General features: G+C 42.9%; 52 protein-coding genes and 1 pseudogene (2 of these 53 cut by a window edge). 31 read left to right on the forward strand and 22 right to left on the reverse strand.

The features are described from left to right. The 3 genes from OQ289_RS00515 to OQ289_RS00525 form a co-directional block, all read left to right on the forward strand. Positions 1-2,384, forward strand: the 3' portion of a protein-coding gene (locus tag OQ289_RS00515) for a SusC/RagA family TonB-linked outer membrane protein (protein ID WP_270088932.1). It extends 631 nt beyond the left edge of the window; 2,384 of the gene's 3,015 nt are visible here — the last part of the coding sequence; its start codon lies off the left edge, out of view; the stop codon is at positions 2,382-2,384. 10 nt (positions 2,385-2,394) lie between these two features. Then, positions 2,395-3,903, forward strand: coding sequence for a SusD/RagB family nutrient-binding outer membrane lipoprotein (locus tag OQ289_RS00520; RefSeq protein ID WP_270088933.1), 1,509 nt, complete (start codon positions 2,395-2,397; stop codon positions 3,901-3,903). A 110-nt stretch (positions 3,904-4,013) separates the two neighbouring features. Beyond that, positions 4,014-5,396 (forward strand): PepSY-associated TM helix domain-containing protein, encoded by a 1,383-nt coding sequence (locus OQ289_RS00525; RefSeq protein WP_270088934.1) that lies wholly within the window; start codon positions 4,014-4,016, stop codon positions 5,394-5,396. Between the two features lie 99 nt (positions 5,397-5,495). Here OQ289_RS00525 and OQ289_RS00530 read toward each other — a convergent pair whose 3' ends face one another. Further along, positions 5,496-5,846: a phage holin family protein gene (locus tag OQ289_RS00530; RefSeq protein WP_033563749.1), complete on the reverse strand. Its 351-nt coding sequence runs from the start codon at positions 5,844-5,846 to the stop codon at positions 5,496-5,498. A 210-nt stretch (positions 5,847-6,056) separates the two neighbouring features. Here OQ289_RS00530 and OQ289_RS00535 point away from each other — a divergent pair, with 210 nt between their 5' ends. The 4 genes from OQ289_RS00535 to typA all read left to right on the forward strand — a co-directional run bounded on the left by OQ289_RS00535 (position 6,057) and on the right by typA (position 11,152). Next, positions 6,057-6,485 (forward strand): DUF2147 domain-containing protein, encoded by a 429-nt coding sequence (locus tag OQ289_RS00535; protein WP_270088935.1) that lies wholly within the window; start codon positions 6,057-6,059, stop codon positions 6,483-6,485. Positions 6,486-6,701: 216 nt separating this feature from the next. Beyond that, a complete protein-coding gene (locus OQ289_RS00540; protein WP_033563747.1) occupies positions 6,702-7,949 on the forward strand; it encodes an ABC transporter permease in 1,248 nt (415 codons plus the stop codon). 128 nt (positions 7,950-8,077) lie between these two features. Continuing rightward, positions 8,078-9,268, forward strand: coding sequence for a glycine C-acetyltransferase (gene kbl, locus OQ289_RS00545; RefSeq protein ID WP_270088936.1), 1,191 nt, complete (start codon positions 8,078-8,080; stop codon positions 9,266-9,268). Between the two features lie 78 nt (positions 9,269-9,346). Then, complete coding sequence (gene typA / locus OQ289_RS00550; RefSeq protein WP_033563745.1) at positions 9,347-11,152, forward strand: translational GTPase TypA; 1,806 nt, start codon at positions 9,347-9,349, stop codon at positions 11,150-11,152. 88 nt (positions 11,153-11,240) lie between these two features. On the opposite strand, the gene OQ289_RS00555 is transcribed toward typA, so the two are convergent. The 4 genes from OQ289_RS00555 to OQ289_RS00570 form a co-directional block, all read right to left on the reverse strand. Further along, positions 11,241-11,954, reverse strand: a complete 714-nt coding sequence (locus tag OQ289_RS00555; protein WP_270088937.1) for a pirin family protein — start codon at positions 11,952-11,954, stop codon at positions 11,241-11,243. 155 nt (positions 11,955-12,109) lie between these two features. Continuing rightward, on the reverse strand, positions 12,110-12,445 hold the full coding sequence (locus tag OQ289_RS00560; RefSeq protein WP_033563743.1) for a TM2 domain-containing protein: 336 nt from the start codon (positions 12,443-12,445) through the stop codon (positions 12,110-12,112). A 109-nt stretch (positions 12,446-12,554) separates the two neighbouring features. Continuing rightward, on the reverse strand, positions 12,555-13,298 hold the full coding sequence (locus OQ289_RS00565) for an aspartate/glutamate racemase family protein (RefSeq protein ID WP_270088938.1): 744 nt from the start codon (positions 13,296-13,298) through the stop codon (positions 12,555-12,557). Positions 13,299-13,453: 155 nt separating this feature from the next. Further along, positions 13,454-14,560, reverse strand: a complete 1,107-nt coding sequence (locus OQ289_RS00570) for a DUF4407 domain-containing protein (RefSeq protein ID WP_270088939.1) — start codon at positions 14,558-14,560, stop codon at positions 13,454-13,456. A gap of 190 nt (positions 14,561-14,750) precedes the next feature. On the opposite strand from OQ289_RS00570, the gene OQ289_RS00575 reads away from it, so the two are divergent. Continuing rightward, positions 14,751-16,865, forward strand: coding sequence for a M3 family metallopeptidase (locus tag OQ289_RS00575; protein WP_270088940.1), 2,115 nt, complete (start codon positions 14,751-14,753; stop codon positions 16,863-16,865). A 182-nt stretch (positions 16,866-17,047) separates the two neighbouring features. Here the strand turns inward: OQ289_RS00575 and OQ289_RS00580 are convergent, their stop codons facing one another. Then, positions 17,048-18,811, reverse strand: coding sequence for an ABC transporter ATP-binding protein (locus tag OQ289_RS00580; protein WP_270088941.1), 1,764 nt, complete (start codon positions 18,809-18,811; stop codon positions 17,048-17,050). Between the two features lie 5 nt (positions 18,812-18,816). Further along, positions 18,817-19,566 carry a tRNA pseudouridine(38-40) synthase TruA gene (gene truA, locus OQ289_RS00585; protein WP_270088942.1) on the reverse strand — a complete coding sequence of 250 codons (750 nt, stop codon included), beginning with the start codon at positions 19,564-19,566 and terminating at the stop codon, positions 18,817-18,819. A gap of 191 nt (positions 19,567-19,757) precedes the next feature. Between truA and OQ289_RS00590 the strand changes: the two genes are divergently transcribed. The 4 genes from OQ289_RS00590 (at position 19,758) to ligD (ending at position 23,907) form a co-directional block, all read left to right on the forward strand. Further along, positions 19,758-20,231 (forward strand): DUF4293 domain-containing protein, encoded by a 474-nt coding sequence (locus OQ289_RS00590; RefSeq protein ID WP_033563738.1) that lies wholly within the window; start codon positions 19,758-19,760, stop codon positions 20,229-20,231. Between the two features lie 2 nt (positions 20,232-20,233). Beyond that, positions 20,234-20,617, forward strand: coding sequence for a nuclear transport factor 2 family protein (locus tag OQ289_RS00595; protein ID WP_270088943.1), 384 nt, complete (start codon positions 20,234-20,236; stop codon positions 20,615-20,617). Positions 20,618-20,744: 127 nt separating this feature from the next. Next, positions 20,745-21,320, forward strand: a complete 576-nt coding sequence (locus OQ289_RS00600) for a DUF4142 domain-containing protein (protein WP_270088944.1) — start codon at positions 20,745-20,747, stop codon at positions 21,318-21,320. Between the two features lie 130 nt (positions 21,321-21,450). Further along, entirely contained in the window at positions 21,451-23,907 is a 2,457-nt protein-coding gene (gene ligD / locus OQ289_RS00605; RefSeq protein ID WP_270088945.1) for a DNA ligase D, read from the forward strand. Here the strand turns inward: ligD and ku are convergent. Next, entirely contained in the window at positions 23,904-24,659 is a 756-nt protein-coding gene (ku, locus tag OQ289_RS00610; protein ID WP_033563734.1) for a non-homologous end joining protein Ku, read from the reverse strand. The genes ligD and ku overlap by 4 nt on opposite strands. A gap of 463 nt (positions 24,660-25,122) precedes the next feature. Here ku and OQ289_RS00615 point away from each other — a divergent pair, with 463 nt between their 5' ends. Continuing rightward, a complete protein-coding gene (locus OQ289_RS00615; RefSeq protein WP_270088946.1) occupies positions 25,123-25,629 on the forward strand; it encodes an RNA polymerase sigma factor in 507 nt (168 codons plus the stop codon). A gap of 85 nt (positions 25,630-25,714) precedes the next feature. Here the strand turns inward: OQ289_RS00615 and OQ289_RS00620 are convergent, their stop codons facing one another. Beyond that, positions 25,715-26,761 carry a DNA topoisomerase IB gene (locus OQ289_RS00620; RefSeq protein ID WP_270088947.1) on the reverse strand — a complete coding sequence of 349 codons (1,047 nt, stop codon included), beginning with the start codon at positions 26,759-26,761 and terminating at the stop codon, positions 25,715-25,717. A gap of 203 nt (positions 26,762-26,964) precedes the next feature. Beyond that, positions 26,965-27,516 carry a lipocalin family protein gene (locus tag OQ289_RS00625; protein ID WP_270088948.1) on the reverse strand — a complete coding sequence of 184 codons (552 nt, stop codon included), beginning with the start codon at positions 27,514-27,516 and terminating at the stop codon, positions 26,965-26,967. 130 nt (positions 27,517-27,646) lie between these two features. On the opposite strand from OQ289_RS00625, the gene OQ289_RS00630 reads away from it, so the two are divergent. Then, a complete protein-coding gene (locus OQ289_RS00630; protein WP_270088949.1) occupies positions 27,647-28,636 on the forward strand; it encodes an aldo/keto reductase in 990 nt (329 codons plus the stop codon). On the opposite strand, the gene OQ289_RS00635 is transcribed toward OQ289_RS00630, so the two are convergent. Continuing rightward, complete coding sequence (locus tag OQ289_RS00635; protein WP_270088950.1) at positions 28,633-29,775, reverse strand: baeRF3 domain-containing protein; 1,143 nt, start codon at positions 29,773-29,775, stop codon at positions 28,633-28,635. The genes OQ289_RS00630 and OQ289_RS00635 overlap by 4 nt on opposite strands. Positions 29,776-29,961: 186 nt before the next feature. On the opposite strand from OQ289_RS00635, the gene OQ289_RS00640 reads away from it, so the two are divergent. The 5 genes from OQ289_RS00640 (at position 29,962) to OQ289_RS00660 (ending at position 35,246) form a co-directional block, all read left to right on the forward strand. Next, on the forward strand, positions 29,962-31,494 hold the full coding sequence (locus OQ289_RS00640) for a SulP family inorganic anion transporter (protein WP_270088951.1): 1,533 nt from the start codon (positions 29,962-29,964) through the stop codon (positions 31,492-31,494). Positions 31,495-31,565: 71 nt separating this feature from the next. Beyond that, on the forward strand, positions 31,566-32,075 hold the full coding sequence (locus OQ289_RS00645; RefSeq protein ID WP_270088952.1) for a YdeI/OmpD-associated family protein: 510 nt from the start codon (positions 31,566-31,568) through the stop codon (positions 32,073-32,075). Positions 32,076-32,302: 227 nt separating this feature from the next. Next, complete coding sequence (locus OQ289_RS00650; RefSeq protein WP_033563726.1) at positions 32,303-32,488, forward strand: CsbD family protein; 186 nt, start codon at positions 32,303-32,305, stop codon at positions 32,486-32,488. Positions 32,489-32,657: 169 nt separating this feature from the next. Continuing rightward, a complete protein-coding gene (locus tag OQ289_RS00655) occupies positions 32,658-33,617 on the forward strand; it encodes a YihY/virulence factor BrkB family protein (protein WP_270088953.1) in 960 nt (319 codons plus the stop codon). A gap of 168 nt (positions 33,618-33,785) precedes the next feature. After that, positions 33,786-35,246 (forward strand): glycoside hydrolase family 130 protein, encoded by a 1,461-nt coding sequence (locus tag OQ289_RS00660; protein WP_270088954.1) that lies wholly within the window; start codon positions 33,786-33,788, stop codon positions 35,244-35,246. Positions 35,247-35,251: 5 nt separating this feature from the next. Here the strand turns inward: OQ289_RS00660 and OQ289_RS00665 are convergent, their stop codons facing one another. The 3 genes from OQ289_RS00665 to OQ289_RS00675 form a co-directional block, all read right to left on the reverse strand. Continuing rightward, positions 35,252-36,370 carry a hypothetical protein gene (locus OQ289_RS00665; RefSeq protein ID WP_270088955.1) on the reverse strand — a complete coding sequence of 373 codons (1,119 nt, stop codon included), beginning with the start codon at positions 36,368-36,370 and terminating at the stop codon, positions 35,252-35,254. 14 nt (positions 36,371-36,384) lie between these two features. Beyond that, the gene (locus OQ289_RS00670) at positions 36,385-37,593 is read right to left on the reverse strand and encodes a glycosyltransferase family 4 protein (RefSeq protein WP_270088956.1); all 1,209 of its coding nucleotides are present in this window, start codon (positions 37,591-37,593) and stop codon (positions 36,385-36,387) included. A 229-nt stretch (positions 37,594-37,822) separates the two neighbouring features. Continuing rightward, a complete protein-coding gene (locus OQ289_RS00675; protein ID WP_270088957.1) occupies positions 37,823-38,884 on the reverse strand; it encodes a PAS domain-containing sensor histidine kinase in 1,062 nt (353 codons plus the stop codon). Between the two features lie 215 nt (positions 38,885-39,099). Between OQ289_RS00675 and OQ289_RS00680 the strand changes: the two genes are divergently transcribed. From OQ289_RS00680 to OQ289_RS00705, 6 genes are all read left to right on the forward strand, one after another. Then, on the forward strand, positions 39,100-40,569 hold the full coding sequence (locus tag OQ289_RS00680; RefSeq protein ID WP_270088958.1) for an ATP-binding response regulator: 1,470 nt from the start codon (positions 39,100-39,102) through the stop codon (positions 40,567-40,569). A gap of 5 nt (positions 40,570-40,574) precedes the next feature. Then, positions 40,575-44,171 (forward strand): response regulator, encoded by a 3,597-nt coding sequence (locus OQ289_RS00685; protein ID WP_270088959.1) that lies wholly within the window; start codon positions 40,575-40,577, stop codon positions 44,169-44,171. A gap of 18 nt (positions 44,172-44,189) precedes the next feature. Continuing rightward, positions 44,190-44,561 carry a response regulator gene (locus OQ289_RS00690; protein ID WP_270088960.1) on the forward strand — a complete coding sequence of 124 codons (372 nt, stop codon included), beginning with the start codon at positions 44,190-44,192 and terminating at the stop codon, positions 44,559-44,561. Then, entirely contained in the window at positions 44,562-45,386 is an 825-nt protein-coding gene (locus OQ289_RS00695) for a CheR family methyltransferase (RefSeq protein WP_270088961.1), read from the forward strand. 238 nt (positions 45,387-45,624) lie between these two features. Then, the gene (locus OQ289_RS00700; RefSeq protein WP_270088962.1) at positions 45,625-46,005 is read left to right on the forward strand and encodes a response regulator; all 381 of its coding nucleotides are present in this window, start codon (positions 45,625-45,627) and stop codon (positions 46,003-46,005) included. A 402-nt stretch (positions 46,006-46,407) separates the two neighbouring features. After that, positions 46,408-46,929 (forward strand): YciE/YciF ferroxidase family protein, encoded by a 522-nt coding sequence (locus OQ289_RS00705; RefSeq protein WP_270088963.1) that lies wholly within the window; start codon positions 46,408-46,410, stop codon positions 46,927-46,929. Positions 46,930-46,999: 70 nt separating this feature from the next. On the opposite strand, the gene OQ289_RS00710 is transcribed toward OQ289_RS00705, so the two are convergent. Then, positions 47,000-47,911 (reverse strand): diacylglycerol/lipid kinase family protein, encoded by a 912-nt coding sequence (locus OQ289_RS00710; protein WP_270088964.1) that lies wholly within the window; start codon positions 47,909-47,911, stop codon positions 47,000-47,002. 76 nt (positions 47,912-47,987) lie between these two features. Here OQ289_RS00710 and surE point away from each other — a divergent pair, with 76 nt between their 5' ends. Genes surE through OQ289_RS00725 form a run of 3 tightly spaced genes read left to right on the forward strand, consistent with a single transcriptional unit; the run spans position 47,988 to position 49,186 of the window. Further along, positions 47,988-48,725, forward strand: coding sequence for a 5'/3'-nucleotidase SurE (gene surE, locus OQ289_RS00715; protein WP_270088965.1), 738 nt, complete (start codon positions 47,988-47,990; stop codon positions 48,723-48,725). 26 nt (positions 48,726-48,751) lie between these two features. Beyond that, positions 48,752-49,033: a hypothetical protein gene (locus tag OQ289_RS00720; protein ID WP_270088966.1), complete on the forward strand. Its 282-nt coding sequence runs from the start codon at positions 48,752-48,754 to the stop codon at positions 49,031-49,033. A 15-nt stretch (positions 49,034-49,048) separates the two neighbouring features. Further along, positions 49,049-49,186, forward strand: a complete 138-nt coding sequence (locus OQ289_RS00725; protein ID WP_270090889.1) for a hypothetical protein — start codon at positions 49,049-49,051, stop codon at positions 49,184-49,186. Between the two features lie 7 nt (positions 49,187-49,193). Here the strand turns inward: OQ289_RS00725 and OQ289_RS22090 are convergent. From OQ289_RS22090 to OQ289_RS00750, 6 genes and pseudogenes are all read right to left on the reverse strand, one after another. After that, positions 49,194-49,337: pseudogene (locus OQ289_RS22090) on the reverse strand (Ada metal-binding domain-containing protein); the annotation flags it as partial. Between the two features lie 3 nt (positions 49,338-49,340). Next, positions 49,341-50,054, reverse strand: coding sequence for a 2OG-Fe(II) oxygenase (locus OQ289_RS00730; protein WP_270088967.1), 714 nt, complete (start codon positions 50,052-50,054; stop codon positions 49,341-49,343). Between the two features lie 167 nt (positions 50,055-50,221). Beyond that, positions 50,222-50,842, reverse strand: coding sequence for a hypothetical protein (locus OQ289_RS00735; protein WP_270088968.1), 621 nt, complete (start codon positions 50,840-50,842; stop codon positions 50,222-50,224). A gap of 894 nt (positions 50,843-51,736) precedes the next feature. Beyond that, on the reverse strand, positions 51,737-52,252 hold the full coding sequence (locus OQ289_RS00740) for a hypothetical protein (protein ID WP_270088969.1): 516 nt from the start codon (positions 52,250-52,252) through the stop codon (positions 51,737-51,739). A 91-nt stretch (positions 52,253-52,343) separates the two neighbouring features. After that, positions 52,344-52,943 (reverse strand): DUF4142 domain-containing protein, encoded by a 600-nt coding sequence (locus tag OQ289_RS00745; RefSeq protein ID WP_270088970.1) that lies wholly within the window; start codon positions 52,941-52,943, stop codon positions 52,344-52,346. 896 nt (positions 52,944-53,839) lie between these two features. After that, positions 53,840-54,301 carry a ferritin-like domain-containing protein gene (locus OQ289_RS00750; RefSeq protein ID WP_270088971.1) on the reverse strand — a complete coding sequence of 154 codons (462 nt, stop codon included), beginning with the start codon at positions 54,299-54,301 and terminating at the stop codon, positions 53,840-53,842. Between the two features lie 273 nt (positions 54,302-54,574). Here OQ289_RS00750 and OQ289_RS00755 point away from each other — a divergent pair, with 273 nt between their 5' ends. From OQ289_RS00755 to OQ289_RS00765, 3 genes are all read left to right on the forward strand, one after another. Next, on the forward strand, positions 54,575-54,787 hold the full coding sequence (locus tag OQ289_RS00755) for a hypothetical protein (protein WP_270088972.1): 213 nt from the start codon (positions 54,575-54,577) through the stop codon (positions 54,785-54,787). 2 nt (positions 54,788-54,789) lie between these two features. Next, on the forward strand, positions 54,790-55,467 hold the full coding sequence (locus OQ289_RS00760) for a DUF421 domain-containing protein (protein ID WP_270088973.1): 678 nt from the start codon (positions 54,790-54,792) through the stop codon (positions 55,465-55,467). 441 nt (positions 55,468-55,908) lie between these two features. Next, on the forward strand, positions 55,909-57,009 hold the full coding sequence (locus OQ289_RS00765; RefSeq protein WP_270088974.1) for a sensor histidine kinase: 1,101 nt from the start codon (positions 55,909-55,911) through the stop codon (positions 57,007-57,009). Between the two features lie 49 nt (positions 57,010-57,058). Here OQ289_RS00765 and OQ289_RS00770 read toward each other — a convergent pair whose 3' ends face one another. Next, positions 57,059-57,671: the 3' portion of a hypothetical protein gene (locus OQ289_RS00770; protein WP_270088975.1), read on the reverse strand. It continues 20 nt past the right edge of the window; only the last 613 of its 633 coding nucleotides appear in the window; the start codon falls outside the window, past its right edge; it ends in the stop codon at positions 57,059-57,061.

Raw genomic sequence — 57,671 nt, forward strand, 5'->3', positions numbered from 1 at the left:
TATATGGGTCAGAAGGCGTCAACGGGGCCATAATGATTACCACCAAGTCTGGGAAATCTCAAAGAGGACAAATTAATTTCAGCAACAGTACCACGTTTTCAAATGTATTTCTACTACCTCCGGCCCAAACTACTTTTGGTCAGGGACAAAATGGAGTGTATAGCCCAGTGACGAGTGAATCCTGGGGAGATCGGTTTAATGGCGAGGTAAGAGACTTTGGATTACCTATCAATGGTGTCCAGCCCACTAAAGTATACGCTGCTCCAAGCAAGGACAATCGCTTAGCCTTTTTTGATACCGGTATTACCACGCAGAATGACTTATCTTTTTCGGGAGGTGACGAGAAAGGAACCTATTTTGTCTCGCTACAAGATGTACGGCTAAAAGGAGTGATTCCTGGCGACAAATCCAGTCGTACTGGAGCTAGATTCAACGGTTCTAGACGTTTTAACAAGCTGAATACATCTTTCAATCTAAACTATGTATTCTTTAAAAACAATACGACCAGTGATGGCCCGTGGCTGTCTGTCTATACACAGCCAGCAAATATAGATTATAAAGAAGCTCGTAGCTGGGAAGATCCAAGCTCGCCTAATCACCCATTGAATTGGTATAATCCGACCTCAGGCACGCGCAATCCCATCTTTATGGCAGATAATAATCGGAACACTTCCGATCAGCACACTCTCAATTCAAAGCTCGAATTTAACTACGAGTTTGCAGATTGGTTTGACGCGACCTACCGTACAGGGTTATATTTCCAATCAGAGCCCGGTCGTGTGACCAATCGTAAATTGGTATCCAATGTGGCGTCGAGGAATATCAATGGTTCTGTTAACGATACCCACCGCGGATTCACACGATTCAATAATGATTTGATTTTGAACTTTCATAAAGATTTTGGCGACTTTTCTACCAAATTGTTGTTGGGACAAAATGTTCGTATGGACGATACCAAGCAAATCAATGTTAGTGCAGCGAATCTATTATTTGAAGATATCTTCAATCAAGGCTCTAGAACAGGAGAACTTACTGGTGGATCTACCCTTACAAAATACCGATCGCTTGCGACCTACGGAGAGTTTACAGCTGGTTACCGAAACTACCTGTTCTTAACATTAACGGGGAGAAACGATCAAGTATCCGTGCTTGATCCCAACAACAACAGTTACTTCTCTCCGGGTATTAGCTCTTCATTCGTATTTACGGACGCTATCGAAGCTCTACGAGGCAATCGTATCTTGAATTACGGTCGAATCTACAGTTCTTACAATAAGACCGGAAATGTGACCTTAGATCCATACCGCTTGAACTTGGCCTACAGCCAGACTGCAGGTTTCCCATTTGGAAGTCTAGTAGGGTTTACCCCATCCTTGTCGGAGCCAAATCTATTGATCAAACCCGAATTCGTGAAATCCTTTGAAGTGGGTACACAGTTGGGTTTCTTCGACAACAGACTGCGTACGGATATCGCTTATGCCTATTCAGACTCGGATGGACAGATCTTCAATGCGGGGATTTCAAGTGCTACGGGATTTAACTCCACTATTGTAAACGCCGGTCAGGTTATCAACAAGACTATCGAGGTGATGATTGGTGGTACCGCTATTCGCAAAAACGATGTCACGTTGGAATTTGGTGTTAATTTCAGTTATACCGATACCAAAGCCAAAAACTTATATGCCGGAGATGAGTTTAACATCTTTAGACAAGCTTATGCAATTAAAGGCTTGCAATATCCGACACTTCGGATGACAGATTTCAAAAGAGAGGGTGGCAAGATTGTCCTGGACAAAGACGGTAATGTAATCCCTTCTGAGGACGAAGAAGTATTAGGTACCATGGTGCCTCCTTATCTTTTAGGTTTTAATACGAGATTCAGTTACAAATCTTTCACCCTAGGATTCCAGATAGACTCTAGATTGGGAAGTTGGATGTATTCTGAGGTGATTCCAAGGATGTACACGGCTGGGACACACCCTGAAACAGTAAAATATGATAGACAACCGTTTATCATGCCCAATTCGATGGTCCGTCTAGCAGATGGTTCTATTGTCGAAAATACAGACGTATATTCTAAAGGAGATAGAGCGTGGTGGGATGCTTATGGAAAGATTCAAACCACGACAGCAGCAAAAGGAGATTATCTCAAATTGAGAGAACTTTATATTGGCTATGATTTGCCAGAAAAATGGCTTTCAGGACAAAAGATGATTAAAAAGGCCAGTTTAGGATTTGTTGGAAACAACTTGTTTATCATTAGACATTCTTCCAATAAAATCGGTGATCCTGAAGCCTTATACAATCAGACAGATGGGTATAACAGTTTTAGACAGATTCCATCCTCGCGATCAATGGGTTTTAATGTGAATTTGACTTTTTAAGCATACAACGATGAGATATAATATGATAAGAATAGGGATTATTGCTTTTGCTTCCATGACACTCACGGCATGTAGTGATTTTTTGGATGTCAACGATAACCCGAATTCTCCGATTAAAGAGAATTTAAGTTTAAGTGCAAAGTTGCCTGCTGCATTGGTGACATCCGCAGCATACGAATCTACGCAGTTAAATCAAGTAGGAGGTTTTTGGGGTGGCTATTGGGGTACATCTAATGAAGGAGTGAGTTCATTCACATCTTTAAAGAACTACAATGGTCCGGCCATAAGAGATACCCGTGACGGGATAGCCGTTTGGGAATCCAGCTACAACAATCTCTTGTATTACAAAGAAGTATTGGACCAGGCCAATGACGAACAGGCTTTGTTCTATTCAGGCATTGCTAAAATTATGATGGCCCATCATTTCTTTACACTGGTTGATTTTTACAACAATGTGCCCTATGAAGAAGCATTGAAGGGTTCGGCTCTCTTGCACCCTGCCTACGAGTCTGGTAAAGAAGTATACCGAAAGTCCATGGACCTCATTACCGAAGGAATTGCAGAAGTGAAGATTGCCTCTTTGAAGCCGTCGAATGATGACGTGATGTTCAAGGGGAGCGAAGTTAAGTGGGCCAAGTTTGGAAATACGCTCAAGCTACGCGCATTGTTAAGACAGTCGGAAGTTACCGATCAGGCGGCCTACATTAAGCAAGAGATTGCTAAGATTGTTCAAGAGGGCTCTGGCTTTTTGGAGGAGGATGCTGCGGTCAATCCGGGTTTTTTGAATACTGCGACCAAGATGAGCCCATTCTACGAAACCTACTACCGTAATAATTCGGGTGTGGCTGTTGCCAACTATGCAAATATTCGCCCAAGTCAGTACCTAATCAGCAAGTATAAGGAGTATAACGATCCCAGATTGGCCCAAAACTACGTCGCGGTAAATGGCGACTATAAAGGTGTTGTTTTTGGAAACAATGCTATAAATGATGAGTTTTCAGCGGTCAATACTTCGGCTTTCAAAGGGCCAAACGAGAATGCGAGCAAACCCGGAGGACTTGTGAAAGCGTTCAGCCAGTCAGCGGTGTTACTTTCACTGGCTGAAGCAAATTTCTTGCAAGCTGAAGCTGCTGAGCGGGGATGGATTGCAGGAACGGCTAGCCAGCTCTACCAAAGGGGCATACAAGCGTCGTTCAACTATCTATTCAATGCGGCGCACAATATTGAGGACTATATTAGTCAGCCCAATGTCCAGTATGCTACTGCCACCAATAAGATAGAAAGAATCATCACTCAAAAATGGTTAGCGTTAAATAGCATCAATAATATTCAAGCTTGGGCTGATTTTAGGAGATTAGGATATCCCAACTTTCCTAACTCCGTTTCTACCCCAACTCCAGGCGCATATCCATTGCGATTTATGTACCCCGAAACCGAAATCAATACCAATAATGAGAACGTTGCCAAGCAAGGCGACAATGGTATATTGACAGCGCGGGTTTGGTGGGACGTTAATTAATACTAATTATAAATAGTTTTATATTTGCATATTAACCATCATACATAGCAAATCAGGTAATGCCCTATCGCATTACCTGATTTTGTTTGATTAATCATTAAAGAGAGAGAATGAACAAATCAAAAAAAAGTAACTCACGGTGGCCTAGGGTCCGGAAATTATTTAACGACCTTCACCTTTGGTTTGGGTTGATCAGTGGTATCGTCGTTTTTGTGGTGTGTTTGACGGGAACTATCTATGTCTACAATACCGAAATCAGGGAAGCCGCAGCGCCAGAACTTTACCAAGTAAAAGAAGGTGCGGGTGCGCGTTTGCAGCCGGATGCATTGTTGGATATCGCCCAGCAAAATATCAAAGGAAAAGTATCTGGGATAAGAATCAATCATGATCCAGAACGCGCTTACGCGGTCCTCTATAGCAAACCCAAAAAAGAGGAACCAGCTGATCCTGCTCCGGTCGAAGAGAAGAAGATGCCAAAGAAGGAACACGCTGCTCAAGGAAATAATGCGGAAGATAAAAAAGGCGGGAAGGACAAAAAGGTTGCCGCTGCTCCCGCAGGTAGACAGCGCGCAAACCAGATGATGATAGACCCATATAGTGGGCAGTTGTTGGGTGACCCTCAAGACAAAGAGACAAAGACAGCTGCGTTTATGCAGAAGATGTTTAGCCTACACCGTTGGTTGATGCTTAACGAAATCGAACAACCCATATTCGAAGGTGTCGAAAATCGAAAGCTAGGAAGCTGGATTACAGGTACGGCAACCTTATTGTTTACGTTAGGAGTAATTAGTGGAATAGTAATCTGGTTTCCACAGCGCCTAAGAGGATGGAAAAATGGCTTAAAAATCAAATGGTCAGCCAAATGGAAGCGGGTCAATCACGATCTGCACAATACATTCGGCTTTTATAGCTGCATAATATTATTTTTAATGGGAGTAACTGGCCCCTTCTGGTCATTTGATTGGTATAGAACCGGTTGGCAGAAAACATGGGGCACTTATAAAGAAGCCCCTAAAGAAGGATCTGCGGCACCCAAAGAAGAGCCTAAGTTGGCTTCTATATATCCAGGCGCCAATGTCGCCCCACTTTCTGTGGCCCAATTGGTAGCGATTGCGGATAAAGAGCTGACCTACAGCGGAGACTATATGGTCAGCTTGGCAAAGGACTCTGTAAGTACGGTGTCACTTTCTAAGTATAAAGTAGGATTCTTTGCTCCAGCTCCTGCTGATAAGTTGACGCTTGACCAATATTCAGGAAAGGTGTTAGAGAAAGATATCTTTAAGGAAAAACCCTTAAATGAACGTATTTCAGCCTCCATCAAAAGTTTACATATTGGAGATGTGTACGGCCCGTTTACAAAATTGCTCTATTTTATTTCATGCCTTATTGCCACATCTCTCCCTATTACCGGGGTGATGATTTGGTTGAATAAAATGAAAAAGACCAAAAAACGAGGGGCTAGCATAGTGACTACTACCAGAGCTGTGGGTTAATCATATCCCACAAGTCCATTGATGGGCATAACACCAAAAAAAAGCGTTAGTCGATGTACTCGGCTAACGCTTTTTATGTTAATCCCTTAGCGGAATGTACTAATCTTTAGACGAGCCCATGATGGCCGAAAGAATCATTTCAACTATCGCCACCACAATTGCAAACAAGGCCGCAGTCCAGAAGCCTGCCACATCAAATTTGGACCCCATTATCTTGTCACTCAATAAGACCATCAATACCGTAATGATGAATGAAACTAAGCCTAGTGTGAGCCAATTTAATGGGAATGTGAAAAGCCGAAGTATACTCCCTATCGTCGCATTGACAAATCCGATAACCAATCCGGTGACTATCGCCCAACCAAATCCAGCGACTGTAACTCCCGGAATAACCCATGATGATACTGCTACCACAAGTCCAGTCAGCAATAAACTAATAATAAATTTCATAGCAAAGTGGTTTAAAGTGTACTTATAAAGTAGTGACAAAAGAAGTGCCAAAATCATCCTAGTGCTTCACATCAGCCTATATCCCCTCTACATTTTTCCGATATAATCCGACTATATTAAAAAATGGGCGACTCCAGAAATTAGAAAAATATTATGCCAGCATAATTGATTTTTTGTATATTCACCCTACAATTATAAATATCATTGATCATGAAGAAATTAATATTATCTCTGTATATGCTGCTTTTTACGGTAGTATCATTCGCACAAACAGATCCTATCATTGGTAAATGGCAAAATCCGAGTGGAGAAGGAAGGATCGAGATTTTCAAAAAGGGCGAGAAATATTATGGCAAGCTCTATTGGTTGAAGAACGCGAACGATGAATTAGGCAATCCAAAGAAAGACGTTAAAAATCCAGATGAAAAGCTCAAATCTAGAGCACTCCTAGGGTTAGAAAATCTCACTAATTTCGATAAGACCGGTAACAACGTCTATGAGAACGGAAATGTGTACGATCCCAAATCGGGTAAAACATACCGTTGCAAAATGACCCTCAAAGGAGATAAGCTCGATATTCGAGGGTTTGTTGGCGTCAGTTTGATTGGACGTACAGACACCTTTACCCGTGTGAGATAATATACCCCACCCCAATTCCAGATGGATATGTACTTAAAAAGCGCTGCGTAATCAGTCCAGCGCTTTTTAAGACTCATTTCTACCCCTCATTCCATCATTTTCGCTGTCTCTATCGCATGTCTCGAAATGTCAAATTCAGTCCGGCTCCCCCGCTATTTATCATTTGCATTTAAAAAGCAATTTATCTAAGTTTGGTAATAAATTAGCCGATCGTCTATGTCTGTAAATATGTCTTACCGTGAAAATGTCAAACTCGCTCTGCAGTCTATTGTGAGCAATAAGTTAAGGACATTTTTGACAGCACTCATCATAGCGATAGGCATCACAGCATTGATCGGCGTGCTGACTTCCATAGACGCCATTCAGAGCTCCCTTACCAACTCTTTCTCCTCTATGGGCTCCAATTCTTTCAATATTCGAAATAGAGGGCTCAACGTGCGTATTGGTGATCAAGGGAGCCAACCGAAGGTATACCCTGCAATCACGTATAGACAAGCCATGGGCTTCAAAGACCAGTTTAATTTTGACGCTATAGTCTCCATTAATGCGAATGTGACTTGGAACTCCACAATCAAATACAAAAGTGAGAAGACAAACCCCAATATAGGCGTCATCGGCGCCGACGATAATTATCTCCAAACATCTGGATACAAAATTGAATCCGGACGTAATTTTTCCAAGCAAGATGTAGAGAATGGAAGCGCTGTAGTCATCATCGGCAAAGAAGTCACCACCAGACTTTTTAAGAAGAAAGAGAATCCCGTAGGACAATATATTACCGTTGGCGATAGCCGTTTTTTAATCATTGGCGTATTGGAAAGCAAAGGTTCCAGCGCTGGGTTCGGGGCGGATAAAGCCTGCTTTGTCCCCATCTCCAAAGCCCGCATGATGATGGAAAATGGAAACCCTTCCTATTCCATTACCGTCATGTCACCTGACCCCCTAAAGATGGACGCTGCCGAGGGTGAAGCCGTTCTCATTTTTCGTAAGTTGAGAGGGCTCAATGCCAAGCAAAGTTCCAATTTCGAAATCATCAAATCGGATGCTGTCGCCCAGATTTTGATGCAAAACCTTCGATATGTAACCCTTGGTGCCATCATAATCGCAGCCATCACCTTGTTGGGAGCTTCCATTGGCTTGATGAATATCATGCTCGTGTCGGTTACGGAGCGCACTCGAGAGATCGGTGTACGTAAGGCTATCGGCGCTACCCCCGGCGTGATACGAAAGCAGTTTCTGATGGAAGCGATCGTCATCTGTCTCATCGGAGGCCTTGCCGGCATCATATTGGGCATTACGATTGGCAATTTACTTGCCCTAGGGTTAGGGGCTAGCTTCATTATCCCGTGGAAGTGGATGCTGTTGGGGATGACCGTCTGCGTATTAGTCGGTATGGTTTCCGGATACTACCCCGCTTCAAAAGCTTCAAAGTTAGATCCTGTAGATGCACTTCGCTATGAGTAGCCAATAATTGAACAATCGTTTTCATTGTTACCTATTGCCCCCATTTGGGTTAATTTTTCTTTAAACCTTTTCCAAGCCCTCCGCTTCACGGATAAAAAACGTATTTTTGCGTTCAAAAACAAATCATTATGTATAAGACACTTCAACCTGCTCTGCAGAAAGAAATCGCAGCGATTAAAGAAGCTGGTTTGTATAAAGAAGAGCGCATTATCATTACTCCCCAGGGAGCTGATATTAAGATCAGTACCGGAGATGAAGTTGTTAATTTTTGTGCGAATAATTATCTTGGTCTATCCTCACACCCTAAAGTAATTGACGCGGCCAAGAAAGCAATTGATTCGCATGGATATGGAATGTCTTCCGTTAGATTTATCTGTGGTACCCAGGATATTCATAAAGAGTTAGAAGCCAAATTATCCCAATTCTTGGGTACAGAAGATACGATTCTCTACGCCGCAGCGTTTGATGCCAATGGCGGTGTGTTTGAGCCCTTGTTTGGTGCCGAAGACGCTATTATTTCAGATGAGCTCAACCATGCTTCCATTATTGATGGGGTGCGTCTGTGTAAAGCACAGCGGTTCCGTTATAAAAATGCGGACATGGCCGATCTTGAAGCCCAATTGATCGCCGCCGCCGGAGCCAGGCATAAGATTATCGTTACAGACGGCGCATTTTCGATGGATGGTTCAGTAGCTCCTTTGGATCAAATTTGTGACCTAGCAGATAAATACGAAGCACTTGTCATGATTGACGAATCTCATTGCACAGGCTTCATCGGGAAAAATGGCAGAGGTACCCACGAATTGTTCAATGTGATCGATAGAGTCGACATCATTACCGGTACATTAGGTAAGGCACTAGGAGGTGCTTCAGGAGGATTTACTTCTGGTAAAAAAGAGATTATAGATATGTTGCGTCAGCGCTCGCGTCCTTACCTTTTCTCCAATACATTGGCACCCGCTATCGCCGGCGCATCCGTTGCAGTGTTGAATATGCTAAGCGAGACCACGGACTTACGAGACAAATTGGAAAGCAATACCCTTTACTTTAGAGAGCAGATGACAGCGGCAGGCTTTGATATCAAACCAGGGTTCCATCCAATCGTTCCAGTGATGCTTTACGATGCCAAGCTAGCCCAACAATTTGCCGCTAAAATGTTAGAAGAAGGAATATACGTCATCGGATTTTATTATCCTGTTGTGCCTCAAGGTAAAGCACGCATACGCGTACAGATATCGGCAGGCCATGAGCGTGCGCACCTTGATAAGGCCATAAAAGCCTTCACAAAAGTGGGTAAAGAATTGGCAGTCATAAAATAAAATTATCGTTTATGCATAATTTGTGGTGTAAAATCGTTAGCTTTGCACCCTCAAATTTTATATACAAACATTTGCTAGATGCAGAATATCAGAAACATAGCGATCATCGCGCACGTTGACCACGGTAAAACCACATTGGTTGACAAAATTCTACACTTCACTAATCTTTTTAGAGATAATGATGGTACAGGTGACTTAATCTTAGATAACAATGATCTGGAGAGAGAACGCGGTATCACAATCGTTGCAAAGAACGTATCTGTGCAATATAAAGGTGTGAAAATCAATGTTATAGACACTCCTGGTCACGCCGATTTCGGTGGGGAAGTAGAGCGTGTATTGAAAATGGCTGATGGCGTTGTGTTGTTAGTGGATGCTTTTGAAGGTCCCATGCCACAGACGCGATTTGTAACGCAAAAAGCATTGGCTTTAGGTCTAAAGCCATTGGTTGTAGTAAATAAAGTAGATAAGGAAAATTGTCGTCCTGAAGAAGTTTACGAGAATGTATTTGATTTATTCTTTAGCTTAGATGCGACAGAGGAGCAATTGGCATTCCCAGTACTATACGGTTCATCTAAGCAAGGATGGATGTCTACAGATTGGACGCAACCAAAAGAAGATGTGTCTGAATTATTGGATGCTATCATTGATCACTTCCCGCCATCTCCTTTCGTAGAAGGCACCCTACAGATGCAGATTACCTCATTGGATTACTCTACTTTCGTAGGTCGTATTGCTATAGGTCGTGTCGCTCGTGGAACGATTAAAGAAAATCAGCCTATTTCATTGGTGAAAAGGGATGGTAAAGTCGTGAAATCACGTGTGAAGGAGTTGCATACATTTGAAGGTTTGGGACGTCGTCGTGTTTCAGAAGTCGCTTGTGGTGATATCTGTGCAGTAGTAGGTATTGAAGGTTTTGATATTGGTGATACAATTGCTGATTTTGAAAATCCAGAACAACTAGAAGTCATCCATATCGATGAGCCAACGATGAACATGTTGTTTACCATCAACAACTCTCCATTCTTCGGTAAAGAAGGTAAATTAGTGACTTCCCGTCACATCCATGATCGCTTACAGAAAGAACTTGAAAAGAATCTTGCTTTGCGCGTGGTGCCAACTGAATCACCTGATGCATGGTTAGTATACGGTCGTGGTATTCTCCATTTGTCCGTATTGATTGAGACTATGCGTCGTGAAGGATACGAGCTACAAGTAGGACAGCCTCAGGTTATTGTCAAAGAGATCGACGGTGTCAAATGCGAGCCTATCGAGGTATTGGTGGTGGACGTGCCAGCGGAGGTTTCAGGTAAAGTAATTGAACTCGTGACACAACGTAAAGGCGAGTTGTTGATTATGGAAACCAAAGGTGAAATGCAACACCTTGAATTCGAGATCCCATCACGTGGTATCATCGGTCTACGTAACAACGTATTGACAGCGACAGCTGGCGAGGCTGTAATGGCACACCGTCTTAAAGGTTACGAAGCTTGGAGAGGACCTATCCCAGGACGTCAACACGGTGTATTGATTTCTTTAGATAAAGGTACGACTACAGCATATTCAATCGATAAATTACAAGATCGTGGTAAATTCTTTGTAGATCCAGGAGTGGATATTTACGAAGGACAGATTTTGGGAGAGCATATTCGTGATAATGACTTGACAATCAACATTGTTAAAGGAAAGCAATTGACCAATATGCGTGCTTCAGGTACTGACGATAATACGCGTATTGCGCCAGCTATCAAATTCTCTCTTGAAGAATCAATGGAGTACATCCAAGCTGACGAGTATATTGAAGTAACGCCTCAAAGTATCCGTTTACGCAAAATATATTTAACAGAAAACGAGCGTAAGGTTAATGCGAAGAAATTCCAATAATCGTACGATTTTAATAAAAGAAAGGCCCATCATTTATGATGGGCCTTTTTTTATGCTTGATGTCTTTTGAAAGATTAGCTTTCCTGTATTAATACATAGGCACTTCAATAAGCAGCACCTTGGCATCTCTGGACGCTTCGATATCGATCGTGTCGATTTCATATAGTCCAATGGCATCCCGTCTCTCCAGCTGCTCTCCGGCAATGCTTACAGTACCTTCCAAGACAAATAGATAGATTCCATTTGCATCTCCATGAAGCGAATAGGATAAGTTGGCGCCCGTAGATAAATCCGCTAAGTTGAACCAAGCATCTTGATTGATCCAGACTGCTGATTGGTCCTCTTGGTCAGGCGAGACCACCGTAACCCATTTGTTATTTTTGTCCAAATGTCGATATGATTTTTGATCATATCGAGGTTCGATGTTCAGGTCCTTAGGTAATACCCAAATTTGTAAAAAATGCACATCTTCGGTTTTGCTCCCATTGTATTCCGAATGCGCTATCCCTGTGCCGGCACTCATGATCTGCACATCCCCCGTCAGGATATCCTTACCGTTGCCCATGTTGTCTCCATGAGCGAGGGTGCCTGCCAGTGGTATACTAACAATCTCCATGTTGTCATGAGGGTGGCGGCCAAAACCTTGACCAGGAGCTACTTGGTCATCATTGAGGACACGTAGTGCACCGAAATTTATTTTTTGGGCATCATAGTATTGTCCAAAACTGAATGAGTGACGGCTTTTTAACCAACCGAAATCAACTTGTCCTCTGTCTGCAGAACGGTGTATGATTTTTTGCATGTTAATCTCCTTTATTTATATGTTCAAACATCAAATCTTATGCCAAATAAAAAAGGATGCCCTCCATGACGGAGTGGCAGTGAAGGGGGGAAGAGGTAGTAGTTCTAGACCAGCCCGAGCTAATCGAAGGTCGGGCTAGAATTACTTTACATAGACTAGAGTAGTGCTGCTACCTTTTGGAAGTTCTTCTCTTTTGTGGCGTCCATGATTAAAAACCAGTCTACCAAAGCCCAGATTCCGAGACCTCCACACGTCAATAACTTACCTATACCTAAGCCTGTATCGCCTATAATAAATCGATCTATGCCAAATGTTCCAGCAAAAACTGAAATCAATAAGACAATCATGGGGTCATTGAAGGATAACATTTGTACCTGTACGAAGCGGGCCTCATCCATCTGCAGCATACGCTCCCTAAGCAGATTCAAATGTTGTGGATTAAAGTTTTTGACCTGAGTCATCAAATAACCGTCTACTCTTTGCGGATCCATATTTTTAGTTTAATAAATAGAATTGTATCTAACTTACGTGTAAACTTAGATAATTTTGTTTTTTTTCACAAGCCCTTTTTCCTTATTGCAGCTTTTTCTGGGTACTCTTCTATTTTTGGAGCTTCTGCGGAGCTACCGTTCGGATTAGTGCCCTTGCCAGTACCCGGTGGGGATCGACAATAGGCAGACCAGCAATTTCTTTCTCTCTTAGTGCTAGCGGCAATTCCGTACACCCCAAGACAATCACTGTTGCTCCTTCTTTCTTCATTTCGTGAATGGCGGCAATGAGCTCCTCTTTTGCTCTATTGGTGATTGGAGAAGCATGACTTTTGATACCATATTGTTCGTCATATATCGCTTGATGTATTTTTTGTTGCCAATCGTCAACAGGTTCTACCACATTAAGACTATGTATCGCTAGTGATTTTTTATAAAGCCCCGTATCTCTCGTGCCATTGGAAGACAATACGCCCACTGCCGGATTATCATAATGAGACGCGATGTACTGAACGGTCTCTTCCACAAGATTCAATAGTTTTATCGAGAGTCCTTTGGACTGTATCAGCGTCCTTACAACATCAAATATAGGTGCTGCGTGAGCCGTATTGCAGGGTACAGCAGCTACAGTGGTCCCCAATCCCACCAATTCTGCAATCGTATCTGCAATCGCATGAGCGGGGTTTATGGAGCCGTCTCCCGTCAGGAACTGCGTACAGTTTGCAATACGCCCCGGCTGTGAATGTAAAATAAGCGGGATATGATCTTCATCCTTTGCCGCAATAGTCTCCTCTATTATCTTCTTTACGATGTCCAGTCCAACCAATGGACCTGCACCACCTACGATTCCTATCATATTGACCTCCTTCTAGTATTGATCCGTAGCTGTTTGGAGCGAGCCAAGACCATTAGACTAAGACCAAAAATGGAGCCAATTAATTTGGGATCAGCCAGTCAACGGATCATTTACGTCCACTTGTTGACAGGGTGTCATGGAAGAAGTTGTGCTTTTTATTCGTCCTCCTCTCCTTTATATCGCTTATTCAATCTATCCATCCGATTTTTGATGGATACATCCGTTCTGAACCCTTCGAGTTTATCGAGCGCGCTTTTTTCGACCGTAATAGCAGTCTCCGACTCGTAGTCATGAACAGTTCGCTGACTCAGCATGGCCTGGTCATAGGAGTCTCGACCGCTCATCAATTTCACAAATACCGGGAGGCATTCAAAAAAGATAAATAGCAAGGCGATAAATAATACGGCATTTTCTGTTGATTCATCAATGCTGCCATCTGCTTTGTACTTCAAATTGCCCAACGCCGCATTCCTGTCCGCAAATCCAGCAACATTCACGGCACTATCTAAGCTTTTATTAGATAGGAGTTTCTGGTCAAGAATACCCTCAAACGATTTGCGCTCTTGTAGCACAAGGTCCTTCTGCTGTATCTGACCACGCAAGGTATCCAGATAAGCTTCCTGTCTCTTTAGCTGAGCCTCTTTCATTTTGGCATAAGGGCCATATCCCATCACGCCAGATGTCTCCGTGGTTTTATTGCCAAATATCTCAAAGTTTAATTTCTGTCGATCGGATTTAATAGCGCTCTCCAGAGAGTCCGTTTGTTTTTTCAAGTCATTAAATTGGCGGTACTCGGTCGCATATTTTTGCTCAAAAGTCAGGTTGAGGGTGTCTATTTTAGCTCGTTGTTGGACAAGGTATTCTACACGTAAGCGCTCCCTGATTTCCTTATCAAAGATTTTCAATTCTAACGGGCGAGATATGACGATCCCGATCAGCACCGCCAACAAAATACGAGGGAAAGCCTGCAAGAATTGTTTACCACCACCTTTGGTTTTATCGATACTGAGTACGATGTAACGATCCAAGTTGAAGATCGCTAACCCCCATATCAGACCAAAGACTAGGGCGTAGACAATGGCCAGTGGGGCGCCCTTAAATATGAAATAAAGAGCATAGCCTCCAGATAGACTCGCAAAAAGCCCCGTAAAGAATATCGTTGCACCGATGCTCACATACTTGCTATGCTCTTCCGGATATTTGGATAATGTGTCCTCATGTACTCCTGCGCAGTACCAAAAAAAGCGGGATATACTCTTCATAACCTAAGTCGTTAATTATTATGCGAATAGACGCAATATTTTGTTAATAGTTACATCCATCCTTTTGTTTTACAAAAATGTGATAATTTTCTGAAACAACAGGTCTTTGTCCTGCCTATGGGTAGCCATTCTGACGGGAATTGTTACCTTTGTAAATAAAACTGCGTTGAAAACAAATCCAGAAACAGATATGAATAAAAAAAGCTTTTTGCCCATGTTCATGATCGTTGCGGCAACTGTAGCCGGTTGTAACAATGAACAGAAGACAGAAACAACAAATCCCTTGCTCCTTGCCTATGACACTCCATTTGAAGTTCCGCCCTTTGACAAAGTAAAGGACGAGCATTTCAAACCCGCATTTGAAGAGGCCTTGAAGCAGCACAAACTGGAGATTGATTCCATCGTCAACAATACCGAAGAACCCACTTTTTCCAATACGATAGTTGCATTGGAAAATGCTGGTAGGCTTTTAAGCCAAGTCTCTACCGTGTTTTTTAACTTAAACTCGGCTAATACGAATGATACAATTCAAGCCATAGCAAAAGATATGGCTCCAGTTTTATCCGCACACAGCGACGAAATTTCTTTGAACGCGAAATTGTTCGAGCGAATTAAAACAATGTGGGAGAAAAAGCAAACGTTAGGTCTAGATGCTGAAGACTCTAAATTGTTAGAAGAGACGTACAAGAGATTTATACGTTCAGGAGCCAACCTTAGCGATACGGACAAAGAAAAACTAAAGAAGGTAAACGCTGACCTATCCGTGTTGACCACCCAATTTGGTCAGAATTTATTGCAAGAAACCAATGCTTTTGAACTAGTTGTTGATAAAGAGGGGGATCTTGATGGTTTGACTGCTGATTTAAAAACAGCGGCCGCAGAAACAGCTAAAGCCAAAGGAAAAGAAGGCAAATGGGTCTTTACATTACAAAACTCATCCATTATGCCCTTCTTGCAGTATGCCAAGAATAGAGAATTACGCAAGCAGCTATGGGAAGCCTATTCTTTAAGGGGCAATAATGGCAACGATGCAGATAATAAAGAGATTCTCCGCAAGATTGCTAACCTCCGCTTGGAAAAAGCTAAATTATTGGGATATGCGAATCATGCAGCCTATGTGTTGGAAGAATCTATGGCCGAGAATCCAACCAATGTATATGCTTTGTTGAACAAGCTTTGGGCGCCAGCACTTGCTAAAGCAAAGGTAGAAGCCGCAGATATCCAGCAGGAGATCAAATCCGCTAAAGATACATTTGAGGTTGCGCCATACGATTGGAGATACTATGCCGAGACTATCCGCAAAAAAAGATTTGCGTTGGATGAAGAGCAAATCAAACCGTATTTGAGCTTGCCATCGGTCCGTGAAGGAGCTTTTGCGGTAGCTAACAAATTGTATGGTTTGACATTTGTCGCCCTTAACAACATCCCTGTATACCATCCAGAGGTAGAAGTTTATGAAGTGAAGGACAAAGACGGTTCACACCTAGGACTATTATATGCTGATTTCTTCCCTAGAGACTCCAAGAGAGGAGGAGCATGGATGACATCCTATCGTGCCCAGTCTAGAAAAGAAGGGAAGCGTGTCGCACCCGTGATTTCTATCGTCTGCAATTTTACCAAGCCAGTAGGTGATGATCCAGCTTTGCTCACCTTTGACGAAGCGACGACATTGTTTCATGAATTTGGACATGCACTGCACGGCTTGCTGTCTAATGTCAAATACAAAAGCCTGGCAGGTACTTCCGTGCCGCGTGATTTTGTTGAGCTTCCTTCGCAAATCATGGAAAATTGGGCTGCAGATCCAGAAGTATTGAAAACCTATGCCAAGCATTACAAAACAGGCGAAGCTATTCCAGATTCATTGATATCTAAAATGGACAAGGCAGGTACATTCGACCAAGGATTTGCGACAGTGGAATATCTAGCGGCATCACTCTTGGACATGAATTATCATACAATTGCCTCCCCGATCAAGGAAGACATCAATGCCTTTGAAAAAGGAGCGATGAACAAGATTGGATTGATCAACGCTATCATTCCAAGATATAGAAGTACCTATTTTCAGCACATCTTCTCAGGAGGATACTCTGCAGGTTACTATGCTTACATTTGGTCAGAAGTGTTGGATTCAGATGCCTTTGCGGCATTCAAGGCCAAAGGTCTATATGACCAAGGGACGGCAGCATCATTCAGACGCAATATCTTGGAAAGAGGTGGTACCGGCAATCCGGCTCAAATGTACAGAACCTTTAGAGGTACGGATCCAGATCCGGTATACTTGATGAAGAAAAGAGGGTTGAACTAATCCCTTTCCCAACGATAAAAAAGGCTGATCTATTACCAGATCAGCCTTTTTTATGAAATGTTGTTGTGACAGACAGTACAAATAGGAAATCCTATACTTGCTTCAAGTACGCATTAGGCTAGGTCTGAATCTAGCCGCTAGTGCGAGACAACTATCCGTATACATATAGCCCACCATGTTTTCTATATCCCCGCAGAGTTGAACTGCAGGTCGTATAATTTCTTATAGTACCCGTCAATGCTCAAGAGTTCTTGATGATTCCCTATTTCTTTTATTTCACCCTTATCCAGTACGATTATCTTATCAGCTTTTTGTATGGTAGACAGTCTATGTGCTATTACAATAGCTGTACGGCCCTCCATAAGGTTGTCTATTGCCGATTGAATCAATTCCTCCGTTTCGGTGTCTACAGAAGAGGTCGCTTCATCTAAAATCAGGATTTTCGGTTCATGTACAAGCGCTCTGATAAAAGAAATCAACTGCGCTTGACCAGAGGATAGCGTCGCACCTCGTTCTTGCACCTCGTAGTCAAATCCTTGTGGTAAGCGCATGATGAAATCATAGGCCCCCACTTGCTTCGCTGCCTCAATGATATTCTCGTTCGAGATTGAGGGGTCATTGAGATTGATATTCTTATTGATTGAATCTGAGAATAGGAAGACATCTTGTAATACAGTCGCGATCGTCTGTCTTAAATAGTTAAGTTCATATTCTCGGATATCCACGCCATCTAAGAGGATCTGCCCTTTATTGATTTCATAAAACCGACTTAGGATATTGATTACGGATGATTTGCCTGCTCCTGTAGCGCCAACTAAGGCAAGGGTCTCACCCGGTTTAACCCGAAAGCTGACATCTTTCAAAACCCAATTCTCGTCATTATAGGCAAACCATACCTGTTTGAATTCAATTTCTCCTTTTATCGTCTCCGGTTTAAGATTTCCATTATTGGGCGTATGTTCATCGGTATCCAATACATCAAATATCCGTTCAGCACTCACCATACCCATCTGCAAAGTGTTAAATTTGTCGATAAGCTCTCGTATAGGTCTGAATATCATGTTGATGTACATGATGAATGCGACGACTACTCCCGGTGAAATGACATTTGCAATAATCTGTTTAGATCCAAACCAGACCAATAATCCCAGCGCAATAGCCATGATGATTTCCAATACAGGAAAGAAGATGGAGAAATACCAGTTGGCACGGATATGCGCATTCCTGTGATGTGAATTGATATCTTCAAATTTAGCTAATTCTTGCTTCTCCCGCGCAAAGTATTGGATGATACCCATACCTGAAATATGCTCTTGCAAAAACGTGTTGAGATTGGCCACCCATTTTCGTACGTCTTGAAAGGCCGATTTCATAGCTTCTTTAAAGATGTAGGTGGCGCCTACCATCAATGGCATCGGAATCAACACAATCAAGGTCAGCTTCCAATCCGTATAGAACATCACGATCAGGATGACCAATAATTGTAAAAGATCACCTATGATTTGAATTAAGCCTTCCGAAAAAATGTTGGAGATGGTTTCCAAATCCGAAATTGTGCGCGTAATTAGTCGGCCAATGGGTGTATTGTCAAAATACTTGAGTCGCAATTTGGTAATATGATTGAATACCTCTATACGGATATCCCGAATTACCGATTGGCCCAGCGTATTGGTCATCAGCGTATGGAAATAACGAATCGCTGTCTGTACGACCAACAGGCCGAGCATGGCCATGAGCATCATATCCAAGCCCGAGGCATCATTGGCCAGAATATATTTGTCCAGCGTATGTTCGATAAGAAGTGGGAGAGCAGGAGCTACTGCTGCCAAGAAGATGGTCAGGACCACAGATATCCAAAAAGCGGTACGATAGGGCCGCATGTATTTAATCATCCGCTTGAGCAGCGTACTGTCATATGCCTTACCTGTTATCTTTTGATCGCTCACAGTTCTTATTTTTTTAGATTACTAATATAGGGATAAACTACCTTTGTCAGGTACAGTCCGTGTGCAGGAACCGAGGCTCCGGCTTTCGATCGGTTCTTACTGTCTATGACTTCTTTTAGATAGCCGATATCTTTGTTTTTTAGGCCAATTTCCAATAATGTACCTACAATCGCACGCACCATATTCCTCAAAAATCGGTCTGCCGTGATATGAAATACCAGATACCCTTCTTCTGACCATTTCCACTCCGCACGAGCAATTGTGCAGATGTTGGTAAATACTTGTGTATGTGCCTTACTGAAACAGCCAAAATCCTGTGTACCCAATAGGAACTCACAGGCCCTATTCATCTTTTCAACCTCCGGAATATCCCGTAATAACCAAGAAGAATTGACTTTGAAAGGATCTTTCTTAAAATGGACATGATATTCATACGATCGCGATGTCGCATCAAATCGCGCATGCGCATCAGGATGCACTTCGATAAGTCGGTATGCTGCAATATCTACAGGAAGGAGGGAATTCAGGGAATGAATGAATTTTTTATCATCTAGGACCAATCCTTCTCGTGAGGTGTCGAAGTGCACGAACAATTGTTTGGCGTGGACACCTGTATCTGTACGACCCGCACCGATAGTCTCTACATCTTTCCGTAGTAATGTATTGAGGGCCTGGTTTAACTTTTCTTGTACGGATACTGCATTTAGCTGGACTTGCCAACCGTGGTAGGCAGACCCATCATACGCGATTTCCAAAAAAAAACGACTTTTTATTGATTCCACTGTGCAAAGGTAGCGATTTGAATGATTTTACCACCCATCTTCACTTTCGTCAGTAACAATTTGACATTTGTATTGTTAAGGATAGCAAGGCGAACGAACATCGCTCTTTATTTGCATATAAAACTAACTTTCTATAAGTTTGTTACTACAATAAAAGACTCTATATGTTACAACGTATCCAAACCATTTGGTTATTATTAGCTGGATTGACCATTTTTGGCCTATTCTTATTTCCGTATTTGCAGTATATTGATGTTGCTGGCCTTGGACGCAAACTGTTGGTCACCGGGTCGTATACGGCTGTTAATGGGGAGTCGATGAAAGAAGAGTCATTTATTCTGCAGACCCTTGCAACCATAGTTTTGGGCCTATTGCCGGTATATATTATTTTCAAATTCAAGGATAGAAAGACGCAGATAAAGTTGGTCTTTCTTGAAATTGTACTTATTATTCTATTTGCACTGTGGCTGTACTCTTCATCTAGTAGCATTTTGGCCGCTACATCCCAATACCTTTCGGCTTCTAATATCGGAGTTGGTTTCTTTTTGTTGCCGGTTGCCATTATTTTTCTATCCATGGCCTTAGGCGGTATTCGTAAAGATGAGCAATTGATCAAGTCTGCTGAGCGATTACGATAAATATGGAATATAGCCAACGCGAGCGTCTGATTCAAGACTATATCGCAGCCTACAACAGCTTTGACGTAGAAGCTATGATTGCCTATTTGGATGATGACGTGCGCTTTGTCAATATCGCCCATGATGAGATCAACCTGTCGCTGATGGGACGGCGGGCATTTTGGGATCAGGCTGTGCAGGCCGCAGACTTTTTTAGTGAACGGAAGCAGACCGTTTTATCTTACAATCACACGAGCGAAGAGACCGAGATTCTCGTCCAATATCACGCTATCTTAGCCATCGACCTCCCCAACGGTCTACAAAAAGGTCAGGTACTTGATATGAATGGAAGGAGTATTTTCAAATTTGCCGATGGAAAGATAAGCTCCCTAACTGATATCACTTAATGTAATTACAGGCGCTGGTCGGTTTTAATTTATCCAGCCTGCGTATTTTAATTTTCATTTTGGGTGTTTTTACGGTCAACTTTTAGTCGCCGCATACGTAGTTATATAACCACTTAATTGCATGGCTATGAAAAGAATACCGTCCTATCTTTTACCTTTCTTGCTGTTAGTAGGAGTCTTTACTAGTTGCCGCCAACAACAACCCCTTTCGGAGTCCAGTGATTCTGATACCCTTACTACGGCCTCGATTTTTGATTCTGATATTTACTTTGATAAAGAGCGATTTTTTATCAAGACCATAGAAAGTGGGCTTAAATTGAAGACTGCTTGGGCGTTGGCCTTGGATAGAGCGGCCTGTGACTCTATTCGTGCTGTGGCACCTATTTGGAAAGAGCGCCATGAAAAAGGAGTTCAAAAAATAGCCGAAGTAGGCACTGAGATGGAGATAGATATTCCCCAAGAAATGAACCGAACCGATACCCAACAGCTATTAGACCTAGCTACTCAATACAGTGAAGAGTTTGATGGCCGATTCATCAAAATGATTATTGAAGATTATGAACGCAGCATACCTCTTTTTGAACAGGCCGCATTAGATGCAAATAATGGCGATATTAGACTTGTGGCGACAGCCATACTTCCGCAATTGTATGAACAACTTGCTCAAGTGCGTATCATTGCCCAGGTTTCTTTTAGAAATTGATCTATAGATCCAATGGGGAGGAATCTCTTAACGCATATGGGGCTTTTTGACAGAAAACAGGGCTATGCCTTCGTGAGACACCCCTACAAACATTGGAGGACCTTCTATGTTAATCTTTTAAAGCAAAGGCATGAGCAAGCTCGAGAAGTATAATCAAAAGCGTGATTTCCAACGAACGCAAGAGCCTCGTGGTCATTCAAAAGCCATGCGGGGGAAGAAGTTGCGATTTGTCGTACAACGTCACCATGCCAGCCGCTTACATTATGATTTTCGATTGGAAGTGGACGGCGTGCTCAAAAGTTGGGCCGTCCCCAAAGGACCCTCTCTTTTTCCACAAGATAAGAGACTGGCAGTGCAGGTGGAAGACCACCCTCTTGACTATGCCGGATTTGAGGGAAGTATACCTGTCGGCAATTATGGTGCCGGCACGGTAACCATATTTGATGAAGGCTATTTCGAACCTTTAGAAGGCCAAAGCGAAAGACAATTCCTGAAAAACCTTAAGGAAGGCTCCCTCAAATTTATATTGCATGGCGACAAGCTACGTGGAGAATTTGCATTAGTGCGTATAAAGGGGGATGACGATGGTAAGTCTTGGCTATTGATCAAACACAATGATGCGTATGCAGTGCACAAAGCCTACAACGCTGAAGATTTTGTTACAAAGAGCGTCAAGGAAGAAGGAAAGAATTTTAAAAAACCAGCCACCAAAGGAAGAAAAGCCCGGTCTACTGCTACCGAAGTCGTGGAGCCTTTACCGATGTTGGCCAAGCTCACCGATGGTATGCCGGAGGATGGAGATTGGTCATTCGAAAAAAAATATGATGGATTCCGAATTATCGCAGTCAAGAATGGGGGAAAGGTTTTCTTATATTCCCGTACGGGGAAGAGTATGAACAAACTGTTTCCTTCCATTGTCAGGGAGATTAGTAAAATCGAGCGAGATCTGTGGTTGGATGGAGAAGCAGTTATAGAAGATGCCAAAGGCAAATCAAGGTTTCAATTGCTGGCCTCAGGGGAACCCACCCCAGCTAACCTCCATCTCCGTTATTATATTTTTGATATGCTGAGCTTGGATGACAATGACTTAACACAATATCCGTTGTTCGAACGAAAAGAACTGCTCAAACTCTTGTTCAAGGCATTAAAGAGCAGTGTATTGGTCCATGTTGATGCGGTAAAAGGGGCGGCAAGCACGATATACAAAAAGGCGGAGAAAGAAGGCTGGGAAGGACTTATCGCCAAGGACAACGAGGGGCGTTATTTCCCGGGTAAGAGAAGCAGTCAATGGCTGAAAGTTAAGTTTCGACAGAGCCAAGAAGCAGTCATATGTGGGTACACGATGCCCCAAGGCAGTCGGACGCATTTCGGAGCCATCGTTTTAGGATATTATGCCGACAATCGTTGGGTGTACTTGGGCAATTGCGGCACAGGATTTACAGAAGCCATTCTAGCAGACGTATCTAAGCAGTTGAAGCCCCTAGTCGTGACCGACAAACCTTTTGGTAAAAATATTAAAGTTGCCAAGGAGCGAGAGGTCACGTGGGTAAAACCTCACGTCGTATGTGAGGTGTACTATTCCGAATGGACCGCCGACCAACACCTTAGGCATCCTGTTTTCAAAGGACTGCGCACGGATAAAAAACCAAAGGAGGTCCAAATGGAGAATCTAAAAGAGACAAATGTTAAAGAGAAAATAATCACTATAGACCGGCATCAGGTCAAGTTGACTAATCTAGATAAAATATATTGGCCCCAAGAAGGCTATACCAAGGGCCAGATGATGGCTTATTACGAGCAATACGGAGACTTGATTTTACCATTTTTAAAAGATAAGCCGATATCATTGCATCGGTTTCCCAATGGGATAGAGGAGAGTGGTTTTTTTCAAAAAGATGTGAACGTCGAGCAGATTCCCCGTTGGATAAAAACAGTCCCTGTATATTCAGAGAGTACTGACAAGGACATTGACTATATCTTGTGCAACAACAAGGCCACATTGCTTTATATTGCCAATCTAGGTTCCATCGAAATCAATCCTTGGCTATCTACCTATCGGAAAGTAGAGAAGCCCGACTTTGCAGTGCTTGACCTTGACCCCAATGGAGCCAATTTTGATAGCGTCATCAATGTTGCGCAGACAGCGCACCGCTTCTTTCAACAAGCACAAGTAAACGATTATATCAAGACCTCGGGTTCTACCGGTTTGCACATCTATTTATACGTCAAGCAACAGTATACCTATGATGTAGTGCGTGATTTTATCCAACTGATTGCAGAGCTGGTTCACCAGGAGCACCCAGATACGACCAGTCTGGTCAGGGACCCCAAAAAGAGAAAAGGAATGATTTATCTGGACTTTCTGCAGAATAGGAGAGGGCAGACTATTGCAGCCCCATATTCCCTCCGTCCCAAACCGGGAGCTACGGTGAGTACACCATTATTTTGGGATGAGGTAGTAGTAGGTTTGCAGGTTCAACAGTTTGATATACAGACTATACCAGGTCGACTAGACAACAAAGATAACCCATGGAAAGCTATCTTTGATACACCCAGTAATATTAAACAGGCTTTAGAAAAATTTTAAGCTAGACTAGCCTTTAATTGTGCCAATAAATTAGCAGCCTTTGTATTCTCGACCGTAATCTTTCGGATAGTAGCCCGTTTCCCCTTATCCTTCTGTTTGATAATCTTGAGAAGCTCCTTGCTATATTCATTTTTGTAGCCGGAGATATCAAACGGTTGACTGTGTTGTCTGATCAGCTGCACGGCCATATCCATTTCCTCTTTTCGGATTTTTGCATTTCCTGGGAGCTTTAGCTCTTCCGCCGATCGGATTTCTTCCTCAAAGCGAAGTTTGTTCAGCAACAGCATATTTTCGTAAGGTTTTACCAATACCAGGTTTTCCACATTTCGCATTACAAAAGACCCCAATCCAGCAGTTTTACTTTTTTCAAGTGCCTTCAACAAGAGTTGGTAAGCCTTTTCCCCTCCCTTTTGAGGCTCGAGATAGTAAGGTGTATCGAAATATATACTGTCTATTTCTTCCAATTTTACAAAAGATTGCAAGTTGATCATTTTATTCTTTTCGGGGCTCGCTTCTTCAAAGTCGGCTTCCTCCAAGACCACATATTTATCTTTCAACAGATAGCCCTTCACAATATTCTCCCATGCCACCTCTTTACCTGTGCTTTCGTTGACACGCTTGTATTTGATATTTGATTTATCTTTCCGATCCAGCATATCCAGATCTAAAGAACTGCTTTGGGTCGCACTGTATATTTTAATTGGGATATTGACCAATCCAAATCCAATCGCCCCTGTCCATATTGCTCGCATAATAAAAGATTATGAGTTTATTCAATATAGTAACAAGTTGAGCTTGATAAAGTTTAGATATCTATCGTGTTGATTAGTAGGTGTTTGTTTGGTTTGGTGTTTTTGAAATCTTGTCTAGATAAATAGACAGACATTCATTGAGGAATGTATACCAATCCAGGGGATTTTATTTGTAGCGATATTTTTTCAATTTCATGTGGGTTAAATACGCGCTGCAAACCGTAAATGACGCATCCTAGAATCGTTCTAGATAGATGTAGAGAGGAGTCAGTTTACTTAACTCAAGGTTTACACGTATTAATACGTGTTTTTGAGAATAAAATTGAGATAGTTTAGCATGGCCTTTGCCTTATTGTAACCGAAACCGTAGAGATGGGAAATAAATTTCCTCATTTGCTATTCATACTATAAGAAGTGTTAACATCGATGTACGCTGGTGCATCAAACTAAAAAAGCTATCGTTATGACTAAGACAGAATTTAACACCCAAGTAATCGGGCAGACCAATGAGCTCAAAAGTTTTGCAAAACGTTTTACAAAAGACCATGAAGAAATCAATGATCTTTTACAAGAGACATTCCTCAAAGCAGTGACCTATTTCAATAGTTTTCAAGAAGGGACCAATTTGCGTGGATGGTTGTATACCATTATGCGTAATACGTTTATCAACAACTATAGACGGATGTCAAAAGGACAGTCTTTTATCACTACTGAGGAGGAGATAAGTCCAGCGAATCTATATTTCTCAGCAGTCCACAATGCAGGCGAGAACAAATTCATGATGGAGGACATTCAGAGTGCTTTAAAGGAGCTTGAGGAAGGATGCTACATTCCATTTACGATGTATTTTGAAGGATATAAATATAATGAAATAGCCGAGTACCTTGATTTACCGATTGGCACTGTCAAGACTCGGATTCACATAGCGCGCAAAAAGTTGAAACATATATTAGCAAGCTATAAGAATTAATGACCGACTTTCCCATCTTTAGGTGAGGGCTCTCCACAAGTGTTTATTTTGTGGAGGGCCTTTTTTTCCATATCAAGCATTCCCTTTACACTGATTGTTTTAACGAGTTCAGAAATTTCACTAGCGATTTTTCCGTTGCGCTTCCAGGGGTGGTCACTTCGTTCTTTTTTCGAAGTCCGCTCAATAGAGGTTGTAGATTACCTGTGATGTATTGATTTTGAAGCTCCGGATGTATATAGTAATTTCGGGTCACTGTGCGTGTATTCCCTAGTCGCAACGCCACGGCATCAATTATCGCCACCAAAGCCTTCTTACGAGCAGCCGGTGTCTCTGCAAATGGTTCTGTAGCCATCACCAGGAGGGCCAATACGCACCCAGCCCAAGTACGGAAGTCCTTACATGTGTAATCATCTTGCATTGCTTGTCGCAGATAAACATTAATATCGCCCGAGTCCAAGCGTTGCAGTTGCCCTTCAGTATCGTAATATTGAAAGAGCTCTTGGCCCGGTAGTTCTTTGACGTTCTTCAGTAATCTCGCAACTTTGGGCTCTTTAAGGTAGACTTGCTGTAGCACTCCTTTTTTGCCTTTGAATTTGAAGAACACCTGATTATGTTCAATTTTGATATGTCTATTTTTTAAAGTCGTCAAACCAAATGAACCATATTCTTCTTCGTATGATTTGTTCCCTGCACGTATATATGTGGTGCTCATGGTGTACACGGCAATCGCACATACCTTTTCTTTGGTAAGGGATTTCCGACGCAAATCCTTCGCAAGTTGGGCCCGCAGTAGCTTTAATTTCTTTACAAACCCCATCAGTCGATCAAACTTCTTGATGTTACGGAGTGTAGACCAGTCGGTATGATACTTATATTGCTTGCGACCACGTACATCGATTCCCGTCGCTTGGATATGTCCATTTTTTCGTTTACATATCCAGACATCTTTCCAAGCTGGAGGGATGACCAATGCCTCGATCCGGCGAATGGTATCCCTATCGTCAACCAGACCCTTGTCTGAAAAATAGACAAATTTTCCCTTCAGCTCTTTTCGACTGTAGCCGGGCTCTTTTCCCGAGACGTATCGAAGATTGAGGTCAACTGCGGGATGAGCGGAAATCTTATCCTCCATAACCTAATTATATGTTTGTGAATAATGGGATAAATAAGACCCCGCACTTATCAAAATGCGGGGCCAAGGTTACTGTTCTGTTGTAGTGTCTATTAAAGAAATTGTAATATTTAATCCTCTTCGTATGTATAAAACCTTGCTGACACACCAAAGTTTAGTAAAACCCTTAAAACACGTATTATTTTTTACCGAACACGTATTTGTTACCTTACGCTATCCTGCTCCACCCAAATGAGCCGATTGGTATCATATCCTACTTCCTTGGCAATCTCGAGATAATGCTGTTTGACCTCTTCAGGCAGTGTCCGCTCACGGGAGAGAATCCAGAGGTAGTCCAGATTTTTGCCAGCCACCAAAGCATGTTGATAAGCAGAGTCAATAGCGATGACATTATACCCCGAATAGAAAGGGCCAAAGAACGACACCTTCAATTTTGCAGTAGTAGGTTCACCTACAAATTTGGCTTTCCCAATAGCTTGTTTTTGCTTCAGCTGAATAGTATCGTATCCACTATTGACGACATGGATCGAACCATCCTCATTTAGGCTATACTCGGCTGTAGTGTTTTTAAGGTCTTTCTCGAATTTGAAATCGAATCGTGCGATTTCATACCATTTGCCCAAGTAGCGTGCTTTGTCAAAGTTGGTGACCGCCTGCGCTTTGTCGGGGATGGTTTGGCAACTACCAAAGATGGAGACCGAAAGTATTAGAAAGAAGCACGTACGTATTCCTGGATATTTAAAAAAGTGTGACATAGCTAAATAAATGATAAGGTTCTAATATAACAGTTTTCGATGCAGAAGGTTCGGGAAACGAAAAAAAAGCGAACTTTTTGAGATACCATTCGTTAGGTAGGTAGTGTTAATACATAAATTTTAAGCTGATATGAATCATATATTTGAAGACAAGCACCGTTTAGGATTAGGCGGTGTAGCTATTGGGACTGGATTTGATGCGTTGTCAGATGCGCAGGCTTATCAGGTACTAAGCAAGGCCTGGGAATTGGGGATACGTTATTATGATACCTCACCGTGGTATGGGCTTACCAAGAGCGAGCATCGATTTGGCGAATTTCTCCAACAGCGTGAGCGCTCGGAATATGTACTTTCCAGCAAAATTGGACGCCTGTTCGAGCCGGTAGCAGTTTCCGCTGTCCCCCCCACCATGTGGAAGGCACCACTAGCCTTTGATTTTCAACATGATTATACAGCCGATGGTACCAAACGATCTATTGACGAAAGTTTGCAACGCATGGGTGTCGACTATTTGGATGTGGTATTCGTCCACGATCTATCCGAGGACCAAGTTGGCGACCGATATCCCTATTTTTTTAAACAAGCGGAACAGGGAGCCTTCAAGGTGCTCTCTGATTATCGCGAGCAAGGAATTATCAAAGGTTGGGGCTTGGGTGTCAATACTATTGAGCCCATTCTGGAATGTCTTGAAGTCGCCGACCCAGACGTCTGTCTCTCGGCGACCCAATATTCTATCTTAGCGCACGAGGATGCGGTGGACCGTCTCTTGCCAGCTGTTCAAAAACGAGGGGTCAAACTGGTCTCTGGAGCAGGGTATAATTCGGGCTTTATCGCTGGCAGGAATCGGTACAATTACAAACCCCATATCCCCAAAGGAATGGTTGCCAAGCGAGACCGTATCGCGGAGATTGCAGGGCGTTACGACGTAGATATCATTGCCCTTGCCCTACACTTTATATTGGCTTCGGATATCTTTGCAGCTATTGTCCCCGGTGCCAGTACAGCCGAGCAGGTTGCAGATAATGTAAGGGCACTCCGTACGCCGATTCCGCTTGACCTTTGGCACGAACTAAAAGAAGAGGGGCTCATCTATTCACAAGCCCCAGTTCCTCTTTATTAGAAGCGATTGATAGAGACCGCCCCGGTATCGTGGGGCATCTCTTCCTTCGTCAGTAAGAGTACATTGCCCGCTTTTTCGACCACCAAAGCTGCCAAATCATCCAATATATCATCAGTCCCTTCACGGCTTGTATCGATACGGCGCTCCTCTGCCAGTATCCTACCGGGTATGATTTTATCCTCTTCGATTAAAAGTGTCTCTATTTTTCCATCTAGCGCATCCTCTACTACTTCTTTTAGCTTCCAATGGCTTCTCCCATATTGCTCGGCAGCCTGTTGGCGTTCGAGCGTATCGGATATCAATTTTTGTTGTATCGGCGTTATAATGTCGCACGCCAACTCTTTCAGTCTCTCTGGAGACAAATCTGCCGCATTTTGGGTAATACCCTTATTGATGAGTAGCGGGTTTTTACTGCTTTTTCTAAAGAGAGTTTGGTGCTCCGGGAGTGAGGCTAAGATGAGCGGTAGATTACTCGGTTTTGAAAAGTGTTCGTATACAGCTTTATCCACGACTCTAAAAAAACGTTCGGCATCGTTTTGCTGTTCACTGCTTTTCTCCAAATAGCCATGTACCACATTGCCCGTGCCTTGATTAGCCTGTTTGCGGGAACCATTTCCTGTAGAAAATGCCGTATTGAGGTGGTTGTCTGTCAATTCACTCCCTAGCGCTTCTACCATCGTAAGCGGTACTTTCCCTGCGAGTTCGATAGGCTTGAGATAGTGACAGTCGCCTTCAAAAAGGGCCACATCATTTTGATTTACCACTAATAATTGGAAAGCTATGTTTTCTTGAATATAACGATATAAAGGCTTGACGTGAAAATTGTCTGCCACTATTGCCAAGGAAGGTACTTCGACCGGCAAGCTAAAGATTTTAAAAATACTGGAGTTTAAAAAGATAGCAAGGCCACTGTCCTGATAATTCCAAAAGTCTCGATCTTCCTGTAATTTTTCAAGTGGAGCGAGCATTTCTGCGTGGTGGGCGAGGGCATTTTTTAGATCCTTTACCAAATTTTTGAAGGTCAATGGGTCGACGGCTTTTTCAGGATGCATTCGGTGTGTTGGCATCAATAAAGACACACAGGGATATTCTTGATGTTGCGCTAATTCGTGTAGCGTTTCTCTATTTAAAGTATCCATATTCTATTTTTTTGGTTCGATATTCTATTTTTTTAAGGTGTAATAGGTAGAGGCACCCTCTATATATTTAACCTATGGAATCTATGCTTTGTTTACAAATAGGGTATTTGCCGGGGGATAACACGTATTTTTCTGTCCAAGGTTCCATAGTTTATTTTTGCGTGGAAGCACCTATATTTGTATACAATGGATACCTTTTCTAAATGGTTTGATTTCAAACAAAAAGTAAACTACAGGACCGAAGTGTTGGCTGGGTTGACCGTCGCGATGACAATGATTCCGGAATCACTTTCTTTTGCGATTCTAGCAGGCCTTAGCCCCTTGACAGGTCTCTATGCTGCATTTTTGATGGGGTTGGTCACGGCGATATTAGGAGGACGACCAGGAATGGTATCAGGCGGGGCTGGTGCTACCATCGTAGTTCTCATGGCCCTTTCGGCCACACACGGGGTACAATATCTATTTGCCGCCATCATCTTAGCAGGGGTCCTGCAATTTCTAGTCGGGTTATTTCGATGGGGCAAATTTGTACGTCTCATTCCTCAACCCGTGATGTATGGTTTTTTGAATGGCCTTGCTATCATTATCTTTATGGCGCAAATTCACCAATTTAAGATTGTAGAAAATGGTGTCAGCCAGTGGCTATCGGGCACCCCATTGTATATCATGTTAGCGCTCACCTTACTCACTATGGCTATCGTTTATTTCTTTCCGCGATTGACCAAGGCCGTCCCTGCTTCCTTAGTCGCCATTCTCATTGTTTTTATGATTGTGTTACTGGGCGGAGTGGAGACGAAGACCGTGGCCAGTATTGCATCTGTAAGCGGATCCTTACCGTCTTTTCATATACCGCTTGTCCCTTTTAACTGGGACACCTTGCAGCTTATTTTTCCTTATGCACTAGTCATGGCAGGTGTAGGACTCATCGAGTCCCTGTTGACGCTGTCCATGGTTGATGAGATTACAGCTACCAAAGGCAATTCCAATCGCGAGGCGATGGCCCAAGGTACCGCCAATGTGGTGAATGGTTTTTTCGGGGGAATGGGAGGCTGTGCTATGGTTGCACAGACATTGGTCAACCTGAATGCAGGCTCTAGGGCTCGACTCTCTGCCATTATTGGTGCCGTGACCATATTGGTCATCATCTTGGTGGGAAGCCCCATCATCGAACGGATTCCTATGGCCGCATTAGTCGGTGTGATGGTAATGGTCGCCATCGGGACATTTCAGTGGGTATCTGTACGTATTATCAATAAGATGCCCCGTTCAGATATTTTTGTTGGCATTCTTGTCGCTGCTATAACCGTTCTCTTGCACAATCTTGCGCTAGCCGTTTTGGTCGGAGTTGTTATTTCGGCATTAGTATTTGCTTGGGACAATGCGAAGCGTATCCGGACACGCAAGACAATAGATCCAATGGGAAATAAAGTCTATGAAGTATATGGCCCCCTTTTTTTTGGTTCGGCCGATCATTTCATGGAAAAATTTAATCCACAGGAAGATTCCGCTCGCATTATTATTGATTTTAAGGAAAGCAGGGTCGTAGATATGACTGCTATCGATACTTTACATAAACTCACGGCCAAATATGCTGCCCAAGGCAAGCAGGTGGTATTAAGACATCTCAGCGAAGATTGCCGTCGTCTATTGGCCAATGCCTCAGGTATAATCGAAGTAAATGTCGAAGACGATCCTACTTATAAGGTGATGCCCGAGTAGCCGACAGATGATTTTTTGAATGCCCGATTTTATTAATTTTATAGTCGTACATCTTTATAATATTGACTACTATGTTCACAGCGACCATCGATAAGATTGGAATCAATCCCTTTGTTTTTGTGCCAGACGAGCTTGTCGCGGATTTGACTAGGCAAGCCGGGCAGCATAAAGGAAAGATTCGAGTAATCTTGTTTATTGATGGAAAAGAATTCAGACAGACATTGGTCAAATATGCAGGTTACTGGCGTCTATATGTCAATGGACCTATGCTTAAGTCTACTGGCAAACAGGTTGGGGATGCCGCTACATTTGCTTTGTTTTACGACGACCAGCCTACTATATTTCCCATGCATCCCTTGCTGTCCCAAGCGCTTGAACAGCAACAAGATGCACAGCGTGTCTTTGATTCGCTTGCCCCATCGCTGAGATTAGAGATTGCTCGATACATTTCTTCATTAAAGACAGAGACCAGTATCCACCGAAATGTGGAGCGTGCTATTCAGTTTTTATTAGGGAAGGAGCGATTCATAGGACGAGATCCAATAAGACCTATTTCCGATGACACTGATTTAAACGTATAGTTTCCTCCTCAGCAAGGGAGGAAAATTATGTTGATGAAACCGAGCCCTATGTGGCGAGCTCTCATCAGCCGACTAGGAAAATTATGTTGATGAAACCGAGCCCTATGTGGCGAGCTCTCATCAGCCGACTAGGAAAATTATGTTGATGAAAAACAAATCGCGCTTTCAGCTGTTCTTTATATACAATATCATTTACGAACATTAACAATTAAAAAGGAGGAATTATTATGAGTGAGTTAACTTGGAAAGGTCGTTGGAATGAGTTAAAAGGTAAGGTAAAACAGTCTTATGCTGATTTGACAGACGATGATTTACTATACGCAGAAGGTAAGGAAGACGAATTGTTGGGACGCCTTCAAAAGAAAACCGGCAAGACCAAAGACGAAGTGGAAAATTGGTTGAATAAACTATAGTACATATCTTTCTTATAGTGAGAAGGTGAGATTTAAGTAAATCTCACCTTTTTTTGTGTCAAGTAACTTACCCCTTTCCTTAATATGCCACGAACTTTTTGACCCTATCCTTGTTGTTTATATAGGGTACAATAGCTCAGTCGAGTTTCCACACGTTAAAGTCTATAAAATGATGGAAGATAAAAAGAAAGGATTTGTTAAGAAAAATGTTGGCATACTCAAAGCCACAGGACTAGGCTTTATGAACGAAGACTGTCTTAAATATAGTGCTTCATTAGCTTACTATACTATTTTCTCCATAGGGCCTATATTGGTGTTGATGATCTCCCTTGCCGGAATATTTTTTGGGGAGGACGCAATACAGGGTAAGGTTTTTTCGGAGATGAAAGGGCTGGTCGGACCAAGTGCTGCAAGGCAGATTCAAGAAGTCATCATGAATCTTAAGCTTTCTGGTAAATCGAATTTGGCTCTCGTGGTCAGTATTGTGACCCTTTTAATTGGAGCGACCACAGTATTTGGCGATATTCAAAATTCCATCAATAGGATTTGGCACGTACGCGCCAAGCCAAAGAGAGGATGGGTGAAACTTATTACCGACCGTTTGCTCTCCTCTTCACTGGTCATCAGTTTAGGTTTTCTATTAATGGTTACCTTGGTTGTCAATGGTATCATCTTAGCATTTACTGAAAAACTACAAGTGTATTTTCCAGATACCACAGTTGTATTATTGGACGTTATTAACTTCGCCCTAAGCTTTAGTGTCATTTTCATCCTCTTCAGCATTATATTTCGCACGCTTCCAGATGTCAAGATTGCTTGGAAGACTGTAAGGTCAGGCGCTTTTTTTACAGCAATTTTATTTGTGATTGGCCGTTTCGGTATTGGGTTTTACTTACAGACATCAGGTACCGAGTCTACTTATGGTGCAGCTGGCGCTCTTGTCTTGATTTTGCTGTGGGTATACTATACCGCAGCAATCCTTTATTTTGGGGCTGTGTATACTCGGGAATACGCTCTTGCTAATGGCATCCCTATAAAACCAGCAGACTACGCCGTATATGTGGAGGAGAAAGAACGTGAAAGGGAAGTGAAAGAAATACCTATCGCTCCCAAAAACACCTCGGTATGAAGTTTGAAAAATCATCGATCTTGATTTGAAGACTGTTAAACTTCCTGACCTATCATCCCTTGCAAAAGCGTAGAACAGGTTGTTCAGAAAGTACTTGAATGGAATATTTATCCGCTGATAGCGAAAACAATTTAAGGAATAATCCCGTTTAAAAAGAAAATAGAGCCTATGTCCCTCAACGTTATCCGCAAAGAAATTTATTTTAGACCTGATTCGAGACGCGTATTAGCACGATACTTTAACATCAGTGTGGCCAGGTCTATCAAGATTGTAAGGCGCGTCTTGCAGATGAGTAAACAACAAAAGACCGACACGCTCAATCAAGTGTTGCGCAACTTTTCCAAGCGTCATCGCAGTGTAGTCAGTATTTTGGAAAAGAATTATAAAAGAACGGAATCCATCTTAAAGGAGATGGATGTTAAAGCCGAAGATGTTTCCTACAAGGACAAGTTGCTGATTGGCGCTTATTTTACAATGGAGTATTCCATCGAAGCAGCGGCTTTTTTTAATCCCTCGGTTGTGATAGCTCCCGATCAGACCCAACTGCGCGAAGGAGAGAAACGTATTATTTTGAGCTTTAGAGCCACCGGTGAGGGACATGTGTCATCCATTGTATTTCGGTCGGCAATCATCGATCAGGATCTCAATATCCATTTGGATGAGGTTGGCAAATTATTGGAAAGGCCTAAATTATTCAAAAGTCATCGGTATCAAAAGAGCGAATTTATAGAAAAGCTGTTGCAAATGCATGATCCCGAAGAGAAGGTGTTGGACATTATCGAAGCTAAATTGGCTGATTCCTTCACTTATGAGGAGTTGCGGAGATACGTGGTGGAGATGCAACAGGAAAATGAGCTGAGCTTGGATAGTAAGACATTGATGTCGCAAATCATGTGGTTGGCGTCCTCTCACTATGAAATGACCTACTCCCTAGACACCTCTATTTCCGAACGGGTCATTTTTCCCATTACCGATACCGAAAAGAATGGAATTGAGGATGCGCGCTTTGTATGTTTTGAAGGGGAGAGGGGGCGAGTGACCTATTACGCGACATATACCGCCTATGATGGTTTCACTATTTTGCCTAAACTCATGTCTACTCGTGACTTTATCCACTTTAAGGTTCAGCCTATTAATGGGAAGATTGCCAACAAAGGAGCAGCACTTTTTCCCCGCAAGATCAATGGCAAATATGCCATGTTGTGTAGAGTAGATGGCGAAAATAATTATATTGCCTTTTCCGAGGATATCATCAATTGGCAACAGGATATTACATTGCTTAAAGAGCCCGAATATCCATGGGAGTATGTGCAATTAGGGAACTGTGGGTCTCCGATCGAAACCCCTGAAGGCTGGCTGGTGTTGACACATGGTGTGGGGCCTATGCGCGAGTATACGCTCGGAGCAATTCTACTGGATTTGGAAGACCCTACCAAAGTGATAGGCAGGCTAAAAGAACCTTTATTGCATCCCAATGCGGAGGAACGTGAGGGATATGTCCCCAATGTCGTTTATTCCTGTGGACAGATCATACACAATGATTATTTGATTATTCCATACGCTATGTCTGATTATGCTTCCACTTACGCAGTCATAAAGTTGAAAGATTTGCTAAGTGCTCTTACGTAGTTTTTTTATAAGATTAAGCGGCAAATATCTAGATAGGCCATCCAGAAGCAGATAGTACTTTCTGCACCTTGATTTTGATTGACTCCGTGGCTATCCAATCCATCACGACAGCCTTTAGATCGGTCATCGTAGACACTCAGTTGAAGCTCATTTTTACCGAAGTACCATTGAAAAGCCGTAAGCATACGCTGCAAATAGCGTTTCTGCTGTGTGATCTCATATACCTCATGGTAGAGTAAGATTGTGGACGAGACTTCAATGGGTTGTTGACCAAACCGGCTACGGATGCCTCCTTCGGTATACCATGTTTCATTTCCGATGGTAGAGAGATAGCCCTGTTCAAAAAGCAAAGAGTCCAAGAATAGAAAGCTCTCCATCCCCACCTCCATCAGGCGTTCGTCTTTCAAGATTCTAGCTGCACGGAGTGTCCCCAAAGGGAGCAGCGCATTATCGTAGGAGATAACTTTTTCAAACCATGGCCATTCAGGCCCCGAATTTTGATGATACTCACTGGCCAAAAAATTGGCCAATGCATGCATCAAATCGCTAATCCGCCTATCTTCGGGGTATCGCTCCATGTATAAGCCCAGCCCCATGAGGGTATATCCTATTGCCCGGCTCGATCGCAAATCGCCTGCATGTGGCAAAGCGCGATCGAAAAGTTCTTTTCCCAGTAGCTGCAAGTCCGGATGATGTTTGCCCCTGAGTAAATATCCTAATGCCCACATTGTACGTCCGTAGCTATCGTCGGAGCCTCCTGCATCTAAAAAGGAGAGATCAAAGGATAAAAAATTTCTAAACTGCCCACTTTCTAACTGCATATAGTTAATATATGCGAGGTAAGTCTCGATAAGTTGTCGGCTCTCCTTGGAAGATTCTCGCTCGTAAGCCATTAGTGCCAATAACAGTGCTCGACAATTATCGTCGAGACAATACCCATGATGATAATTGGGCGTGGTGTAAGTTGCATGTTGGAGGATTCCCACGTGATTTGTCAATCGTTGGATATGCGCCAAGTCAAAGTCAGGAAGTGCCCGCACCATGTCATCTGCTATTCCATTTGCCACTAGTGTGAGACCCACTCTACCCGCATCCTCCATTAGTTCACGATACTTTGTGCTCATTTGATTTTATTTTTTTAAGAGGATAATCTATTGTTGCTGCTTGGGAATATAGGTGTTATGTTTTTGGACACACCAGGTTGGTCAGGACGGATTGTCGACATCGTTTTATCCAACTGTAGACTATCCAACAAGGCGAGATGGCGTTTCCCTACGTTAATCCACGACATTTGTCGTCCATACCTGGCGGCATTGTTTCTATATCGCATCAATTCGCTTGGCTGGTCCAATAAAGTATTGATTGTATGAGACAGCGCTAGCGCATCTCTGAAAGGAAACAATATTCCTCTGTCCTCGGCCAATAAATCCTTGGCATACCAATAAGGCGTTGAGATGACAGCTGCACCGGCACCAATGGCAAAGGACAGTGTGCCGCTGCTGATTTGGTTCTCATTGGGGTAGGGCGTCACATAGATATCACAAGCACTGAGATATTGCACCAGCAACCTTTCCGACGCGAAGAGGTTGACAAATTGTACTTTATCCTCAATGCCGAGAGCTTTTACCTTCTCCATCAGTGAAATCCGGTAGGCTTCACCTTCTTCTCGCAAAATATTGGGATGAGTGGTGCCCAATATAATATATTGGAAATCTTTTTCTTTCACCTGTGCCACAGCATCCAATGCCGTTTCAATTCCTTTGCTTCTACCCAAAAAGCCGAAGCTGAGCATTATTTTTTTATCTTGAAGGCCCAGTTTTTTCTTGGCTGTCTCTTGGTTATATGCAAAGTCAGGTACCCCGTGTGGAATGAGCGCTACACCTGCAGATGGGATTTGATACACCTGTTCCAACATCGTGATGGCTCGTTGCGTCATGACGGTCAGCTTGCTGCTATATTGGGATAGTTGGCGTAGAACCCTGTGTTCATTAGCATGCGGTTCTTGTAGTACAGTATGTAAGTTGGTCACCACCGGGACTTTCAGATGCTGTAATAGGTCAATGATATATTTCCCTGTTTCTCCACCAAAGATGCCATACTCATGTTGGATGATACAGGCATCGTAGTTTTGGTTGATCAGTTGGGCCGCTAGCAAATAGCTGTGCAAATGATTTTTATCGATAACGAAAACGACCTCTTCGGGAAAAAAATGCTCTGTACCATCTGATATTGAAAAAATTCCGTGATCTTCATCCGATGATTGGGTGAGTGATTTGTAAAGATCCTTGGTGAAGGTTGCGATACCACACTGCCTAGGTGGGTAAGTCCCGATTATAGCTGTTTTCATCTGTAAAATATATTAGTCTTTTCCAGCAACTCAGAAGTCCTAGCGTAATCCTTTGTTTCTAAATTACTGTATACTTATAGAACAACAGAAGGAGCAGAATGTTCCAACCTCAGACCTCCGAAAGGATAGAAGACGCATTAATCTTTTTAGAGCAGGTATAAATCGCTAACAGATGGTATTTAACGGATTCGTTACGGATGTTTGTGGACGCTATACTTTGTACTTACAGTCAATGTTTAGGAAGTTCGATATAGAAAGTCGTTCCTCGGTCTACTTCACTTTCAAACCAGATTCTACCTCCATGCCATTCTATTATTGTCTTGATAATCCACATTCCTAAGCCGGTGCTGTATTCGCCACGTAGACCCTTCCGCCTAGCACGGCTGAATTTTTCAAAGAGGTCTTTATGATGCTCTTCCGGAATACCAATGCCATTATCTGCAACCGTTAGTATGACACTGGTTTCTTTTTCTTCGATATAGAGGGATATGGTTCCGCCATTTGGGGTAAATTTCAGTGCGTTTGAAATAAGATTGTTGACCACCTGCATAAACTTATCCTCATCAATATCAATGTAAATAACATCTGTATTGGATGTGCAGGTAAATTGTACGCCCAGCTCTTCCTGTGCTGCACGATATTGCGTAGCGAAGTGATGCATACGTTTTACAAAATCTATCCTGCGTCTGACGAGTGGGACACTAACGGATTGCAAAAACTCTTGATTTAAAAAATCTTGAATCAGCTGTATACAGCTTTTGCTTATTTCGTGGATGCTATCAATCTGTGAGAGGAGTTTGGTATTACCACCATCTGCAGAAGTCAGCTTAATCACCTCTGCTAGGTTCCCAATAACGCCGATTGGACCTGCCAAATCATGGCTTAGGATATTGAGTATTGCATTTTTCTTGGCATTGTGCTTTGTGATGGTCAAGTTGTACTCTTTTGTAATCGTTACATCTTCGGCATGCCCCACCAGAAGTTTTTTCCCTTCCTCCACTATAGGATAAGCACTGATACGCAGTATGCCTTCGCCACTTTGGAGTTGAAATCGACATTCAACGCCGTCAACAGACTCCTCTTCAATCTCCTCGAGCCGCTCCACCAAATAATTTCTATCTTCGGGATGCACCATCACTAGAAATGCCTCTAACGTTAGTGTTGATGCTTTTAGTTCGAAAAAGGATCGAAAGGCAGGATTCAGGTAGGTGAATTTTTCCAGATAAGGGTCGTAAGTAAAGAATAGAAGGGACGAACTTTCGACCAAAGATTGTAGTGCTGCCTGAGTCATGAGCGTGGAATGGGACGTTGCTATCCTTCTGGGCGTCCCGTTTCGTAAGTTAGTAAATTAATCTGTACTAATCGCTGTTATCCTGGAGAACCCGGCAAATGATTTGGTCAAAGCCTTGTATTATTCAAGAATAATTGGTTATTTTTAAAACTTTAATCTTCAAAAGGCTGCAGAAAATAAGCCATTATTCAACAGATCAGGGAGACCGACTAACTATGATTTTAATTGTTGACGACCAAGTAGAGAATATTTATTCACTTCAAAAACTACTCGAATCCAAAGATTTTTTGGTCGATACAGCCCTATCCGGAGAAGAGGCGTTAAAAAAGGTATTGAAGAATGACTATGCCTTAATCATCATGGATGTGCAGATGCCGGGTATGGACGGATTCGAGGTCGCCGAGACCCTCTCTGGATTTAATAAGACCAAAGAAATTCCCGTTATTTTTCTATCCGCAGTCAATAAAGATAAAAAATTTATCACCAGAGGATATGCCTCCGGCGGAATAGATTATGTGACTAAACCTGTTGATCCTGATATTCTTATGTTGAAGGTGAAGACCTTCTACCGCCTCTATGAACAGACTTTGGCCCTTAACGAGACGCAACGTGCACTACGCTCCGAAATAGAGGAGCGGAAGCGAGCCCAACAAGAGTTGAAGGATCAAGTGGATCAATTGCACTCTACTCTGGAGTCTCTTCCGCAATTGGCCTTTACTGCAGATGCTCAGGGACAGATTGAATTCGTGAACAACAAATGGCTAGGATATGCTGCTTCTGCCACCAGCTTTCCGGAGACCCATCCCGAAGATCCAGAGATTTTGTCCCTGTGGCTAGATGCCCGCATGAGAGAAGTACCGCTAGAGTTGGAGGTCCGAATCAAGGAAAGGCAAGCCGAGCTATTCAGGTTTCACTTGCTTCGTATTGCTCCCATCAAAGAAAAGAACAACAACATCAAGTGGGTTGGAACCTTCACCGATATCGATGACCAGAAGCAGATAGAAAAAAAGAAAGACGAATTCTTGAGCATCGCGAGCCACGAACTCAAAACTCCCCTCACTAGTATCAAAGCCTATGCACAGCTGCTTTCAAGGACCATCGATGCTCCCGAACAAGATCCTTCTCGTAAATATATCAACAAAGTACAACATCAGGTTTCTAAGTTGAATAGCCTCATTACCGATTTATTGGATATCTCCAAGATAGAAAATGGCAAGCTGAAAATTACCAAAAAGAGTTTTGATTTTGAAAATCTGCTTTCTAGTGCCATAGATACCATCTACCATACCCATGAGAATAGCCAATTAGATATTCAGCGGCAGGGCGATAGGATAGAAGAGACGGTCGTTGGAGATGAAATTCGGATAGAACAGGTCTTGATCAATTATCTGACCAATGCTATTAAGTATGCACCCAATTCCAATCAGGTTGTTGTCAAGACCGAGCGGTCGGAGGGGCAGATTAGGGTGAGTGTCACTGATTTTGGGATTGGCATACCCGAGCATAAGCTTGGAAATATTTTCGGCAAATTTTACAGGGTGGAAGAGTCCTCGCTCCGATTCCAAGGCCTAGGGATAGGATTGTACATTTGTTCGGAAATTATCAAACAGCATAATGGTACTGTCGGCACTACGAGCCAATTAGGACAGGGGTCGACGTTTTATTTCACATTACCTTTAAATTAGTGCACATGCCTAAACCCTTTTTAAGAAATCTACAGGTTGGCTTTGGAATCTCTTTGATTCTGTTGTTGGCAAGTTCAATAGCATCTTATACCAGTATCAAAGAGCAGATCAACAACAGGGCCAAAGTCGATCACAGTCGGCGGGTCATTGCATCAGCCAATAAAGTGCTCAATGATTTACAAAATGCGGAGACTGGCCAAAGAGGTTATCATCTGACCGGTAAAGAGAGCTTTTTAGAACCCTATCTCAACAGTGTACAATCTTTGCCGCGATCGTTGACGCTCACGCAAGAGCTGGTTGCTGATAATCCGGCGCAGAGACGATCTGCCGATACCTTAAAATCCTTGGTAGAATCTCGGTTGGGTATATTGACCAATCTGATAAACATACGAAAACAAGGTGGGGAGGTCACGCTGGCCCAACTAGAAGAAGGTAAGCAGTATATGGATAGCTGCCGGCAGGTCATCGCCAGCTTTATCGATACAGAAGGTTTGTTATTGGACAAGCGATCAGCCGAGCTCAATAGATCATCGCACTATACGTCTATCTTTGTTGTGGCTGCGGCTATCATTTCACTCTTGATTACCCTTATATTCTACCTGCGTATTCGGGAAGATTTTATAAAAAGAGAGGCGCTTCAACAATCCCTTAAGAAGAAAGATGAAGAAATCGGTCGTCGCTTAAAAGTGACCCAACGAATCGCCAATCAGATAGCAGGTGGCGACTATACTGTCCATGTCAACGATTTGGAACAGGATGATTTGGGAAGTTTGGCCGGATCTCTCAATGAAATGGCGGGGGCCTTAAAGCACTCGTTTGATGAGTTGAACAACAACGAATGGCGGCAGACAGGATTGGCCCAGCTTAATGAAACTTTGGTCGGGAATAAAACCGAGCAAGCTTTGATTTCAGATGCACTACACCATCTTGTCAACTATGGCGGCTCTATCAATGGCGCATTTTATCTATTGGAGCAGGATAAGCTCCTGTTAAAGAGCGCATACGGGTTAGAAAAACATATGCCTCGGTCATTGTCTCCAGGGGAAGGGATGGTCGGACAAGTATTTCAAGAAGGCAAGTTAAAAAGATTCGAAAACCTTCATGACAAGGATTATGTCGTCTCTTTTGCAAATGGACAATTACATATCGAACATTTACTTCTATTACCTGTTTTCGTTGATTACCGTTGTATTGGGGTAATCGAATTGGGCGGAATCGATCCTTTTGAAAATGTACAAATGCCCTTCTATGTAGAGGCTACCCGCAATGTCGGAATTGCGATTGCTGCGGCCAAAAGTCGAGATCAAGTGCAGAAACTTTTAGAAGAAACACAGGCCCAAACCGAAGAGCTGCAGGCCCAACATGCTGAGTTGGAGAATTTAAATACCGAATTGGAAGCACAGACCCAAAAGTTGCAATCATCTGAAGAAGAACTTCGCGTGCAACAAGAGGAACTTGTTCAATCCAACGAAGAATTGGAAGAAAGGTCTCAGATGTTGGAGGAGAAAAATCAATTGATAGCAGAGCGCAATTTAGAAATTCAACAAAAGGCCGAGGAATTGGCCATGAGTACAAAATACAAATCTGAGTTTTTGGCCAATATGTCCCATGAGTTGCGCACTCCGCTCAATTCTATACTTCTTCTCTCTCGATTGATGTCAGAGAATACGGAAGAAAATCTGAATGAAGATCAGGTCGAATCGGCAAAAGTCATCCAGAGTTCGGGTACCAGTCTGTTGAGCCTTATCGATGAGATTCTCGACCTTTCTAAGATAGAGTCGGGAAAGATGGAGCTTGATTATCAGCATGTCCCTTTATCGGATGTTGTACACGACCTTAATAGCCTCTTTCTGCCCATTGTAAAAGACAAATCACTTGAACTCCATATTACGGTGCAGCCAGAATTGCAAAGTACAATTGAGATCGACCGTCTCCGATTGGATCAAGTGTTACGTAATTTGCTGTCCAACGCCATCAAATTTACAACCAAAGGGAGAATCACCCTTTCAATCACTGAGGACCCGCGCAACATAGATTGTATCGTTTTTGCCGTGCAAGATACCGGGATAGGAATCGCTGATGACAAGCAAAAGATAATATTTGAAGCTTTTCAACAGGCGGACGGCTCTACTCGACGAAAATTTGGAGGGACAGGATTAGGGCTTTCCATTAGTCGCGAAATCGCACGATTATTGGGTGGCGAAATTCAGCTGACGAGCAAAGAAGGCGAAGGCAGTACGTTCAGTCTAATCGTTCCAAAGAAGAAAGCAACTGAGGTCGCTAAGCCAGCCTCGGAAGAATTGATTGATATTATTACTGCAGATGTGCAGGAGGTCAACGCGTTGGTTGCAGAGATTGCTAGTCCAAATACGGTGTACGAAATACCGCCCGACGTTGAAGATGACCGTGACCACATATCAGCAGGCGATAAGGTCATTTTGATTGTGGAGGACGATGTTAATTTTGCAAAAGCCTTGCTCAAGTTTACGCGTCAACAGCATTACAAAGGTGTGGTAGTCGTCAGGGGAGATATTGCGGCCGGCTTTGCCCTAAAATATCGTCCTATAGCCATCTTATTAGATATTCAATTGCCCATTAAGGACGGATGGCAGGTGATGGACGAAATCAAGAGCAATCCGGAGACTAGGCACATTCCTGTACACATCATGTCTTCGCTCAAAGTGAAAAAGGAAAGCCTCCTGAAAGGAGCTATTGATTTCATTAACAAACCTGTTGCGATTGAGCAGATTGGGGAGATGTTCAAAAAAATCGACGATGCCTTGACCCGCTACCCCAAGAAAGTATTGATTGTCGAAGAAAATCCTAAGCATGCCGCTGCTCTTTCTTACTTCCTGAGTAATTTCAATATTGTATCAGAAATCAAATCAAATGTGGAGGAGAGCGTGCAAGCGTTGAGCTCGGATGTCGTCAATTGTGTGATTTTGGATATGGGGGTGCCGGACCAGATTGGGTATGAGACCCTTGAGGCCATCAAGAAAAACGAGGGTTTGGAGAGCCTTCCCATTATCATCTTTACCGGCAAAAATTTGTCACATGCCGAAGAGGTCAAAATCAAACAATATGCCGATTCTATCGTTATTAAGACGGCACATTCGTACCAACGAATCTTGGATGAAGTCGGTCTATTCCTTCATTTGGTAGAAGAAAAGACGGCTGATGTCCAAAAACGAAAGACCAATAAGCTTGGTTCGCTGAGCGAGGTTTTGAGCGGTAAGAAGGTCTTGATTGCCGATGATGATGTTCGGAATATATTCTCGCTGTCAAAAGCGCTGGAAAAGTATCAAATGAAGGTCGTTTCGGCCACTGACGGGAAAGAAGCTTTGGAGCAACTGAACAACAATCCAGATATCGCTATCGTGCTCATGGATATGATGATGCCTGAAATGGATGGCTACGAGACGATTCGTCTCATTCGCAAGCAGGCTCCGTATGCCAAATTGCCCATCATGGCCGTCACAGCAAAGGCTATGACCGGTGATCGGGAGAAGTGTATCGTAGCGGGAGCATCGGACTATATTTCCAAGCCGGTGGATACCGATCAATTACTGTCGCTATTAAGAGTATGGTTGTATGAAAACTAAACGTATTTTATTAGGGTAATGGATAAGGCTAAATCAGTACTGATTATTGACGATGACAATCGCAATATCTTTGCTTTGCGATTGGCGCTAAAGTCTAGAGGATATCTTGTCGTCTCTGCCAACAGCGCAGAAGAAGGGATAGCGATGCTGGGTGACGGTCGCGCTATAGCGGTTGTACTTATGGATATGATGATGCCAGATATGGACGGATATCAAGCGATTGCGGCTATCCGGTCATCTGCGCTATATGGACATACGCCAGTAATTGCGGTAACCGCCCAAGCCATGCAGGGTGACCGTGAGAAATGTATGGAGGCGGGGGCGAGTGATTATATTCCTAAACCCATAGATTTGGATAGACTGTTGCAGGTAATTGAAGAAGTGAGCTAGATGATAGGAGCCAATATTATCAAAAGTGAAGATATCGAGCTTCTTTTGACAGATGTTGCGGAGCGTTATGGTTATGACTTTACGCAATATAGCAGAGCATCCTTGAAGCGCCGACTCAATCGAATCTGTCTGATTGACAAGTTTACGAGTTTCGCAGAGTTGCGGTACACGGTCTTGAATCATCCCGAATATCTACAAAGATTTGTGGAAGAGATTACGGTCAATGTGACGGAGATGTTCCGTGACCCGACCTTTTATAAGGCCTTGCGTGAAGAGGTATTCCCCAAGCTTGGTACTTATCCCTTTATTCGGATTTGGCTGGCCGGTGCTTCCACCGGAGAGGAAGCTTACTCCATTGCTATATTGCTGAAAGAGGCAAATCTCTATCATAAATCCTTAGTCTATGTAACGGATATCAACCCGGGCGTGCTGGAGCAAGCCAGTAGCGGTATTTATCCCATTAGTCAAATGCAATTGTACTCCGAAAGCTATCGATTGTCCGGTGGTGTAGAAGACTTCTCCAAATACTATACGGCCAATTACGATTCGGTTAGATTTCATTCCGATTTGAAAGAAAAGATGATCTTTTCTACTCACAATTTAGTTTCAGATACTTCTTTCAATGAATTCCAGTTGATCCTATGTCGCAATGTTTTGATTTACTTCGACAAAGAATTACAGAACAGTGTCTTCAATCTATTTGACGACAGTCTGGAGACCTTAGGCTACTTGGCTCTAGGGTCCAAAGAAACACTCCGATTCTCCAATTTGGAAAAGAGATATAAGCAAATCGGTCTTGAAAAGATTTGGCGGAAGAATCGTTAGCCCTCATGAGCTTGCTCATCCCTTTCGTTTGATATGTATCACCATTCGTACAGGCATCGTCCGGCTCTGATGGTCTTTCAACTCCTTCTATTTGACCCTATTGGTAATTTATTGAGATTTAGCATGGGAGATGCACCCGATATATACGTGTTAATTACGTATTTAACGCTTGTGCAATAGCTGTAGGATTTGTTATATTAGCATTCTGTTTACATATTAATACAATAAGGGACTACCTATGAACAACAAAACCGTATTGCTCTTTGATGATGATGTCAATATTTTAGAAGTCTGTACCATTATTTTGGAAGAATGTGGATATACAGTTGCCATTTCGGAGACCTCCCATGATATTATTGAAAAAGTAACGGCCATTCGCCCGGATATTATTTTGATGGACAATTGGATTCCCGATATCGGAGGAATCAAAGCGACACAGTTGCTTAAACAGCATCCGGATTTCAAGCATATTCCCGTGATCTATGTATCCGCCAACAGTGATATCCATGTCCTTGCCCAACAGGCTGGGGCTGATACCTATTTGGAGAAGCCCTTTAATCTCGATGATTTGGAAGGTATCGTCAATCAGGTCTTGAACAATACCGGAAGCAACGCTTGATTCATGAAGCACATAGCGTCTACCTCGTAGACGTCAGATAAAATCAAAAGGGTCCAGATTAATCTGGACCCTTTCTTGCTTTTGTACTTCAGCATCCTATGTTGTTTGTGTCTCTGTTTCTTTTGTCGAACAGACCGTATATCTGTTCATTTTTGGATCTACTGAAAAAGCAGTTATTATATAAGCTGTGCCCTGTTGCACGGCCCCATTTTGCTTGTTTATTATATAAACGGCCTTCGTGTTTTGTTTATTGTGGAAGGCTAGTTTTCAGGGGTTTATACTGGTGTGTTGGTGATTTTTACCTGATGTGATATGATAGGTACGTATTGTGCATGAATGGGCAAACTAACGACTTAGGTCGACGTTATTATACTATAATTACACTCATAAAAATAGAAAGTTATGGCAGCAAGAAACACCAACGGCAACATGCCCAATGCGCATCTCCACGAATTATTTGTAGACGAATTGAAAGATATTCTCGGAGCAGAAAGGCAACTTTTAAAAGGCCTGAAGAAGTTGGCCACCACCGCGCAAAATCAGAAATTACAACAGGCATTCGAGACGCATTATGAGCAGACCGAGGGACATATCGACCGATTGAAATCCGTATTCTCTACACTGGGGATGACGCCCAGAGGTAAAAAATGTAAGGCAATGGAAGGGCTTCTAAAGGAAGCGGAAGAAATTGCTGATGAATTTGAGGATAGCCCAGAAGTGCTAGACGCAGCCTTGATTGCTGCAGCGCAAAAGGTAGAGCATTATGAGATAGCGAGTTACGGATGTTTAGTGACTTATGCTAGGCTTATGGAGCATACAGAGGCTGAGGAACTCTTGGCTACCACACTTGCCGAAGAAAAAGACACGGATGTGTTGCTCACGACCATCGCGATGAAAGAGGCCAATACGGGCCAAGTGGCTTAAAACATTCTTATCTCTCCATAAATTAGTGATTACAGCTGTAGCCCTTCCATCGTGAAGGGCTGCAGTTTTTTTAAGATAATCTGTTAATCATAAATTGAAGCACATCTTCTCGCACCTCCATCAATACGGGATTTTTGAGCGGAAGCACCAATTCATCATCTACATGCATATACGGACCATCACATTCAATGGTGAGTGCTTTAGCTTTAAAAGTCTTCCAGGTAAATGATACATCTCGGCCTTTTATCAACAGTTGGATATAGGTTGCAAACTCCTCACGCTGATTTTCCTCAATAAGGACCACATTAAAAAGGCCATCATCCATTGTTGCTTCTGGAGATAAAACTAGGTTGGGGCCTATCGATGGAATATTCATCACTTCCAGTAAAAGGCATTTCCCTTCATGCACACCACCATCAGCTTTAATGATGTACTTTTCGGCCTGCGCATGTAGTACAATATCGTGGAGCAGTTCTAATGCAAGGACTAGTTCGTCCTCGGCGTTCTCGACCTCCTTTTTATCAAGTTCATCCATCCGTTGCATCAAATTGGGGAATAGCCCATAGCCAGCACCTTCTAAAAAAAAGTCGGTCGCGTCTGCATTTTTAATCACACCCACATCAAATCGTTGGATTTCACTTTTTTTCCATTTTTTGATATGCTTGCTATACTTGAGTGTACTGTCAATTCCCAGTGCACGAGATAAATTATTGGCTGTTCCCATGGGCAATATTGCCAAAGGGATTTTTTTCGCTAGTGCGTTGCGGAGTACCAATTCTTTGACCACCCTTCTGACGGTCCCATCGCCACCCGCTATTACCGCAAAATCGGCTTGATCTAATTGTTGTTTCCAACTATCATCCTTTTTGACCGAACAATAGACACAACTGTATTCTTCTTTCTCTATGGCCTGGACCAAGTCGGCCTTCAGATGGTCTTCGTCTCCGGCCCCCGGATTGTGCAATAAAAGTGCTTGTCTCATGGTTTACCTTTATACATAAACATTTGCAAGGTCCATTTGTTGTTATAGTATACGAAATATTTATCTGCTGAAAACTATGAGAATCTTGATAACGAATGACGATGGTATATATAGCCCAGGAATAGCTGCTCTAGCAAAGGTGGCCAAGAAATTTGGACAGGTAAAGGTGGTAGCCCCCGATGTCGAGCAGTCGTCCATGGGACACGCCGTGACCCATTCGCGTCCATTAAGCTATAAAAAGTCACCTATAGAGTTTCAAGATATAGAAGCCTACCGGGTAAATGGTACCCCTGCTGATTGTGTGGCCATGGGTACCCACCTGTGGAGCGATGTAGATGTTGTCTTGTCGGGAATCAATATGGGTCCTAATTTAGGCAACTCTATGTGGCATTCGGGTACATTGGCCGCCGCGAAGCAAGCGGTGCTTTTTGGTATCAAGGGTATTGCCTTGAGCACCCCCGTAGGCAAGACTGAGCCTGATTTTGAAGCGTTGGAGTCGTATGTGGAGCAGGTATTGGAGTTGCTCTTGCCCAATATCGAGCTCGCTTTATATAATGTCAATTTCCCGCCCCATCCAACAGATATCGTATGGACGCGACAGTCCGTACGGCTATACGACGGCACTATTATACCGGGTACCGACCCCATGGGCCGCAAGCATTATTGGTTTACCGTATCGCCACTCGAAGCTGCCGATGAAGGTACCGATCGATGGGCAGTTGAAAATGACTTGGTCTCTATTACTCCCTTACGACTCGATTTGACCGATGAAGCGACCTTGGCCGACAAACTGAAAAATACGAAGGGTAAATAGCAGATACACCAAAATAACGATAGGAGATGAAAAACGTAGTCCTACTAATAAGCATATTCGCTCTTCCCCTGATGTGGTATTCCTGTGGCGGTAATCGCGACGGCCAAACTACTGATATGGCCGATACGGCACACCAACACCTCGATAAGAATACCGGCGTGCCACTGAATGATCTGCGACGGAGTGATACGATTGATACCCCAGCAGCCAAGCCCGAAGGGAGCAGTGGTGTACCGTTAGACAACATTGACCGAGATAAGACAGACGATACTGTTGGGAAATCCACCGTCCCGAGATCCGCTGAATAACACCGTTTCGGAGCAATGATAATCAGTAATTTCATCCCGAAGTATTCAGCGCATGTCGGCCACTTCTATTATTTTTCCAATTTTGGTATGCCTCCTTCAGACAATGTCCACATGGACGGTAATTATTTTGCTGGGCATCTTCGATTGATGTAAAGAAAACTCGGTTTTCCCGTTTCATACGTTTGCCGGAGGTACAGCCCAATAATCCATATATTCTCAATTTTCGATTTCCACCAAAGCGGATTTCTTGCCTTCGGATTTTGCTCCGTAAATCGTTGTCTCGAATTTCGGTATGCTGGACCATACCCTAACTTATCGCATCATGAAAGATAATACCCAGGGTATATCTTTCGCCGGTCTTTACCTCACTAACTCCATGCTTCATGTTGACACGATAGTAGCCCTTTATTCCCTTTTCGGGTTTGAAGTTTGTCGTGAAAATAAGCACATCGCCCTTCTTTGGTGTCAAGACAATGGCTTTGGATTGCGCTCTCGGAATTTGTTGCGTTAACACCAATTCGCCCCCGGTAAAATCTTGATCCGGCTCGGTCAGCATCAGCACGATTTGAATAGGGAAATAGACATCGCCATAGAGATCTTGATGCAGGGTGTTGAAGCCTCCTGGCCCATATTTTAGGATTAGGACAGTAGCTTGCTGTTGACCATTTTCATGGCATTGTTCTAATAGTTCTGCGTGGCGCGACGGGAACCGTGTGCCTATATTTAATACGTTGAACCAAGCGTTCGCAATCGGTACAAGTTTCGGATAAATACGTGTTCGGATTTCATCAATGACAGCAGGCAATGGATACTTGAAGTATTTATATTCACCTAATCCAAATCGATACCGTTCCATTACCACTGTTTTTCTGTACGTTGCAGGATTATTATATTCGGCTTTCAACGTCTCGCATTGCTGGTCGGTCAATAAGTTTGATAAAATGGCATATCCGTTTTGATGCATTGTTTCGGCTATTCTTTGCCAGTCTGCAGTTTCTATTCTTTGGATGATATCTTGCATGTATTTTTTTGGTTTTGACTATACGTTGCTGTATGTGGATTGTCGGAGGCTCGTGGCCCCATGTCTCATAAGGCATCCGATAGTACAAATCTCTAAAAATAGGAGGGGACATAAAATCCGATATATGCTATCTTTAGGAGAAACCATGCTAAAAATGTAATATATAGTTACTTTATTGCTTCAATAGACTCAATCCACACACCGTTAAAGCAATCATCCATACACCCTTTCATGCCGTAACCGACGGCCGATATCATACCCTTATTTTCTGTTTTAAAGGTAATGCTCGCATTCTCTCGGTATTTGAGCCAATCGGACTTAGCCTTTTCATAAATATCGTCCAAGGTGTAAAGCGGACTAGCAGAAGAATAGTGGGTCGGTTTTGTCCCTAATTCGCCCGACTTTTCAATCCATTGTAACGTTTCAAGAAAATCAATACCCGTTTCTTTAAAGAAGTCTTCTTTGGTCGTCTTTCGGTTTTTCAGTATTTGATCCACTTCCGTGGTTGACCAGCCACTTTCAGGTCGTAAGATACCTTCATAGATTTTGTAATAAAAATCGCGCGCTACGACCTTGCCTTCCTTCACTGTAAGTGTAGTCTGCCAGGAAGAGGCTATCCAACTATATCCGGTTAGGGTATATTTATAGCTATTGTTGCTTGATTTCTTGAAGGTTTGCCATTTGTCAAAGCTTCGGTCAAATTCATTCGCATATGAAAAATCATCTTTTCTACAGCTTGAAAATAAGGAAAGAGTGAGCAAAGCCCATAGTAAAATTTTGTAGGTCATAGTCTTGGTGTATTTTAAAAGTTATTATCCATAAAACGAGACACATAAGGTGATTGCTACAGAAAGTTCGGTCATTTCGAACGTTGTTTCGTCCATCTGTAATCCTTTTTCTCCATTACTTTTGGGACGTTCAATAGTTGTCCTATACGGCGGACTTTCGATTCCGTATAGGACAGTGATGATAGCAAGTGTCTGGGAACTGTGCCGAATGCCCTTTGTAGTATGGTAGATTTAGCCATTTGTAAGACAAGGTAGAGCAAGGGAGGGCACAGGCGCGGCATAGGTAAGGATACCTATGCCGCTGGGACATCGAAGATAAGGTCGCGGCTATAGAAGGGGCGGTACATATCAAAGCATACCGCCAAATGAAGTGGATGGCGTGATGACCAAGAGGATAGGGCAATAACCAGGTGCATAAGACTAGACATAGTCAGTGTCAAATCAAGACTAAATTATACAATAAGCTATCGTTTACATAGGGTTAACATAGCCTTTACATAGCCATAGCCTAGTCTTTAGCTAAGTAAAAGCTACATTAAGGTTAATTAAAACATATATTAAAACCGAATTTGGTGTTAACTACTTCTCCTTTTTCTTAAAATCCATAGTCTCTCAACACTATTGTTCAAAGATTTCCCCCAGAAAGCGCAAATATTTTATGTGAGGTGCTAAACAATATGTTCAGTTTGGTGTTTTATGTGCATACGGTCAGCAGCGTCTCTCAACGCTCAAAAATTAGGTTAACACATATAGCGGGATGTCATACTCCCGCTATATTTTTATTGGGGCCAGCCTTGACCGAATTTATCTAAAAATGGAACGATGAAAATAGAAAAGCCACCTCCTAAGAGGCGGCCCACCAGCGTTTCTATTAACATCAAAAAATCTAAAAAATTATGATCTTCCGCTGATTTCTTTATCGGATCGATAATATACCCATCCTTGGAGATTTTCCGTTTCCTTGGGATTTGTCAAATCGATCAACGTCAGGATATCTAGATTGAATAATAAAATGCTCTCTTCGTTCAATTCGCGAATGGGATAGTAGATGGCGTTGTCATTGGGCAGATCGATATTACCCTGCAGGGCAATATATTGTTCAGCTAATAAATTGTCAATCAGCGTATCCGTGACTGCATTGAGGTAACGCATCATTTTGCTGATCCACTTCAGCTCCTCTTCTACATATGTAGGGTAGTGTTCGCGGGTGAATTCCAGAATCATCTGCTCCCCTTCAAGGTCTAATCCATCTCGGATCATCCGCAATCCCATGCTCCTGGCTTCTTCTTGATAATAATCCTCCCCATATACAAACTGTATCTCGCCAGCAATAGGGCTAGCTTCGATTTTGGCGCGCAAGGCCATTTGACGGTTGCGCAGCTCGTGGATATAATCATATGTCAGGTCCATAGGCAAAGGTGAAAGATAAGGGGACCAAAGTAGCGTTCTTTGGACCCCTAGCTGTAAAAGATAGTGAAGTGAAAAATATATAAAAATTAACTTACCGTTTTGGTAAGGGTTTTTTATGTGTCGTGTCTTTTGGATTCGGGACCGAGTCGCGTATGTCGGTGCTCATCTTAGTCGGCTTGAAAGTTTTAATCTGATCAAGATGACTTTGAAAGCCCGGTATCTTTTCATTGGCGAATTGTTTTAATTCATTGTCGGTGGTCGCATTGCCTTCAGCAGCTTGTTTAAAAAGCTCGATGGCTTCTGTATGTGTCTGGGCCATCAAATCGGCATAAAGCTGATCGAAAGAAGCTGCATCTGCATCATTCAGTTGTTGGATCATTTGCTCGTATTTCTGGTCATCTGCCTTTCCAAGTTCCCAATTTTTTTGTTGCACGAGGGTGGTCAATTGTTCACCAGCCGCGGTATGATCGCTGACCATCATTTGCGCATAGTGCTTTATGGTCTCGTTTTGAGATTTTTGAAGGGCTATATTAGCCGCCTGGATTTCGAAGGCATTTCTGGCCATGGCTTTGGCCGCAAAATCTAAGTCCCCCCTTTGGGGCTGCACTGCCGTGCTGTCTTGTGCCTGCACCTGGAATGTAACCAGTACATAGGCTAGACATAAGCTGAGGGTTTTGAGAATAGTTTTCATAGTGCGAATATTTTAAAAATGTTATCGATTCGTTCTGCTGCAATGTCTTGCGCCCGCTTGGCCTCTATATCGCATAATCAGATGTAATGCAAGGATGATAAAGAGTATTCCGAAAATGATGGACATAAACATAAGCTATCAATTTAACGTACTATTCAAAAAACAACCGATTGGGGACGATGTTTGTAGTTCGTTGTATTTCAGGTATTAAACATTTTATTTGTGATTTTATACGCGGAGGTAGGATAAAAATCGCAGCTTGAACAAGTAAAGCTGGCAAGGAGAACACCACGAAAGGAAGCAAAAAAAACCACCTATCTGCTGTAAAAGATAGATGGTCTAAAAGTATATAGTTGTATAAAGCGCTCGGGTGTGACTAGTCCTCATCTTCATTCTTAGACTCGGGAGTCTCTAGTATAGCCATGAGTAATAGATAATATCCTTTTTCCAGTCCAAGTTTTGCTGCGTTGATTTCAGTAGTTTTCATTGTAATGTTTTTTTGGGTTTAATATTCTATTAGTAACTCATGCTATACTGTGCAAAAGTGGTGCAAAATATAAGGTTCTTCGCTAGATTAGATACGTTTTTCTTGATTTTTTTATTGCATAAATAGCTGTTTATTAGTGTTTTGTGTGTGTATTTTCAAATGTGGGTTTACTAATTTCTTCAGATGCTTCGCTCCCAAAAAACTGTCTACTAAAATAGACAGTTTCGCTATCTAAACGAGTGATGGCAACTATTAAAAAAGCCCGTCGTGCATGCGCAAGACGGGCTTAAACACTAAGGTAATGAAGACTTAATATGGAAGGATTGCCCAGGTACTGCGAAGTCGCCTTCGAAATCGACTCTCGGTAAATAGCCGCTCACAGGTGCCCTGTCGTAGCAATCCTTCTGCCTTATCCTGCCGCATCGCGTAGATCTCGAATTCGATCGTGAGCCGCCTTTTGCTTTTCGGCTTGGCTCCCAATAATTTCGACCACATTGAGCGGCAAATGGGGAGAATCCTTGAGCGCTTCTTCATAAGCTTTCTTACTGGCATCTTCACCGCGCTCGCACTCTTCGAGTATACTCTTGCGGTCGTGTCCACTGAAGGTCGCTTTGACGTCTAGCCACAATCGGTGAAGTTTGCCCGAATTACGGGTACCGGTAGTAGGCTCTTCGCCGTTGATGACGACCAAAGGGGCCAGTTCGCTATTGAACTGACGGGTCTGTTGGATATAATCCTCAAACAAGGAACGAAGGTCGATATCTTCTTGGCCCTTTAAATCTTCTAAAGCTGTGGTGTAGCCCTCAATACGATCGTTGTTGATTTCAATTAAATCGTTGATGATTTCTGCTGTCGTGTTTTCGTTATACATGTTTCCTCCTTTTATGTTTAATGGGATTTCTTATTATATCAACAAAGACCTATGGTGAATGTTTAGCTAGGAAAACCTAATTAAATACTTAATATTCTGATTTTTAGACTGTTGCTGTTATATTTGAATCTTAAACAAGTAGTTTAAAGATGATTTTTGAGTATTTATATCCTATTCCCGCGTATTCTTCACGATACCCTTGTCAGCAATGTGTATAAAAACTTTTGACATCCGCTGATGGTTATATATACTGCTAACTATAAAAATAATATCATGGCTATCAAAAAAGAAAATGCAAAGGTGGGGCTCGTCAATAAGGAGCGCCAGCCCCGAAAGGAGAAAACCATAACTTCTGTGGTAGAGAAGAGAAACAAAAAACAGGAAGGCGACGGTGAAGCCGGCGTAGACCCTCAAGTGGACCAGCTCAATGATATGCCTGATCCGGATATCCACCCTCGTGAACCTAAAGCACCTAAGCATAAATAAGTATGTTGGAACTTCGAAAAATATTCTTGGAAGGTGCGGAGTGGGATTTTGTAGGGGAAATTGTCGGTCGTTCGGTGATTATGTTTATCGTGATATTGGTCATTCTCCGGCTGTCCGGCAAAAAAGGGGTAAGGCAATTGACGCTTTTCGAAGTCGCGATTATCCTCAGCCTGGGGTCGGCCGCTGGTGACCCTATGTTTCAGGAAGAGCTGCCGGTTATTTATGCACTGGTGGTGCTATTCTCGGTAATCGTGGTCTATAAACTCGTGACGTGGTTGGCCTCCAAGTCGGTCTTTATAAATAAAATATTGGAAGGGGAGGCTATGGTCGTAGTCAGGGAGGGGATGTTTGAAATGAAGCATGAAAGTGATAGCGATTTTTCTAAAATGGAATTTTTTTCTGAATTGCGAAACCAATCCGTCGAGCACCTAGGACAAGTGCGGACTGCGGTGTTGGAAATTGACGGCACCATGAGCATCCTGTTTTATCCGGACGAGGAGGTCAAATATGGCCTACCCCTTTTCCCGGATGCCTACCAAGAGGCAACTCGTGAACAGGAGAATGTATGGGTGGCATGTATGTATTGCGGCGGCGTAATCTCCTATATTCCCCCTACTCGAAAGTGTCCACGATGCCAACGGGATAAATGGGCAAATGCCATTAACACCAAAAGAGTGTAAAGGCTTCTCCCCCCCCGAGCTTCGAATTATTAACGTACTGCGTGAAATACCTGAAATATTGATGCAAATACGGTATTGAATATACCACCCCCTTTGATTGAAAGGGCTGTGAAATTATTTCATTAATTTTAACCGAACAGCTAGAGGTTACTCGGCGCATAAGAAAAGGAGATTTAAGAAAAAAATGCAAGTGCTTACTTTAACCAACTATTGCAATAAGATTTCACAAGGGGGGATACGACAAAATATGAAGACCTAAATAACCATGGTTTGCAAATCGACTTTGTGAACATGAAAGCCCAAAGTCGTAAAAATTAGCGTGGGTCGGTGCAATGCCATTGACCTATTGAGCCCGAACATGACATCATAGAAAAAACAATCCCTTCCGATCGTGAAATACGGAAGATGGAATGATAGTGTCCAATTTTTTGAAGCAATATAATGGGAGAGATACTGAATAATAGGAGTGGTGGAGGTGCCGAACAGGATATGCCTCCGTCACTGAACCACCGAAAGCTAAAGGAATGGAAAGAAATTGAGGAATTTTATACCATATTTCACGATGGCCCCTTTGGCTATGTCATGACAGATGGGAAGGGGTATATTCAACGTTATAATGAAATCGCTGCAGCCATATTGGATGCTCCGGACGGAAATCTAAAGAGGAAGCGAGTGTTGGACTTTCTGTATGAGGATGGCAAGAAGAAAATGATGGCTTTGATGGGCCAACACTCTCTTGGATGGCTGACTCCGTTGCGACTCATAAAGACAAAATGCCCTTACAATGGGAGTCGACTGATGACTTATTTCTTGAAGGGATTTGTTGGGGAGGGAGGGAAACAATGCTTTTGCATCCTTTTACTTCGGAATGATTTTAGACCGGACGATGAATATCTGGAACAACATGAAATCTTATATCACACGATAGTACAGACGCAGGAAGCCGAGCGGGCAGCAATCAGTGCCTCCCTACATGATACAGTGGCTCAGTACTTATATGGTATACACTTACATCTGCAACACCTTCAAATGAATGGGGCGCATGACGAAGCTGTACTGCCCGTCCAACAGATGCTCCATGAAGCTATACGGCTGATTCGGGATTTTTCCAACGATCTGGCACCTATGCTCTTAAGAGATAATGGCTTGTATATGTCCATCATGCAAATGGTGAACAAGCTGTCGCTGCCCAGCTTTAAGATCGATGCGCAGGTAGACGAAAAAGTAGATGCGCTGGCTGCAGATTTGCAACTGAGTATATTCAGGATTGTACAAGAATTGATCAACAATGGGATGAGGCATGCCCAAGCGACGGCTATGTCTATTCGAATAAATGAAATGGAGGCATTCCGGATTGAAATAGAAGTTGTCGATAATGGAAATGGGTTTAAAATAGACGAAAATAATGAAATCGTATTTGGTTCTGGGCTTAGAAATATTCAAAATCGGGTGTTATTGCACGGGGGCGAGCTGGAGATTCGACGTGTAAAGGAAGGCGCAGCTATCGTGGCCAGCTTGCGAACGAATCTTTTTTTGAGTTGAGAGGTCTTCATTAGAAGGCGCTTTCCCTCGCTTGTGATTGGGGGAGCATTTAAGAAGGACACTGCTGGTCACTTGTCGAAATATTCGTGTTGAGCAGCCCTTTAAGTAAAGATTTCCACTGTGGAAACGAAGCCCCCAGTTTTGCTCCGGCACCGATAATGAAATTGCGGATTTTGTCGGATAAGGCATCAACTTCTAGATTGATGACTTCATTCCGACCGAAATAGTTCGCATTGATGCTGTTATTGATACGTTGGATCTGTAGGGTAGAAGTGGCGATATTTTTGAAGAAATGCTTCGTTTCATCATCGTGAGCGGATAGTGGGTTGACGCAGGGACGCAGGGTGATGGTGAGTGCTTGGAGATTGGGATCATTGCTTTCGTCAATGCGCTCAATCTGTACATAGTCAAAGCCATCCGTACTGGGTAGACCAGGGCCCGGAATATCGATTTGGATGTAGTCGCCGATGTTGGGCGTTTGTAATGTTGCTTGACCAACGTTGTCAAGATGAGTGAAAGTCGCCATGGGCAACTCGGCAATTTGATACCAGTGGCTGATACACAGTAACCGGCTCCGAACCACGTCATAGCACTGCTTTGCATCTGCGAGGTGGGCAAAGCTAATGCTTTCAGAAGCATCCATTTTGCGACCGTCGTGTTGG

Source organism: Sphingobacterium sp. SYP-B4668, assembly GCF_027627455.1.
Lineage (GTDB): Bacteria > Bacteroidota > Bacteroidia > Sphingobacteriales > Sphingobacteriaceae > Sphingobacterium.

Bases quoted from the DNA above. Each gene is read 5' to 3' on its own strand.
- OQ289_RS00520 (WP_270088933.1), top strand. From the start codon at position 2,395: ATGAGATATAATATGATAAGAATAGGGATTATTGCTTTTGCTTCCATG.
- OQ289_RS00525 (WP_270088934.1), top strand. From the start codon at position 4,014: ATGAACAAATCAAAAAAAAGTAACTCACGGTGGCCTAGGGTCCGGAAA.
- OQ289_RS00530 (WP_033563749.1), bottom strand. From the start codon at position 5,846: ATGAAATTTATTATTAGTTTATTGCTGACTGGACTTGTGGTAGCAGTA.
- OQ289_RS00535 (WP_270088935.1), top strand. From the start codon at position 6,057: ATGAAGAAATTAATATTATCTCTGTATATGCTGCTTTTTACGGTAGTA.
- OQ289_RS00540 (WP_033563747.1), top strand. From the start codon at position 6,702: ATGTCTGTAAATATGTCTTACCGTGAAAATGTCAAACTCGCTCTGCAG.
- kbl (WP_270088936.1), top strand. From the start codon at position 8,078: ATGTATAAGACACTTCAACCTGCTCTGCAGAAAGAAATCGCAGCGATT.
- typA (WP_033563745.1), top strand. From the start codon at position 9,347: ATGCAGAATATCAGAAACATAGCGATCATCGCGCACGTTGACCACGGT.
- OQ289_RS00555 (WP_270088937.1), bottom strand. From the start codon at position 11,954: ATGCAAAAAATCATACACCGTTCTGCAGACAGAGGACAAGTTGATTTC.
- OQ289_RS00560 (WP_033563743.1), bottom strand. From the start codon at position 12,445: ATGGATCCGCAAAGAGTAGACGGTTATTTGATGACTCAGGTCAAAAAC.
- OQ289_RS00565 (WP_270088938.1), bottom strand. From the start codon at position 13,298: ATGATAGGAATCGTAGGTGGTGCAGGTCCATTGGTTGGACTGGACATC.
- OQ289_RS00570 (WP_270088939.1), bottom strand. From the start codon at position 14,560: ATGAAGAGTATATCCCGCTTTTTTTGGTACTGCGCAGGAGTACATGAG.
- OQ289_RS00575 (WP_270088940.1), top strand. From the start codon at position 14,751: ATGAATAAAAAAAGCTTTTTGCCCATGTTCATGATCGTTGCGGCAACT.
- OQ289_RS00590 (WP_033563738.1), top strand. From the start codon at position 19,758: ATGTTACAACGTATCCAAACCATTTGGTTATTATTAGCTGGATTGACC.
- OQ289_RS00595 (WP_270088943.1), top strand. From the start codon at position 20,234: ATGGAATATAGCCAACGCGAGCGTCTGATTCAAGACTATATCGCAGCC.
- OQ289_RS00600 (WP_270088944.1), top strand. From the start codon at position 20,745: ATGAAAAGAATACCGTCCTATCTTTTACCTTTCTTGCTGTTAGTAGGA.
- ligD (WP_270088945.1), top strand. From the start codon at position 21,451: ATGAGCAAGCTCGAGAAGTATAATCAAAAGCGTGATTTCCAACGAACG.
- ku (WP_033563734.1), bottom strand. From the start codon at position 24,659: ATGCGAGCAATATGGACAGGGGCGATTGGATTTGGATTGGTCAATATC.
- OQ289_RS00615 (WP_270088946.1), top strand. From the start codon at position 25,123: ATGACTAAGACAGAATTTAACACCCAAGTAATCGGGCAGACCAATGAG.
- OQ289_RS00620 (WP_270088947.1), bottom strand. From the start codon at position 26,761: ATGGAGGATAAGATTTCCGCTCATCCCGCAGTTGACCTCAATCTTCGA.
- OQ289_RS00625 (WP_270088948.1), bottom strand. From the start codon at position 27,516: ATGTCACACTTTTTTAAATATCCAGGAATACGTACGTGCTTCTTTCTA.
- OQ289_RS00630 (WP_270088949.1), top strand. From the start codon at position 27,647: ATGAATCATATATTTGAAGACAAGCACCGTTTAGGATTAGGCGGTGTA.
- OQ289_RS00635 (WP_270088950.1), bottom strand. From the start codon at position 29,775: ATGGATACTTTAAATAGAGAAACGCTACACGAATTAGCGCAACATCAA.
- OQ289_RS00640 (WP_270088951.1), top strand. From the start codon at position 29,962: ATGGATACCTTTTCTAAATGGTTTGATTTCAAACAAAAAGTAAACTAC.
- OQ289_RS00645 (WP_270088952.1), top strand. From the start codon at position 31,566: ATGTTCACAGCGACCATCGATAAGATTGGAATCAATCCCTTTGTTTTT.
- OQ289_RS00650 (WP_033563726.1), top strand. From the start codon at position 32,303: ATGAGTGAGTTAACTTGGAAAGGTCGTTGGAATGAGTTAAAAGGTAAG.
- OQ289_RS00655 (WP_270088953.1), top strand. From the start codon at position 32,658: ATGATGGAAGATAAAAAGAAAGGATTTGTTAAGAAAAATGTTGGCATA.
- OQ289_RS00660 (WP_270088954.1), top strand. From the start codon at position 33,786: ATGTCCCTCAACGTTATCCGCAAAGAAATTTATTTTAGACCTGATTCG.
- OQ289_RS00665 (WP_270088955.1), bottom strand. From the start codon at position 36,370: ATGAGCACAAAGTATCGTGAACTAATGGAGGATGCGGGTAGAGTGGGT.
- OQ289_RS00670 (WP_270088956.1), bottom strand. From the start codon at position 37,593: ATGAAAACAGCTATAATCGGGACTTACCCACCTAGGCAGTGTGGTATC.
- OQ289_RS00675 (WP_270088957.1), bottom strand. From the start codon at position 38,884: ATGACTCAGGCAGCACTACAATCTTTGGTCGAAAGTTCGTCCCTTCTA.
- OQ289_RS00680 (WP_270088958.1), top strand. From the start codon at position 39,100: ATGATTTTAATTGTTGACGACCAAGTAGAGAATATTTATTCACTTCAA.
- OQ289_RS00685 (WP_270088959.1), top strand. From the start codon at position 40,575: ATGCCTAAACCCTTTTTAAGAAATCTACAGGTTGGCTTTGGAATCTCT.
- OQ289_RS00690 (WP_270088960.1), top strand. From the start codon at position 44,190: ATGGATAAGGCTAAATCAGTACTGATTATTGACGATGACAATCGCAAT.
- OQ289_RS00695 (WP_270088961.1), top strand. From the start codon at position 44,562: ATGATAGGAGCCAATATTATCAAAAGTGAAGATATCGAGCTTCTTTTG.
- OQ289_RS00700 (WP_270088962.1), top strand. From the start codon at position 45,625: ATGAACAACAAAACCGTATTGCTCTTTGATGATGATGTCAATATTTTA.
- OQ289_RS00705 (WP_270088963.1), top strand. From the start codon at position 46,408: ATGGCAGCAAGAAACACCAACGGCAACATGCCCAATGCGCATCTCCAC.
- OQ289_RS00710 (WP_270088964.1), bottom strand. From the start codon at position 47,911: ATGAGACAAGCACTTTTATTGCACAATCCGGGGGCCGGAGACGAAGAC.
- surE (WP_270088965.1), top strand. From the start codon at position 47,988: ATGAGAATCTTGATAACGAATGACGATGGTATATATAGCCCAGGAATA.
- OQ289_RS00720 (WP_270088966.1), top strand. From the start codon at position 48,752: ATGAAAAACGTAGTCCTACTAATAAGCATATTCGCTCTTCCCCTGATG.
- OQ289_RS00725 (WP_270090889.1), top strand. From the start codon at position 49,049: ATGATAATCAGTAATTTCATCCCGAAGTATTCAGCGCATGTCGGCCAC.
- OQ289_RS00730 (WP_270088967.1), bottom strand. From the start codon at position 50,054: ATGCAAGATATCATCCAAAGAATAGAAACTGCAGACTGGCAAAGAATA.
- OQ289_RS00735 (WP_270088968.1), bottom strand. From the start codon at position 50,842: ATGACCTACAAAATTTTACTATGGGCTTTGCTCACTCTTTCCTTATTT.
- OQ289_RS00740 (WP_270088969.1), bottom strand. From the start codon at position 52,252: ATGGACCTGACATATGATTATATCCACGAGCTGCGCAACCGTCAAATG.
- OQ289_RS00745 (WP_270088970.1), bottom strand. From the start codon at position 52,943: ATGAAAACTATTCTCAAAACCCTCAGCTTATGTCTAGCCTATGTACTG.
- OQ289_RS00750 (WP_270088971.1), bottom strand. From the start codon at position 54,301: ATGTATAACGAAAACACGACAGCAGAAATCATCAACGATTTAATTGAA.
- OQ289_RS00755 (WP_270088972.1), top strand. From the start codon at position 54,575: ATGGCTATCAAAAAAGAAAATGCAAAGGTGGGGCTCGTCAATAAGGAG.
- OQ289_RS00760 (WP_270088973.1), top strand. From the start codon at position 54,790: ATGTTGGAACTTCGAAAAATATTCTTGGAAGGTGCGGAGTGGGATTTT.
- OQ289_RS00765 (WP_270088974.1), top strand. From the start codon at position 55,909: ATGGGAGAGATACTGAATAATAGGAGTGGTGGAGGTGCCGAACAGGAT.